Origin of the sequence: Bacillus sp. FSL W8-1141, assembly GCF_038593205.1 — a bacterium.
GTDB classification, from domain to species: Bacteria; Bacillota; Bacilli; order Bacillales; family Bacillaceae; genus Bacillus; species Bacillus altitudinis.
Genome location: NZ_CP151973.1, coordinates 2457444 through 2515114 on the forward strand (window position 1 = coordinate 2457444; position 57671 = coordinate 2515114).

61 protein-coding genes, 1 riboswitch and 2 other annotated features (2 of these 64 cut by a window edge) are annotated in these 57671 nt (G+C 42.2%); of the genes, 9 read left to right on the plus strand and 52 right to left on the minus strand.

The window, feature by feature from the left end; all coding sequences use genetic code 11:
* From NSQ52_RS12555 to NSQ52_RS12585, 7 genes are all read right to left on the minus strand, one after another.
* On the minus strand, positions 1 to 868 hold the start of the coding sequence (locus NSQ52_RS12555) for a bifunctional (p)ppGpp synthetase/guanosine-3',5'-bis(diphosphate) 3'-pyrophosphohydrolase (protein WP_017358115.1). It extends 1343 nt beyond the left edge of the window; the window shows 868 of its 2211 coding nt (coding positions 1-868); its start codon is at positions 866 to 868; its stop codon lies off the left edge, out of view.
* 142 nt (positions 869 to 1010) lie between these two features.
* Positions 1011 to 1523, minus strand: a complete 513-nt coding sequence (locus NSQ52_RS12560; protein WP_008342729.1) for an adenine phosphoribosyltransferase — start codon at positions 1521 to 1523, stop codon at positions 1011 to 1013.
* A gap of 23 nt (positions 1524 to 1546) precedes the next feature.
* Positions 1547 to 3880, minus strand: a complete 2334-nt coding sequence (gene recJ / locus NSQ52_RS12565) for a single-stranded-DNA-specific exonuclease RecJ (protein ID WP_035390967.1) — start codon at positions 3878 to 3880, stop codon at positions 1547 to 1549.
* Between the two features lie 81 nt (positions 3881 to 3961).
* Positions 3962 to 4318: a lipopolysaccharide assembly protein LapA domain-containing protein gene (locus NSQ52_RS12570; protein ID WP_173408155.1), complete on the minus strand. Its 357-nt coding sequence runs from the start codon at positions 4316 to 4318 to the stop codon at positions 3962 to 3964.
* A 99-nt stretch (positions 4319 to 4417) separates the two neighbouring features.
* Complete coding sequence (locus tag NSQ52_RS12575) at positions 4418 to 4906, minus strand: cation:proton antiporter regulatory subunit (protein WP_008342734.1); 489 nt, start codon at positions 4904 to 4906, stop codon at positions 4418 to 4420.
* 200 nt (positions 4907 to 5106) lie between these two features.
* Complete coding sequence (secDF, locus tag NSQ52_RS12580; protein ID WP_048001809.1) at positions 5107 to 7335, minus strand: protein translocase subunit SecDF; 2229 nt, start codon at positions 7333 to 7335, stop codon at positions 5107 to 5109.
* Between the two features lie 41 nt (positions 7336 to 7376).
* Positions 7377 to 7673 carry a post-transcriptional regulator gene (locus tag NSQ52_RS12585; RefSeq protein WP_003216788.1) on the minus strand — a complete coding sequence of 99 codons (297 nt, stop codon included), beginning with the start codon at positions 7671 to 7673 and terminating at the stop codon, positions 7377 to 7379.
* A gap of 116 nt (positions 7674 to 7789) precedes the next feature.
* On the opposite strand from NSQ52_RS12585, the gene spoVB reads away from it, so the two are divergent.
* Positions 7790 to 9340 carry a stage V sporulation protein B gene (gene spoVB, locus NSQ52_RS12590; protein ID WP_342473388.1) on the plus strand — a complete coding sequence of 517 codons (1551 nt, stop codon included), beginning with the start codon at positions 7790 to 7792 and terminating at the stop codon, positions 9338 to 9340.
* A 1-nt stretch (position 9341) separates the two neighbouring features.
* Here the strand turns inward: spoVB and NSQ52_RS12595 are convergent, their stop codons facing one another.
* Complete coding sequence (locus NSQ52_RS12595) at positions 9342 to 10004, minus strand: DUF421 domain-containing protein (RefSeq protein ID WP_024718383.1); 663 nt, start codon at positions 10002 to 10004, stop codon at positions 9342 to 9344.
* 165 nt (positions 10005 to 10169) lie between these two features.
* Here NSQ52_RS12595 and NSQ52_RS12600 point away from each other — a divergent pair, with 165 nt between their 5' ends.
* The gene (locus tag NSQ52_RS12600) at positions 10170 to 10547 is read left to right on the plus strand and encodes a TIGR04086 family membrane protein (protein WP_007501492.1); all 378 of its coding nucleotides are present in this window, start codon (positions 10170 to 10172) and stop codon (positions 10545 to 10547) included.
* 49 nt (positions 10548 to 10596) lie between these two features.
* Here NSQ52_RS12600 and yajC read toward each other — a convergent pair whose 3' ends face one another.
* The 7 genes from yajC to NSQ52_RS12635 form a co-directional block, all read right to left on the minus strand.
* Entirely contained in the window at positions 10597 to 10863 is a 267-nt protein-coding gene (yajC, locus tag NSQ52_RS12605) for a preprotein translocase subunit YajC (protein ID WP_003216659.1), read from the minus strand.
* A 47-nt stretch (positions 10864 to 10910) separates the two neighbouring features.
* Positions 10911 to 12056: a tRNA guanosine(34) transglycosylase Tgt gene (tgt, locus tag NSQ52_RS12610; protein WP_008342748.1), complete on the minus strand. Its 1146-nt coding sequence runs from the start codon at positions 12054 to 12056 to the stop codon at positions 10911 to 10913.
* A gap of 31 nt (positions 12057 to 12087) precedes the next feature.
* Positions 12088 to 13116, minus strand: a complete 1029-nt coding sequence (queA, locus tag NSQ52_RS12615) for a tRNA preQ1(34) S-adenosylmethionine ribosyltransferase-isomerase QueA (RefSeq protein ID WP_039167059.1) — start codon at positions 13114 to 13116, stop codon at positions 12088 to 12090.
* 34 nt (positions 13117 to 13150) lie between these two features.
* Positions 13151 to 13351, minus strand: coding sequence for a DUF2905 domain-containing protein (locus NSQ52_RS12620; protein ID WP_008342752.1), 201 nt, complete (start codon positions 13349 to 13351; stop codon positions 13151 to 13153).
* Entirely contained in the window at positions 13344 to 14348 is a 1005-nt protein-coding gene (gene ruvB, locus NSQ52_RS12625; protein WP_007501501.1) for a Holliday junction branch migration DNA helicase RuvB, read from the minus strand. The genes NSQ52_RS12620 and ruvB overlap by 8 nt, the downstream gene beginning before the upstream one ends.
* 11 nt (positions 14349 to 14359) lie before the next feature.
* Positions 14360 to 14965, minus strand: coding sequence for a Holliday junction branch migration protein RuvA (gene ruvA, locus NSQ52_RS12630; protein ID WP_047947106.1), 606 nt, complete (start codon positions 14963 to 14965; stop codon positions 14360 to 14362).
* 147 nt (positions 14966 to 15112) lie between these two features.
* Positions 15113 to 15625 (minus strand): intercompartmental signaling factor BofC, encoded by a 513-nt coding sequence (locus NSQ52_RS12635; protein ID WP_008342756.1) that lies wholly within the window; start codon positions 15623 to 15625, stop codon positions 15113 to 15115.
* A 226-nt stretch (positions 15626 to 15851) separates the two neighbouring features.
* Here NSQ52_RS12635 and NSQ52_RS12640 point away from each other — a divergent pair, with 226 nt between their 5' ends.
* On the plus strand, positions 15852 to 16496 hold the full coding sequence (locus NSQ52_RS12640; RefSeq protein ID WP_342473390.1) for a protein kinase family protein: 645 nt from the start codon (positions 15852 to 15854) through the stop codon (positions 16494 to 16496).
* Positions 16497 to 16728: 232 nt separating this feature from the next.
* Here NSQ52_RS12640 and NSQ52_RS12645 read toward each other — a convergent pair whose 3' ends face one another.
* Positions 16729 to 16911, minus strand: a complete 183-nt coding sequence (locus tag NSQ52_RS12645) for a hypothetical protein (RefSeq protein WP_008342761.1) — start codon at positions 16909 to 16911, stop codon at positions 16729 to 16731.
* A 192-nt stretch (positions 16912 to 17103) separates the two neighbouring features.
* On the opposite strand from NSQ52_RS12645, the gene NSQ52_RS12650 reads away from it, so the two are divergent.
* The gene (locus NSQ52_RS12650; protein WP_008342763.1) at positions 17104 to 17253 is read left to right on the plus strand and encodes a hypothetical protein; all 150 of its coding nucleotides are present in this window, start codon (positions 17104 to 17106) and stop codon (positions 17251 to 17253) included.
* Between the two features lie 31 nt (positions 17254 to 17284).
* On the opposite strand, the gene thiC is transcribed toward NSQ52_RS12650, so the two are convergent.
* A complete protein-coding gene (gene thiC, locus NSQ52_RS12655) occupies positions 17285 to 19045 on the minus strand; it encodes a phosphomethylpyrimidine synthase ThiC (RefSeq protein ID WP_342473392.1) in 1761 nt (586 codons plus the stop codon).
* A 126-nt stretch (positions 19046 to 19171) separates the two neighbouring features.
* A riboswitch (TPP riboswitch) is annotated at positions 19172 to 19281 on the minus strand.
* 238 nt (positions 19282 to 19519) lie between these two features.
* On the opposite strand from thiC, the gene NSQ52_RS12660 reads away from it, so the two are divergent.
* Positions 19520 to 20152 (plus strand): LysE family transporter, encoded by a 633-nt coding sequence (locus NSQ52_RS12660; protein ID WP_024718389.1) that lies wholly within the window; start codon positions 19520 to 19522, stop codon positions 20150 to 20152.
* Positions 20153 to 20198: 46 nt separating this feature from the next.
* Here the strand turns inward: NSQ52_RS12660 and NSQ52_RS12665 are convergent, their stop codons facing one another.
* From NSQ52_RS12665 to nadB, 5 genes are all read right to left on the minus strand, one after another.
* The gene (locus NSQ52_RS12665; protein WP_017367717.1) at positions 20199 to 20819 is read right to left on the minus strand and encodes a YhcN/YlaJ family sporulation lipoprotein; all 621 of its coding nucleotides are present in this window, start codon (positions 20817 to 20819) and stop codon (positions 20199 to 20201) included.
* A 133-nt stretch (positions 20820 to 20952) separates the two neighbouring features.
* Positions 20953 to 22155 (minus strand): SafA/ExsA family spore coat assembly protein, encoded by a 1203-nt coding sequence (gene safA, locus NSQ52_RS12670; RefSeq protein ID WP_342473394.1) that lies wholly within the window; start codon positions 22153 to 22155, stop codon positions 20953 to 20955.
* A gap of 131 nt (positions 22156 to 22286) precedes the next feature.
* Positions 22287 to 23396 carry a quinolinate synthase NadA gene (gene nadA, locus NSQ52_RS12675; RefSeq protein ID WP_047947110.1) on the minus strand — a complete coding sequence of 370 codons (1110 nt, stop codon included), beginning with the start codon at positions 23394 to 23396 and terminating at the stop codon, positions 22287 to 22289.
* Positions 23383 to 24246 (minus strand): carboxylating nicotinate-nucleotide diphosphorylase, encoded by an 864-nt coding sequence (nadC, locus tag NSQ52_RS12680; protein WP_017367720.1) that lies wholly within the window; start codon positions 24244 to 24246, stop codon positions 23383 to 23385. The genes nadA and nadC overlap by 14 nt, the downstream gene beginning before the upstream one ends.
* The gene (nadB, locus tag NSQ52_RS12685) at positions 24228 to 25799 is read right to left on the minus strand and encodes an L-aspartate oxidase (RefSeq protein WP_135009353.1); all 1572 of its coding nucleotides are present in this window, start codon (positions 25797 to 25799) and stop codon (positions 24228 to 24230) included. The genes nadC and nadB overlap by 19 nt, the downstream gene beginning before the upstream one ends.
* Positions 25800 to 25891: 92 nt before the next feature.
* Between nadB and NSQ52_RS12690 the strand changes: the two genes are divergently transcribed.
* Together NSQ52_RS12690 and NSQ52_RS12695 are read left to right on the plus strand one after the other, a co-directional pair.
* A complete protein-coding gene (locus tag NSQ52_RS12690; RefSeq protein ID WP_342473395.1) occupies positions 25892 to 27040 on the plus strand; it encodes an IscS subfamily cysteine desulfurase in 1149 nt (382 codons plus the stop codon).
* Between the two features lie 3 nt (positions 27041 to 27043).
* A complete protein-coding gene (locus tag NSQ52_RS12695; RefSeq protein WP_024718395.1) occupies positions 27044 to 27583 on the plus strand; it encodes a transcription repressor NadR in 540 nt (179 codons plus the stop codon).
* Between the two features lie 24 nt (positions 27584 to 27607).
* Here the strand turns inward: NSQ52_RS12695 and pheA are convergent, their stop codons facing one another.
* The 20 genes from pheA to NSQ52_RS12795 form a co-directional block, all read right to left on the minus strand.
* Positions 27608 to 28486, minus strand: coding sequence for a prephenate dehydratase (gene pheA, locus NSQ52_RS12700; RefSeq protein WP_039167032.1), 879 nt, complete (start codon positions 28484 to 28486; stop codon positions 27608 to 27610).
* A gap of 18 nt (positions 28487 to 28504) precedes the next feature.
* Positions 28505 to 28948 (minus strand): ACT domain-containing protein, encoded by a 444-nt coding sequence (locus NSQ52_RS12705; protein ID WP_008342790.1) that lies wholly within the window; start codon positions 28946 to 28948, stop codon positions 28505 to 28507.
* Positions 28949 to 29003: 55 nt separating this feature from the next.
* The gene (gene obgE / locus NSQ52_RS12710; protein ID WP_007501521.1) at positions 29004 to 30290 is read right to left on the minus strand and encodes a GTPase ObgE; all 1287 of its coding nucleotides are present in this window, start codon (positions 30288 to 30290) and stop codon (positions 29004 to 29006) included.
* A gap of 21 nt (positions 30291 to 30311) precedes the next feature.
* Complete coding sequence (locus NSQ52_RS12715; protein ID WP_007501522.1) at positions 30312 to 30905, minus strand: sporulation initiation phosphotransferase B; 594 nt, start codon at positions 30903 to 30905, stop codon at positions 30312 to 30314.
* Between the two features lie 277 nt (positions 30906 to 31182).
* Positions 31183 to 31467, minus strand: a complete 285-nt coding sequence (rpmA, locus tag NSQ52_RS12720) for a 50S ribosomal protein L27 (RefSeq protein ID WP_003216586.1) — start codon at positions 31465 to 31467, stop codon at positions 31183 to 31185.
* 12 nt (positions 31468 to 31479) lie between these two features.
* The gene (locus tag NSQ52_RS12725; protein ID WP_007501524.1) at positions 31480 to 31818 is read right to left on the minus strand and encodes a ribosomal-processing cysteine protease Prp; all 339 of its coding nucleotides are present in this window, start codon (positions 31816 to 31818) and stop codon (positions 31480 to 31482) included.
* Between the two features lie 14 nt (positions 31819 to 31832).
* Positions 31833 to 32141: a 50S ribosomal protein L21 gene (gene rplU / locus NSQ52_RS12730; protein ID WP_003216781.1), complete on the minus strand. Its 309-nt coding sequence runs from the start codon at positions 32139 to 32141 to the stop codon at positions 31833 to 31835.
* A 12-nt stretch (positions 32142 to 32153) separates the two neighbouring features.
* Positions 32154 to 32227, minus strand: a sequence feature (ribosomal protein L21 leader region).
* Between the two features lie 66 nt (positions 32228 to 32293).
* Positions 32294 to 33163: a M50 family metallopeptidase gene (locus tag NSQ52_RS12735; RefSeq protein ID WP_024718398.1), complete on the minus strand. Its 870-nt coding sequence runs from the start codon at positions 33161 to 33163 to the stop codon at positions 32294 to 32296.
* A complete protein-coding gene (locus NSQ52_RS12740; RefSeq protein ID WP_024718399.1) occupies positions 33156 to 33947 on the minus strand; it encodes a M23 family metallopeptidase in 792 nt (263 codons plus the stop codon). The genes NSQ52_RS12735 and NSQ52_RS12740 overlap by 8 nt, the downstream gene beginning before the upstream one ends.
* A gap of 109 nt (positions 33948 to 34056) precedes the next feature.
* Complete coding sequence (minD, locus tag NSQ52_RS12745) at positions 34057 to 34860, minus strand: septum site-determining protein MinD (protein WP_017358134.1); 804 nt, start codon at positions 34858 to 34860, stop codon at positions 34057 to 34059.
* Positions 34861 to 34862: 2 nt separating this feature from the next.
* Positions 34863 to 35546 carry a septum site-determining protein MinC gene (gene minC, locus NSQ52_RS12750; protein ID WP_007501533.1) on the minus strand — a complete coding sequence of 228 codons (684 nt, stop codon included), beginning with the start codon at positions 35544 to 35546 and terminating at the stop codon, positions 34863 to 34865.
* Positions 35547 to 35600: 54 nt separating this feature from the next.
* Entirely contained in the window at positions 35601 to 36119 is a 519-nt protein-coding gene (gene mreD, locus NSQ52_RS12755; RefSeq protein ID WP_008342803.1) for a rod shape-determining protein MreD, read from the minus strand.
* The gene (gene mreC / locus NSQ52_RS12760) at positions 36116 to 37015 is read right to left on the minus strand and encodes a rod shape-determining protein MreC (RefSeq protein ID WP_007501536.1); all 900 of its coding nucleotides are present in this window, start codon (positions 37013 to 37015) and stop codon (positions 36116 to 36118) included. The genes mreD and mreC overlap by 4 nt, the downstream gene beginning before the upstream one ends.
* Positions 37016 to 37042: 27 nt before the next feature.
* Positions 37043 to 38062, minus strand: a complete 1020-nt coding sequence (locus NSQ52_RS12765) for a rod shape-determining protein (protein WP_007501538.1) — start codon at positions 38060 to 38062, stop codon at positions 37043 to 37045.
* A gap of 90 nt (positions 38063 to 38152) precedes the next feature.
* Positions 38153 to 38827 carry a DNA repair protein RadC gene (radC, locus tag NSQ52_RS12770; protein ID WP_026050121.1) on the minus strand — a complete coding sequence of 225 codons (675 nt, stop codon included), beginning with the start codon at positions 38825 to 38827 and terminating at the stop codon, positions 38153 to 38155.
* A gap of 48 nt (positions 38828 to 38875) precedes the next feature.
* On the minus strand, positions 38876 to 39445 hold the full coding sequence (locus NSQ52_RS12775) for a Maf family protein (RefSeq protein WP_007501543.1): 570 nt from the start codon (positions 39443 to 39445) through the stop codon (positions 38876 to 38878).
* Between the two features lie 177 nt (positions 39446 to 39622).
* Entirely contained in the window at positions 39623 to 40816 is a 1194-nt protein-coding gene (locus tag NSQ52_RS12780; RefSeq protein WP_342473396.1) for an SPOR domain-containing protein, read from the minus strand.
* Positions 40797 to 41528 (minus strand): prepilin peptidase, encoded by a 732-nt coding sequence (locus NSQ52_RS12785; RefSeq protein WP_342473397.1) that lies wholly within the window; start codon positions 41526 to 41528, stop codon positions 40797 to 40799. The genes NSQ52_RS12780 and NSQ52_RS12785 overlap by 20 nt, the downstream gene beginning before the upstream one ends.
* A gap of 149 nt (positions 41529 to 41677) precedes the next feature.
* Positions 41678 to 42982, minus strand: coding sequence for a folylpolyglutamate synthase/dihydrofolate synthase family protein (locus NSQ52_RS12790; RefSeq protein ID WP_281201214.1), 1305 nt, complete (start codon positions 42980 to 42982; stop codon positions 41678 to 41680).
* Positions 42983 to 43047: 65 nt separating this feature from the next.
* Positions 43048 to 45690, minus strand: coding sequence for a valine--tRNA ligase (locus NSQ52_RS12795; protein WP_047946288.1), 2643 nt, complete (start codon positions 45688 to 45690; stop codon positions 43048 to 43050).
* A 59-nt stretch (positions 45691 to 45749) separates the two neighbouring features.
* Positions 45750 to 45979 (minus strand) — a binding site (T-box leader).
* A gap of 166 nt (positions 45980 to 46145) precedes the next feature.
* Between NSQ52_RS12795 and NSQ52_RS12800 the strand changes: the two genes are divergently transcribed.
* Positions 46146 to 46337, plus strand: a complete 192-nt coding sequence (locus tag NSQ52_RS12800) for a hypothetical protein (protein ID WP_024718406.1) — start codon at positions 46146 to 46148, stop codon at positions 46335 to 46337.
* A 79-nt stretch (positions 46338 to 46416) separates the two neighbouring features.
* Here NSQ52_RS12800 and ysxE read toward each other — a convergent pair whose 3' ends face one another.
* The 8 genes from ysxE to hemA all read right to left on the minus strand — a co-directional run bounded on the left by ysxE (position 46417) and on the right by hemA (position 55315).
* Complete coding sequence (ysxE, locus tag NSQ52_RS12805; RefSeq protein WP_039167006.1) at positions 46417 to 47448, minus strand: spore coat protein YsxE; 1032 nt, start codon at positions 47446 to 47448, stop codon at positions 46417 to 46419.
* Positions 47449 to 47485: 37 nt separating this feature from the next.
* Positions 47486 to 48730 carry a LysM peptidoglycan-binding domain-containing protein gene (locus NSQ52_RS12810; protein WP_342473399.1) on the minus strand — a complete coding sequence of 415 codons (1245 nt, stop codon included), beginning with the start codon at positions 48728 to 48730 and terminating at the stop codon, positions 47486 to 47488.
* Positions 48731 to 49060: 330 nt separating this feature from the next.
* Positions 49061 to 50353: a glutamate-1-semialdehyde 2,1-aminomutase gene (hemL, locus tag NSQ52_RS12815; RefSeq protein ID WP_039167003.1), complete on the minus strand. Its 1293-nt coding sequence runs from the start codon at positions 50351 to 50353 to the stop codon at positions 49061 to 49063.
* Positions 50354 to 50380: 27 nt separating this feature from the next.
* Positions 50381 to 51352 (minus strand): porphobilinogen synthase, encoded by a 972-nt coding sequence (gene hemB, locus NSQ52_RS12820; RefSeq protein WP_007501555.1) that lies wholly within the window; start codon positions 51350 to 51352, stop codon positions 50381 to 50383.
* Entirely contained in the window at positions 51349 to 52140 is a 792-nt protein-coding gene (locus NSQ52_RS12825) for a uroporphyrinogen-III synthase (protein WP_008342826.1), read from the minus strand. Before NSQ52_RS12825 ends, hemB begins: the two co-directional genes overlap by 4 nt.
* The gene (gene hemC, locus NSQ52_RS12830; RefSeq protein ID WP_024718409.1) at positions 52137 to 53072 is read right to left on the minus strand and encodes a hydroxymethylbilane synthase; all 936 of its coding nucleotides are present in this window, start codon (positions 53070 to 53072) and stop codon (positions 52137 to 52139) included. Before hemC ends, NSQ52_RS12825 begins: the two co-directional genes overlap by 4 nt.
* Positions 53073 to 53109: 37 nt before the next feature.
* Positions 53110 to 53940, minus strand: coding sequence for a cytochrome c biogenesis protein (locus NSQ52_RS12835; protein ID WP_342473400.1), 831 nt, complete (start codon positions 53938 to 53940; stop codon positions 53110 to 53112).
* A 7-nt stretch (positions 53941 to 53947) separates the two neighbouring features.
* Complete coding sequence (gene hemA / locus NSQ52_RS12840) at positions 53948 to 55315, minus strand: glutamyl-tRNA reductase (RefSeq protein WP_024718410.1); 1368 nt, start codon at positions 55313 to 55315, stop codon at positions 53948 to 53950.
* 240 nt (positions 55316 to 55555) lie between these two features.
* On the opposite strand from hemA, the gene NSQ52_RS12845 reads away from it, so the two are divergent.
* Positions 55556 to 56041: a hypothetical protein gene (locus tag NSQ52_RS12845; protein WP_135009361.1), complete on the plus strand. Its 486-nt coding sequence runs from the start codon at positions 55556 to 55558 to the stop codon at positions 56039 to 56041.
* Positions 56042 to 56285: 244 nt separating this feature from the next.
* On the opposite strand, the gene yihA is transcribed toward NSQ52_RS12845, so the two are convergent.
* A complete protein-coding gene (gene yihA, locus NSQ52_RS12850; protein WP_007501562.1) occupies positions 56286 to 56873 on the minus strand; it encodes a ribosome biogenesis GTP-binding protein YihA/YsxC in 588 nt (195 codons plus the stop codon).
* Positions 56870 to 57671: the 3' portion of an endopeptidase La gene (gene lon / locus NSQ52_RS12855; protein WP_342473401.1), read on the minus strand. 1523 nt of this gene lie beyond the right edge of the window; only the last 802 of its 2325 coding nucleotides appear in the window; its start codon lies off the right edge, out of view; it ends in the stop codon at positions 56870 to 56872. Before lon ends, yihA begins: the two co-directional genes overlap by 4 nt.

Below are 57671 nucleotides of genomic sequence, written 5' to 3' on the forward strand. Positions count from 1 at the left end.
TCCAGCATGTATGGATAATACCAAGTACCGCATAGCAGTCTTTAATGCTGTCAACCAAAATACGTACAGCCAGCAAATCATATATTTCATTAAATTGCTTATTTTGCATGACCATTTTTCGATAAATACTATAAATATGTTTCGGTCTGCCGGAGAATTCAGCCTTAATGTTCACCTCAGACACGCGGTCTTTTACTTCATTGACAACCTCGTCCAAGTATTCCTCACGTTCCGCTCGTTTGCGCTTCATGAGATTCACAATCCGGTAGTATTGTTGCGGATTTAAATAGCGGAGGGCTGTATCTTCAAGCTCCCACTTAATCTTTGAAATCCCTAATCTGTGCGCAAGCGGTGCAAAGATTTCAAGGGTTTCATTTGAAATTCTTCGCTGCTTTTCCTGCGGAAGGTGTTTGAGTGTTCTCATATTGTGAAGACGGTCTGCCAGCTTAATTAAGATGACGCGAATATCCTGCGCCATTGCAACAAACATTTTACGATGGTTTTCAGCCTGTTGTTCTTCTTGTGATTTATATTTAATCTTTCCGAGCTTTGTCACACCATCAACAAGCATGGCTACTTCTTCGTTAAAATGCTCTTTTAAATCTTCTAATGTCACATCCGTGTCTTCGACAACATCATGCAAGAAGCCGCCAGCAATGGTCGAAGGATCCATTTCAAGATCAACAAGAATTCCCGCCACTTGAATAGGATGGATAATATAGGGCTCACCGGATTTCCGGTATTGCTCCTTGTGAGCATTTTCAGCATATTCGTATGCACGCTCTATAAATTGAATATGTTCAGCGGACAGGTATTCTCTTGCCTTATCAATGACCTGCTGCGCCGTTAAAACTTGTTCGTTCGCCATGGAATCACCTTTTTAAATGAAAACTGTATTGTAGTTTATTATCAAGAAAAATTCGATAGATGTAAAGAGAAGAAGTCCGCTAAAAGATTTTTGATAGGAAAAAAGCACCCTTCTTACTGAGTGCTTTTTTCGTAAAACTCCATTAGTATTGCATTAACGTCAAGATGTCGTAACCGTCAAGCTTCTTTCTGCCATCAAGATACGTCAGCTCAATTAAAAATGCAATCCCTGCCACAACGCCGCCTAATTCCTCAACCAGCTTGATGGATGCTTCAATCGTTCCACCTGTCGCAAGCAAATCATCTGTGATCAGTACACGCTGACCAGGACGAATTGCATCTTTATGAATCGTTAATACATCTTTACCGTATTCCAAACCGTAATCGACTTTGATGACTTCACGAGGAAGCTTTCCTTCTTTACGAACTGGGGCAAAACCTACACCAAGTGCGTATGCTACAGGGCAGCCAATAATGAATCCACGCGCTTCAGGTCCAACAATGAGATCAATATCTCTTTCCTTCGCGTATTCAACGATTTGATCCGTTGCATAACGGTACACTTCGCCTTTATCCATTAACGTTGTAATATCTTTAAATTGTACACCTTCCTTTGGGTAGTCAGGTACAACTGTCACATATTGTTTTAAATCCATCTTTTCCTTTTCCTCCTCGTACGTCAAAGCACAGGTGAGACTTCGCTCATCATGCTATTCAGCCATTCCTTCAGCTCTTTGGCTGAGGAATATGTTAGTGTTTGATCGAGTTCCATCAATCGTTGTTTTGCTGTATAAGACGATGATGCGGTTAAATCTTTTTTAGGGGCATCACGCACTATTGACAGCACACCATTCTCTATTTTAACAAAACCGAGTTCAAAAAACACCTTTGTCATAAAAATGATTGTATCTTTTGTCCAACCTCTATGTTTGGCAAGCTCCATGCCTTGTTCTTTAATAGGAAAACTTCCCCGTTTGAACAAGAACCCATAAAACCATTTGAATTGATCACGGCTCGGGAATGAGGACATAAAGTGATCTTCTTTCCGCTGAAACACCGTATAAATTCTTGCTGGTTGTTGATTTTCTAAAAGCAGCTTGAGCAAGTGTTCATCGGCAGGAACATCGGCAAAGATCACATACTTTTCCTGCACATCAAACGTGGATACATTTTCTGCATCAATAAGGTGAATCGGAATATCCACCAGCTCCGATTGCTTTTTTGTTTCTTCGTCAAAACAGAAGACCATTGTTTTTGCTGGATCAAGTGTTGATACTTTCTTTTCCCAATCTTTTTTCCCGCGTAAATCAAACAGCTGCCATTCATCGACTCTAGCGTCTTTTAGCATGAGCTGAGGTTTCTTTCGGTTATTCCATTCATTAATCGAGACCTCGCCAACGACAGAAATTTGACTCCCTGGGACAAGTTCTTCTTTTAGTTTGCCTTGGTGAAAACCGACACAGTCGAGCAGCTTGTCTTCGTCTTTTAGTGACATTTTAATGTGATTTTGATTTGCCCCGATCGTTCGGATGTCTTCAAGCTGGGCGTCTTCAATCATAATGAACGGCTTAGGATTCTGCATGCCAAACGGGGACAGCAGTCCCACTTCTTCAATGGCTTGCACCGTCATTTCGTCCACTTTACATACTGCATCGACCCGTTGAATTGGAATAAAATCTTCTTCAGTCAACGTTTCATTTGCATATTGATTCAATCTTTCCCTAAGTAAAGGAACATCATCCGCTTGAAGTGTCATTCCTGCTGCCATCGGGTGTCCACCGAAATGCGGCAGGATGTCACGGCACTTGCTCAAATGGAAAAATAAATCAAAGCCAGGAATACTTCGGGCTGACCCTTTCGCCATCTGCGTTTCTTCATCTATTCCAAGCACAATCGCCGGACGAGAAAATGTATCCGTCAATTTTGAGGCAACAATGCCGACAACGCCTGGATTCCAGCCAGCTTTTGCTACGACGATAGCAGACTGGTCAGCACCTGTCTCTTCGACCATTTGAATGGCTTCTTCCGTGATCGTACTCACAATTTTCTGCCGTTCTTTGTTCAATTCTTGTACAAAACGAGCGAGTTCTTCTGCTTCATCCATATCCTCAGTCATGAGAAGATGAACAGCCGGATCTGCCTGCTCAATTCGTCCAACAGCATTCAGCCTTGGCGCAATTTGAAAGCCGACCGTTTCCTCATTTGCTTCTTCAAGAGTGGCGCCTGCTTCTTTTAATAAAGCTTTTAATCCAGGCCGTCTAGATTGACGAAGCTGCATCAGACCTTTTTTGGCAATCCATCTATTTTCATCATGCAGCGGGACAAGATCCGCAATTGTACCGATTGCAGCAAGATCTAATAATTCTACTGGGAGTTTACCGAGGAGTGCATGTGCCACTTTAAACGCCACACCGACACCCGCCAGCTCTTTAAACGGATACTCACACCCTGGCTGCTTAGGATGTACAATCGCAAGTGCCTCAGGCAGTTCCTCGCTTGGTTCATGGTGATCTGTGATGATCAGGTCTAATCCTATTTCTTTTGCAATACGTGCTTCATTTACAGCAGCGATCCCTGTATCCACGGTGATGACAAGCGATGCTCCTTGCTCTTTGATATATCGGAAAGCCTGTTCGTTTGGCCCATATCCTTCTTTAAATCGATCTGGAATATAAAAGTCTACCTTCGCAGATCGTTCTTTAAGTGTATGTAAAAGTACAGAAGTACTTGTCACACCATCTGCATCATAATCTCCGAAGATCACAATCGATTCCTGCTCTTCGATCGCTTTGTTGATGCGCTCTACTGCTTCTTTCATTCCTTTTAATAAGAATGGATCATGAAATTCGGCTTTTTGATCAAATAAAAAAGACCTCGCTTCTTCTACTTCTTCGAGTCCTCTTTGTACAAGAAGTGATGCAGTCAGCGCTGAAATATTCAGATTTTCAGAGAGTGATTTCACTTTTTCTTCGCTAGGATGTTCATATTCCCAACGCATTTTGGATAATAACATAAATTCACCCCTCAACCACACTATTATACTAGAGTGGACTGAGGGGTTTCAATTTTTATTTTATGAAATTGTACTGGAAGATTATTTTTCCTTCCGGTCAAAAGACGCTGGCTGTTCTTTTAAAGGTGTGACATTCGTTTTCTTTTGAACGTCTTTGTCTACCTTTTTTGGAGAAGCAGTAGGGTCAGTCACAGTGGCTGCACGTTCAGCTTTTAATGCTTTTAATTCACGTTTTAGTTTCACAATTTGGAAAATCCCCGCAAAAGCCACAATGAGTCCGCCCATCAGAACAGAACCGATAATGACAAGGATCAGCGGCCATTCAGCCGTTCCAAATAAGTAGTCTACCTGTACAGGCCGCACGTTAATAACAGCAAATACTGAGACAATTAATACGAAAATAAATGCGAGTATGATGGTCCATTGTTGTTTATTCATCTACAAATCCCCCAAGCTTTTTCTTTTATTCTTCCCTCTTTCTTGTCCTTTTTAAACACAGAAAGAACATGGCGGAAGGTTTTCTATCAGCATGGGCGCTTAGCTGCTGAGTTTTTCTTTAATGAGGCTCTTTAATTCTTTTCTTTCTCCAGAGATGACAAGGGTGTCTCCTTCTTCAATCACCGTATCTGGTCCTGGATTTAAAATTTTCTCATGTGATTTTCTCACAATGGCGATGACTGTCACTTGATAGTTTTGGCGCACACTCAGGTCTCCGATCGTCTGGTTAACAGCTGGTGCGTTCTTTTCAATCTTAAACCATTCAATGATGAGTTCATCAATGGCCACCTCCACTGTCTCAAGCGCTTTTGGTTTATAGACCATGCCGCCTAAAATAGCCGAGATTTGTCTTGCTTCTTCATCGCTAAGCAAGATACCAGAAATACATTCTTCGTGATCATCTTCTTGAAAATGATACATCTCTCTTCTGCCGTCATCATGTGTGATAATGGCAAGCTTCTCATTATTTCTTGTGATCATTTCGGCTTTGTGACCGATACCTGGCAGTTCAGTTTCCCGAACCTTCATAACAGCCCCTCCAATGAATAAAAGCGAAATGCCCCAAACGGACACTTGCTTTCTATACTGATCTAAACGTATGTCATTATAGCAAAAGACCATTTCAAGATCAATGAAACCCGAAATGTTTTTACATATCATCTTATTGTTGTGACGATGACAAGTATGATGCATGAAAAAAAGACTGCCATGCTGGCAGTCTTTCTTGTTTAAATATCTTGTTCTGTGTCGATTTTAGCCGGCTTTTTCAGCTCACGACCTTTCCATATCAGCCAAATTTGTGCCGCAATGTAAAGGGATGAATACACCCCTGTTAATAGGCCGACAAGTAAGGCGATGGAGAAGTTTGTAATAGATGCTGAACCGAAAATGAGAAGTGCAATCACCACTACAAGTACGGTAAGCACAGTGTTCACAGAACGCGTAAAGGTTTGCTGTAAACTTAAATTCACAATGTACGATAAATCTTCGATCGTTTTCGGTTTGCGTTTCTTCATTTGCTCACGCACCCTGTCGAAGGTGACAATCGTGTCATTGATTGAGTACCCAATGACCGTGAGTATCGCTGCAATGAAGGTGACATCCACCTCTAAGCGCGTAATACTAAAGAAGGCAACGATAAAGAATGCATCGTAAAGCAGAGAGATTATCGCTGCAATCGCCATTTTATACTCAAATCGGACGGATACATATAAGATAATCCCGATCGAAGCAATGATGACAGCGTATAATGCGTTACGAGCAAGCTCTTTTCCGACCGTCGGAGACACTGTACTTACGTTAGGCTCCGTTCCGTATTTATCTTTGAAATAATCTTTCACTTCAGCAATTTTTTCTTTATTCGGAACACCGACAAATCGAGCTGCTGCTTGATTTTCTTTTTGCCCCGATAACACAACACTGTCTGTCTCAAGGTCTAGCTTTTTAAAATCTTGCTCCACCTGTTCTGTTGACAGTTTATGGTCACTTTGAATATCAACTCTAGTACCGCTTGCAAAGTCAATACCTGCATTGAGCTTGAAGATTGACAGCACAATGATTCCAGCAATGGTAATGGCTGCTGAGAAAATCATAAAGCCTTTACGTTTGCTGACGAAATCCCATTTATCAAATGGTGTTTTCGGTTCAGTATTTTCAGTTGTTTCATGAATATCAATGATGTCTTTCTGACGAACACCAAACCAGCCTTTTCTGCGATCGAGATAACGGCTTTCTACAAGTAAGCCAAGAAGGAATCTTGATAGGAAGACAGCCGTGATAAAGCTTGTCAAAATCGATAGGATAAGCATGGTTGCAAACCCTTTGACAGAGCTTGTTCCAAAGAAGAATAGAACCCCGCCGGCAATAATACTTGTTAAGTTTGCATCAAAGATCGTGGCAAACGATCTGCGGTTACCCGATCTGAAAGCAGAACGGACAGATTTACCGAGCTTGAGCTCTTCTTTAATCCGCTCATACGTAATAATGTTGGCATCGACAGCCATCCCTACCCCAAGAATCAATGCAGCGATTCCAGGCAGTGTCATGACCGCCCCCATCCAGTCAAAGACTTGCAGTGTGATATAGATATAAGCTGACAGTGTAATGACAGCAACAAGACCTGGTAATCGGTAATAAAACAGCATGAATAAGAAGATAAATGCTATTCCTACAATTCCTGCGAAGACTGTTTCGTTTAGTGCTTGCTCACCAAACTGTGCACTCACAGATGTTGAATATTTTTCGGTTAATTTTACTGGCAATGCGCCGGCATTTAAAATGCTCGCAAGGTCTTTTGCCTCTTGAACCGTAAAGTTTCCTTCGATTTGTACGTCACTGCTGTTAATTTCTTGGTTTACATTCGGCGCAGATACATACTTATGATTTGATTTAGAGACTTCTTTTTTGAAGGAATCTCCCTTATGATAATCAAGCCAAATGACAAGCTGATTGTTTGGTGCCATCGCTGCTACTTTTTTTGTCACGTCACCAAACTTTTTCGCATCCTTTAGTTTGACCGTCACGATCGGCTCATTCGTTTGATTGAATGTTTGTTTTGCACCATTTTCAACAAGATCAGATCCGTTTAGGAGTTCTTTGTCATTCGTATCTCTGAAGGAAAGCTGTGCTTCAGTCGATAGAATCTCCCGTGCTCTGTTTTGATCTTTTACACCCGCAAGCTGTACGCGGATACGGTTGTTTCCTTCAATCGAAATGTTCGGCTCACTGACCCCAAGCACGTTGGCTCTTCGGTTTAAAGCCTCTACTGTACTGACGAGAACACCATTTGTGATCTTGTCTTCTTTTTTCACTGGGTGTACATCATACAGAACCTCAAATCCACCCTGTAAGTCCAGCCCTAGCGTCATATCTTTCGCAACGGGCTTCGTTAATAAGCCCACACCAGTTCCGATTAACAGAACCACTAAGAAAAACGCAAGTATGCGCCCTTTTTTCATTATGTATTTCCTCCTTAAACACCTGAATCCATTTAGATGGCTTATTTCAACAGTTCGTCCAGCATATTCTTGCCATCTTCACTGTCCAAAAAAGCAGACGTTTTAAACGACTGAACGGTTGCATAGTTCATAAATTCGCCAATTTTCACAGATAAAATATCTGCAACCATTTCATGAATCGGATACTCTTGTTTTTTCTTCCACTTCTTATTCTCTAAGTATGACCATAATTCCTCTAAATCTACATCTTTATAGCCCAAAACGATGAATTCTTCAAGCTTACTGAACAGAAAAGGCTTTAGATGGTCTTTGTATATAGCAGCCGGATGTTGTGTCATTGTGAGGCTCCCCCTTTTCAGTTTTTTATCGAGAGACTTGTCATGCTTGGACGATATACACGCATATCTTATTGTATATGATTCTATGTCGTTTGAGAAGGCAGGTGATCTGTGATTTGACGAAGCAAACGTTTTTAAAAGGGACGATTATTTTAATTTTAGCAGGTTTTATTACAAGAATATTGGGTTTTGTCAATCGAATTGTGATTGCAAGGTTCATTGGCGAAGAAGGCGTAGGGCTTTATATGATGGCAGCGCCTACCTTTTTTCTCGCCGTGACGCTGACACAATTCGGACTTCCTGTTGCTATTAGTAAGCTAGTCGCAGAAGCAGAAGCCCGTGGTGACAAACAGAAAACAAAACGCATTCTAGTGATGTCCCTTGCAATAACAGGAACACTCAGCCTGATTTTCACGCCGCTCTTTTTATGGTTTGCCCCTATTATGGCGGAAAATATGCTGACAGATCCTAGAACGGTCTATCCTCTGCTTGCCATTACACCCGTCGTACCCATTATTGCGATCTCTAGTGTGTTAAGGGGCTATTTCCAAGGAAGACAACAAATGAGCCCGCTTGCGATGTCGCAAGTACTAGAACAGGTCGCAAGAATTTCACTCGTGGCAGTATGTACAACAGCGTTCCTGCCTTATGGAATTGAATACGCAGCAGCAGGCGCTATGATTTCATCTGTCATCGGGGAAATGATTTCACTTGCTTACTTACTGATTGCCTTTCGTTATAAAAAGACCATCCGTATCCGAAAACGTTTTTTCAAGGCAATTCATGATGGGAAGGATACGTTTAAGCAGCTCATGAGTATTGCCCTGCCAACGACAGGCAGCCGTTTCATCGGCAATATCTCTTGGTTTTTAGAACCGATTGTAGTCGCGCAAAGCCTTGCGATTGCCGGTTATGCAGCTGTGGAAGCAACAAGGCAGTATGGAGAATTGACGGGACTTGCGCTCACCCTTTTGACACTTCCTAGTTTTATCACGTATTCTCTCTCCACCGCACTAGTTCCAGCGATTAGTGAAGGGATGGAACAGAACAAACGCAAAACGGTCGAATACCGGCTCAAGCAGGCGATGCGCCTTTGTTTATTAAGCGGGGGCATTTCATGTATTATCCTTTTCGTGTATGCAGAAAATTTAACCCTCTTCATGTATGGTTCATCTCATGCCGCTGTCTATGTAAAATTCATGGCGCCCTTCTTTTTGCTCTATTACTTTCAAGGGCCGCTGCAGGCCGTCCTGCAAGCATTAAATTTAGCGGGGGCAGCGATGACCAACAGTTTGATAGGAGCTGTTGTGAAAACAGGCATGATCTTTGTTCTTGCTTCACAGCCAAGCTTTGGCATTATGGGCGCAGCGCTTGCGATCCTCATTGGCATCGTTCTTGTCACGTTGCTCCATGCGGCAACTGTCGGTAAAGTGCTGCCTATTCATTTACCATTAAAAGAATATGGACTTTGCGTCCTTGTGATCATCGGCACTGGGGCAGTCAGCTTATGGATGAAACATCAAGCGAGCGGACTCTTTTCCGCACCTTTAGAGCTTGTCATGATGATCTTTTTGACGTGCGTGCTGTATGTCATTCTATTAATCTGTCTTGGGCTAGTGAAACGAGAAGAGCTGCGCCGCATCCCGTTTATTGGGAAGCTGCTGTAGCTCATCTTTTCTTTATAATTTCATCTTTCAAATCAATATAAAAATTCTTCTGATTAAAGCTACAGTAAGAGATTTGCTCGATATCATGATAGCCTCTTTTGGCAAGCTCCTTTATCAGCCACTGTTCATCATGGTTGATCTGCTTGAGATGATCATGCTGAACCACACCGTCTGCAATAAGCGGGAGCTCAAGCGCTGCATGTTTGCGCTTGTTTTCTTTTTCAACAACGGCGAGCTTTCCTGAAGGCTCTAAGATGGCATATGAGACATCCTGGATACTATCGATGTTATTTTCTCTTAATTGAATCAGCAAATCATCAAAATTGTATCGCTGTTTTCTCATCGCACCCTCGTCTATTTTTCCGTTGATGATGAGCAGGGCCGGCTTACCGTCGAGAAAACGCCGGACACCTTGAAATTTTAATGACAAATAGGCAAGGGTGATTTGAATGAAGGTTAACAGCAGGATCGGCCATACTGTATGTAACATGTGATCCTCTACTTCTTCTATGGCGAGCACCGCAATTTCAGCGATCATCATAAAAATAACAAGATCTAAAATACTCAGTTCCCCAATCTCCCTTTTGCCCATTAAACGAAAGATAAACCAAATGAGAAAATATAAAATGATCGTTCTCATGGAGATAATTAAGATGTCCTGCATATGATGTAAACCCTCCTTCTCCACCATAGCTTGTGTCAAAACACTTTATTTATGTAGAAAAGAAAGCCTGGGTTTTTATCACGAGAAACATGTCTATTTTTTCTTCTCCGTGAATACATTTTAGTAAAAGACAAGCTTCGGTCAATTGGAGAGGAGACGAATCACATGCAGGAAACGAAACAAATAGGAAAAGGCATTTTATCTGGCTTAATTGCTATTTTTGTCGTGATGATTGTCACAAGCTTACTTGTATCACTGATGCTTACCTTCACAAGTATGCAGGAATCATCGTTTAAATGGATGATCATGATCTTGTCCTTTGCGGCACTTTTTCTAGGAGGAATGATTTCTGGAGGGAAAGCAAAGGAACGGGGCTGGCTCATTGGCGCCATGACCTCTTTTATCTTTTCACTCACTGTTTTTTTATTTCAATATTTAGGGTTTGGAGAAACCTTTTCACCAGAACAATTCATCTATCATGCAGCCTTTTTGGGAATTTGTATGCTAGGGGGAATGATTGGCGTTAATCTTCGGGGCAAATAAAAAAAGAGCGAATGATATCGCTCTTTTTTTATCGCTATGTATTGGAGGATTAACCTTTGTCAGCTAATTCTCTAATAGCACGTCGGTCGAAAGTTAAACGGTTGTTTTCGCTTGTTTTGATGACCACTTTTGATTCATCAATGTAGTCGATTTCACCGTGTAAACCACCGATTGTGACGATTTTATCGCCTTTTGATAAAGATTGCTGCATCTGACGCACAGCTTTTTGTTGCTTTTGCTGTGGACGGATTAACAAGAAGTAAAGCACAGCAAACATGACAACAATCATAATGATTGAACCCATACCACCATCCATTCTATCTCACCCCTTTCTAAAGCATTGTAAAGCTTTTCGTTTATGCGTTAAAAGTTTTTCGCATTCGGTTTGTTAAAGCCATAACGCTCAAAAAACTCTTCTCTAAAATCACCTAAACGATCCTCACGGATAGCTTCTCTCACTTGCTCCATTAATTTTAACAGAAAATGAAGATTATGATAAGTTGTTAATCGAATTCCGAACGTCTCATTTGTACGGATCAAATGTCTAATATAAGCGCGTGTGTAATTTTTACATGTGTAGCAGTCACAGTTTTCATCGATTGGTCTGAAATCACGCTCATATTTAGCATTTTTCACAACAAGGCGTCCTTCACTTGTCATGAGCGTACCATTTCTTGCAATTCGCGTTGGCAGTACACAGTCAAACATATCGACACCGCGAATCGCGCCGTCAATTAATGAATCTGGTGAGCCGACACCCATTAAGTACCTTGGCTTGTCATCCGGTAAAAATGGCGTTGTGAACTCCAGCACTCGGTTCATCACGTCTTTAGGTTCACCAACAGATAAACCTCCAATGGCGTATCCTGGGAAATCAAGTGAAACAAGATCTTTTGCACTTTGTTTACGAAGCTCTTCGTATTCTCCGCCCTGCACAATGCCAAACAGCCCTTGATCCTCTGGACGCTGGTGCGCTGTTAAGCAGCGCTCTGCCCATCTGCTTGTCCGCTCTACAGAACGTTTCATATAATCGTACTCTGCTGGGTACGGAGGACATTCGTCAAATGCCATCATAATATCTGAGCCGAGCGCATTTTGAATCTCCATCGCTTTTTCAGGAGAAAGGAACAACTTATCTCCATTTAAGTGATTACGGAAGTGAACGCCTTCTTCTTCAATTTTTCTAAATTCACTTAAAGAAAACACTTGGAAACCGCCTGAATCAGTGAGAATCGCTCGATCCCAGTTCATAAATTTGTGCAGGCCGCCTGCTTCTTTGACAATGTCATGCCCCGGGCGCAGCCATAGATGATACGTATTGCTTAAAATGATGCCTGCTTCCATCGCTTTTAACTCTTCAGGCGCCATTGTTTTCACTGTAGCCAGTGTACCAACTGGCATAAATACAGGTGTTTCAAAGGAGCCGTGCGGTGTATGAACGCGCCCAAGACGTGCACCTGTTTGTTTGCATGATTTAATGAACTCATAACGTATCGGTAATTGCGACAAAAATGAGCCCTCCTGTCTTTGTTGTATGATGTTATTGAATCAGCATGGCATCGCCAAAACTGAAGAATCGGTATTCCTCTTTTACAGCCTCATTGTACGCTTTTAGGACGTGTTCTCGTCCAGCTAATGCACTGACAAGCATAATTAAAGACGATTTTGGCAAGTGGAAATTCGTGATCATGCCATCAATTGCCTTAAATGTATAGCCTGGATAAATAAAAATCGACGTCCAGCCGCTTGACGCTTTGAATTCACCATCATAAGCACTTGCAATGGTTTCAAGCGTTCTTGTCGAAGTTGTTCCGACTGAAATAATCCGCCCGCCTTCTTTGCGCACGCGATTAAGCTCTTCTGCCGTTTCTTCATTCATTTCGTAAAACTCTGCGTGCATTTCATGTTCTTCAATGCGTTCAGCACTGACCGGTCGAAATGTGCCAAGCCCTACATGGAGCGTAATAAACGCAATATGCACTCCTTTTGCTTTCAGTGCATCCAGCAGTTCATTCGTAAAGTGAAGACCAGCAGTAGGCGCAGCAGCCGAACCAACCTCTTTGGAATAAACGGTTTGATAACGCTCACGATCGTCAAGTTGCTCTTTAATGTACGGAGGCAGCGGCATTTCACCTAAAGATTCAAGTACTTCATAAAAAATGCCTGTATACTGAAACTCAACTTTTCTTCCGCCATGTTCCAGTTCTTCTGTACATACCGCTTTTAATCGTCCATCACCAAATGTAATGACTGTTCCGTTTTTCACACGTTTTGCTGGTTTCACGAGTGTTTCCCATTTGTCTCCTTCTTCTTGTTTCAAAAGAAGCAGCTCCACTTTAGCACCCGTATCCTCTTTCGTTCCAAACAGACGTGCAGGCAATACACGTGTATTGTTTAAAACGAGACAATCACCCTTTTGAAAGTAATCTGTGATTTGCGAGAATGTATCATGTGTGATGTCACCTGTTTGTTTATGTAAGACCATCAGTCTTGATGCATCTCGTTTTTCAAGCGGCACTTGTGCAATCAATCTTTCTGGTAAATCAAAATCAAATAGTTCTAACTTCATTTCCTTCACCTATTCTGTAGTTAACTAGTTAACGTTATTTCATCCGTCCGAAGACATTGAGTAAAATGGTTAGGACGATGCTAATGACAATGCATGTAATCACAGGAAAAAAGAACGTTACGTTCCCTTTTTTCACGAAAATATCGCCTGGAAGTTTCCCAACCAATTGAAACACTAAACCTGCGGCAAAAAGGACACCACCTAAAATCATCAACATTTTAGGGAATTCAGTCACGAATCGGAACCTCCATATGAAAATGTTCATACGCTTCTCTTGTGACGACCCGCCCTCTTGGTGTTCTTTGCAGAAAACCAATTTGCAGTAAATACGGTTCGTACACATCTTCAATCGTATGTGATTCTTCTCCAATTGTCGCTGAGATCGTATCAAGTCCAACAGGACCGCCTCTAAATTTTTCAATCATACTTAAAAGCAGCTTATGATCGATATGATCAAGTCCGAGTCTGTCAACTTGCAGACGCTCAAGAGCATCTTCTGCAATGTCTTGTGTGATCGCATGATTTCCGAGCACCTGCGCAAAATCTCTTACTCTTCTGAGCAAACGATTGGCGACCCTCGGTGTGCCTCTAGATCTTCTTGCAATCTCTTCAGCTGAACGAATGTCGATCCCAATCTCAAACAGCTCGGCTGTTCTTGCTACAATGTGAGCCAAATCTCTTTGCTCATAGTATTCCAATCTTGCATGAACCCCAAACCTATCACGAAGCGGCGCTGTTAAAAGCCCAACACGGGTTGTAGCACCTACAAGCGTAAATGGCGGTAAATCAAGCCGCACAGAGCGTGCTGTATCTCCTTTTCCAATCACGATATCTAGACAAAAGTCCTCCATCGCTGGATATAGCACTTCCTCTATTGAACGCTGCAAGCGATGAATTTCATCAATAAACAGAACATCGCCAGGTTCAAGAGATGTTAAGATCGCCGCCAAATCGCCAGGGCGTTCAATCGCCGGTCCAGACGTTGTACGCAGCTGAACATTCATTTCATTGGCAATGATCGACGCAAGCGTTGTTTTCCCAAGTCCCGGCGGTCCATATAAAAGGACGTGATCCAGTGTTTCCTGCCTCATTCGGGCAGCTTCAATAAATACGCTGAGATTATCCTTTACTTTCTGCTGGCCAATATATTGACTAAGCGTCTGTGGACGCAGACTTTGCTCAATGGCTGATTCATGGTTGTCTGCTTCAGTTGAGACGAGCCGTTCATCCATGAGACATCACCCTATTTCAACATTTTTTGTAAAGCTTTTTTCACATATTGATCGGTTGTAAGATTCTTCTCTTCTTTTAATAAAGGAAGAACCTTTTTGATTTCACGATCACCATACCCAAGGACACTTAAGGCTTCAACCGCTTCATCTAAAGCGCTTTGCTGTGTTTCAACCTGAATATGATCCTCGTGGTTAAATAAGTTTCCTATCATTTCAGGCACCACATCTGCGAGCTTCCCTTTCAGATCTAGAATGATCTGACGTGCTGTTTTTTTGCCAACACCCGGGAATTTAATGAGGAAAGCTTCATCCTCTCGTTCGATCGCTGAAATGACAGCGCCAGGGTCACCGGAAGCAAGAATCGCAAGCGCACCCTTCGGTCCAATCCCTGTGACATTTAACAGTTTTGTGAACAACGCTTTTTCTTCTCGTGTTTGGAATCCATATAACGAAAAAGCGTCTTCCTTTATGTAATGATACGTATAAATCGTTTCTTGTTTTGTTACTCGATAGATAAACGGATTTGGGGTATAGACTTGATATCCCACTCCGCCGTTTTCAATGACAACATATTGCGGGCACACATAATCAATGGTCCCTTTTACAAACTCTATCACCGTTTTCACCTCTTTGACTGTTCTCCATTGTAACATAAATCGAAGAGAAAACCGTAATAAAAGTTAACATACGTTCGCTCAGCCTTTTTTCATAGTCAACCCATGAAAAAGAGCTTGCGGTCTTCACACCAGCAAGCTGTCATACGATTAAAACGATTGTTCATTTCGGTAAGGTTTCATGACTTCAAGCACATGCTCAAATTCATCTTTTGTTCGAAACGGAATGCCTTGTGCAAGCTGCTGCTCTACATGACTTTCCAAGCGGGACGTATCAATTTGAAAAAAGAGATGAATAGGCTCCGCCCACCCGTCAGGCCTTCCATGAAACGTAGAAATCACGCCGTCTTCTGATAATCCGATATATCCATTTGCTTTACTCAAAGGTGATATATCGTCAATTTGTTTTCTAAAAAGGGCAAAATCCTCTCGCTGTTCTACCAATGTCCAGCCCTTATACTGGGCCCAAAATGTGTCTTTGTCTTCTAATGATGCCCGCTGTCTTTCAATACTTACATCGCCGTCTAGATAGACCTTTTCAAGCTGAACGTTGATGGTTTTTGACTCTTTTTGCAAGTGTTCTGCTGCTTCCATATCAACAGCGAAAAAGAGTACACTTGTCATGATAAGTCCTGTAACGAAATACTTTATTTTCACTTTCACTATTTACACCTCTTTAGAACATAAGATCGATGCATGACATATGTAGTTTGACCCATTTTGCTACACATTAACCAAATCGATGTCTTGACACATATTGAGAGTCTTTCGTTGTATCCTTCGTGCGTAAATGTTATGTTTTATACAATCCATTGCTCTACCGAATTACATGGTTTTTTCATCATTCGTTTTTCAGCCGCATAAACTGAAACCAAAGAAGGTGAAGTCAATGTCAGATGTCAAAAGATTAGCCGAATCGATTCAGTATCAAGAAGAAAAGCGTTTTAATAAGCTCGTCTTTAAACCGGCTGAGCTTGAGCTGTGCGGCAAAGGAAGAAGTGCCTATGTATTTTCATACAAAAAAGACGGCAAGAAAATGGCGTTAAAAGTCTTTTTTCCTTCTTATCGAAACATCGCCCGCAAAGAGGCTGCAATTTATGAAAAACTTTCCGGCACCTCCTATTATCCTGAGATTTATGAGTCTGGGGATCAGTATATTTTAATGGAATATATTAAAGGTTATACTTTCTATGAATGCCTGACAAAAGGAATTCCGATCAAAAAACAAATGATTGAACAAGTAGATGATGCATTGGAAGAAGCACGCGCGAAAGGTTTAAATCCTTCTGATATTCATCTGCGAAATTTAATTTTAACAAAGGATGGCCGCGTCAGGGTGATTGACGTCGCCCGCTTCACGCAAACGAAAACATGTCATCAATGGGATGATTTAAAAGCTGCATACGCCTATTATCAAAAACCTTTTTTCCCTAAAAAAGCGCCGCGTCTGTGGCTTGAAGTGATTGCCTATTTGTATAAGAAAAACTGGCTGTCTCGAGGTCAGCTGAACAACCGAAATGATTTTACTGCATAATGAAAGCCGCTCTCTTTGAGCGGCTTTCAGATTGTTGACAAAGGGCTAAAATGAACTTTATTTTAGCCCTTTGTCTTCTTTTCAGCGTGATCGAAAACCTTTGAATTCTAGGAAGGACGAGTACCGGCGCGGAGCGAATTTGACATTCGTGAGCACCGGCACGCAGGACTGACAAAGAATGCGAGGGTTTGTCTACACGCTGAAAGCCGCTCTCTTTGAGCGGCTTTCTGTTTTATTCTGTTTCTACATGGATACTATTCACATTTAATAGGTTAATGATTTCATTATTCAGCTTAAACCAATGATTGGCTTCCTCAATTTTTTTATACACATCATAGGTAGCTGGACGTTTCAGCTCGAAATCGAGCACTTCCCCATTGTTCATATGAAATGTTACCTTAAATACTTTCATCATAAGATCACCTTCCACTCTGTCTTGTTCACTAACCGAATCGGTCAGCTCTTTTCATTCATTCTCTATTCAATCCGTTTCCCCTGCTTCTTTCCTTCTAAACACAAGAAGTTTAAATTTTGTTTAAATTCGCACAACATATCTATCTATATACTGTTCAAAAGATGTATATTGAATGAAAAGGAGGCTGCCTTTATGAAACAAAAGAAAAAACGAACATCTCCAGAGAGACAAACAGTCCTGTTTCATTTAACAGATGCCCTCATCCCAAGTATTGAAACGATGGCGATTGCAGTAAGAGCATTTTTGCACCTCGTAAGAAAAGCCATTTCAGCCGTTTTATAAAACCCCGCACTAGAGGAGTGCGAGGTTTTTTTTAGGATTGATAGATTTGGCTACCTTGATTGATAAACTCTTTTGCCTTCTTCTCCATCTCTCTTTTCACTTCTTCTGATTGGTTGCGGATATCATGGGAAATTTTCATACTGCAAAACTTTGGTCCACACATGGAACAAAAATGAGCGGTTTTAGCACCTTCAGCAGGCAATGTTTCATCATGGAATGCCAGCGCTCGTTCTGGGTCAAGAGACAGATGAAATTGATCCCGCCATCTGAATTCAAATCTCGCTTTTGATAAGGCATCATCACGCTTTTGAGCAGCAGGATGTCCTTTTGCTACATCAGCTGCATGTGCGGCAATTTTATAGGCGATGACGCCTTCTCTTACATCTTCTTTGTTCGGCAGACCTAAATGCTCTTTTGGTGTCACATAGCACAGCATGGCGGTTCCGTACCAGCCAATCATCGCCGCACCGATCGCGGATGTAATATGATCATATCCCGGTGCAATATCTGTTGTTAGAGGACCTAACGTATAAAAAGGTGCCTCTTTGCATATCTCCATCTGCTTATCGACATTCTCTTTGATTTTATCCATTGGAACATGACCAGGTCCTTCAATCATGACCTGTACATCATGTTTCCAAGCGATCTCTGTCAATTCCCCTAACGTTTCCAGCTCTGCAAACTGCGCTTCGTCATTTGCGTCCGCAATGGATCCCGGTCTGAGCCCGTCCCCAAGCGAAAAGGCAATGTCATACGTTTTCATGATTTCACAAATTTCTTCAAAATGGGTATACAGAAAGTTCTCTTGATGATGAGCGAGACACCATCTTGCCATAATGGCTCCGCCTCTTGAAACAATTCCTGTGACCCGGTCGACTGTGAGCGGAATATACCTTAACAGGACGCCCGCATGAATGGTGAAGTAGTCAACCCCTTGCTCTGCCTGTTCAATTAATGTGTCTCGGTATACTTCCCACGTCAAATTTTCTGCGATTCCATTCACTTTTTCAAGTGCCTGATAAATCGGGACAGTTCCTACTGGGACTGGGCAATTGCGGATAATCCATTCTCTCGTTGTATGAATATCCTTTCCTGTAGACAGGTCCATCATCGTATCTGCCCCCCATCTAATTGCCCATGTCATCTTCTCCACCTCTTCTTCAATGGACGACGTCACAGCTGAATTGCCAATATTCGCATTAATTTTCACGTGAAAATTCTTCCCGATGATCATCGGCTCACTTTCAGGATGGTTAATATTCGCTGGAATGACCGCTCTTCCACTAGCCACTTCCTCTCTAACAAACTCAGGACTTAGCTGTTCTCTCAAAGCGATAAACTCCATTTCAGGCGTAATGATCCCCTTTTTTGCATAATGCATTTGCGTCACACAAGCACCTTGTTTCCCGCGGAGCGGCACATGATGAAAATCTGTATGGGCAGCTTGAAAGGATTCTTTCCCATTCAAGCGATATCCATTATCTTCTGGCTTTACTTGACGCCCTTCATAGCTTTCAGTATCTTCTCTTTCTTTAATCCATTTTGCTCTCAGACGCTTTAATCCCTTTGTGACATCAATATGAGCCTCCTCATCTGTATACGGTCCACTTGTATCGTACACACGAATCGGTTCATTTTGGATATCACCTGCTTGTGTCACTGTATTTGTGAGCACGATTTCTCTTTTTGGCACCAAAATGTCAGGTCTTGAACCTTGTTCATATACCTTTCGACTGCCTTCAAAATTTGATAATAAAGATTGCGCTGATGGAACATTTGTCTTTTCATTCATTTGCTGTTCTCTCCTTCTTTTCGTGTGACCGGTCAGGATGGAATCAGCACCAGCAAAAAACCAGATTCTATGTAAAGAACCTGGTTTCGTCGTCAGAAAAAAACATGTATGCCATTCATATGGCACATGTATCATCTTCAACTTCCCCACGCTGGTACGAGCCAGATCAGGTCCAAAGGGTTAAGAAGCTTGTCTTCTCTCTCAGCCCGCATTTCCGGGCACCCCTAGTCACTTATATTGATTTCCACAACAGTGTAGCATAGCTGAGAAATGAAAAAAAGAAGTTTCAGGAAAATAGTTCCTTTCCCCTACAATGAATACACGATCTTCACGATATACATCTTTCTATACACGATCTATCTCTCTCATTTCGATTAAATTAGAAATAATCATTGATCCTTTTCTCCTAATATGTATAATTAATCTAAACGGAGAATTTTTATACAAACATGATTCAAAGGAAGTTCTAGTCGATTGCAAACATTTCTTACATTTATCGTCGTTGGATTCTCAATTGCTCTACCTGTTGGAGCGATCACGGTTGAAATGACAAAGCAGGGATTAAAAAACGGATTCTTTCATGGATTAACTGTAGGCGCTGGTGGTATGACCATCGATATATTGCTCATCTTGGCTTTATATGCTGGATTTGCTCAATTTTTATCTTTGCCCTTTATCCAAATTCCGCTATGGCTGATCGGTGCCATCTTTTTAATGATTCTTGCCTACGATTCGATTAAAAATGCGGATCAAGACATCCATTTAGCAGGAGAAAAAGTGAATAAATCATTCGCTAAAACATACCGAAATGGGCTGCTCGTCGCGGTATCCCCTGGAAACCTTGTGTTCTGGGTATCTGTGTTTGGTGCTGTACTGGCAGATGCTTATAAAAATACAAATTCATCTGAATTTATATTGGCTGCTGCGGGTATTTTGGCAGGGATTCTTCTTCATGACATCGGTCTTCTCACGATTGTTTCCCTAACAAGAAAAGTGATGAACCGAACCATGATTAAGTGGACATCCATTATTGCCGGTATTTTATTACTTGGATTTGGCTGTTATTTCTTTTATGAATTTTATATCGGGATCAAAGTTTATTTTTAAAGAAAGGCTAAAGTTCGTCATGAACTTTAGCCTTTTTTATTCCAGCTTATCGGGTCATGCCTGTTTGACCTGTTTCAAATTGCGTTTTTCTCATATCTCTGAAGCGTGTAAATGCGCCTTCGTCTTTAATGACTTGGACAGCTCTACCATCTGCATAACGAGTCGCTGCTTCTTCTACTTGTGATACACCCTCTGATGTCAAGCGCCCATCTGTTTTAAGAGCAATATACACATTTTCATCCGTCACCATGACTTGTGAGTCTGTCACATGGTTCATTTTGTTCACACGGTTGGCGATTTTTCTTGAACGCTGGATGTTCTCTTGTTTATCGTAGCCAGAGAACGACATTTGGTTATGATAGTTCATATCTCCATGACTGTAGCGTCCATCTCCACCAGTAAGCGGCATCCTCACTTGATCCTGTGTAGGGCGTGAACGATAATCAACATTCGTTGTATTTCTTCCGTTCATTCCCTCCATAAGCTCAGAAACCGGTCCTTGATGATCTTGGTTGTTGTCTGTTGCCTGTTGATTGGAGTGGTATCCAACTGGCTGACCTGATTGATTATGACGTGTATCTACACCCGCATTGTTATTTGTACCACATGCCGTTAATCCAATAGGTAGAAGCACTAAGGCGATTGTTTTTTGCCATTTTTGTCTCAAACGAAAAACCCCCTGTACAAATTGAATCTCATGAGCGCAAAACAGGCTCTGTTTTAGCATGTACAGTTGAGGACAAAAACAAGCTGTCAGTTATAAACAAAAAAAGGAACGATTGAGATCGTCCCTTGTGTCATTAATCTTCTTCGTCTTCTTCTGGTCTTGCAAAGACAGATGGGTTTTGATAAGGCTGCTGCATATAAGGCTGTGCTGGATAAGCACCCATTTGACCATATGGAACAGGGGTTGGATAATGTCCAGGCCATGGTTGATGATGCTTCATGCCATCATCGCATCCGCAGTCTTCCTTGCCATATGCTTCATTTGGAGCGTTTGGATAAAAGCCTTGATTGGCATTTGCATTTGCATTTGCATTTGCGCCTGCATTTGGATGCATATGGTGGTGCCAGTGATGCCCATCGTTTGCATGATGCTCATGATGTTCACCGTAATAAGCCGGTGCTTGATACGCAGGATAATAAGGCTGAGCCGCCGGGTAAGGATACGGCATCATGTGATGGTGATAATACGGCTGTACCGGATAACAAAGGCCTGATCCCGGTAAAATAGGAGAAGCGAGTACCATTTGCTGCGGATATGGATACATTGCTGGCATGTAATGACCATAACCATAATAAGGATCATATGACTCTTGATGATGGTGGTGATGCTCTTTATTTTCAGCCATGCCCCCTACTGCTGCCCCTCCAACATTCGGCATTTGCGGGAAATTAGGAAGGTTTGGGTAATTACTATGTTCCATATCTTTTCCCTCCTCTTTTTGATGTGGGATATGAATGAATGGATCATATCCCTTTGCCACTTCATCTTTGAAATGATCCTTATTTTCATGATGAAAATGGTCCTTGTGATCTTTATGATCCTTTTTCTCATGAACATGATCTTTCTTTTCATGAACGTGATCTTTTTTCTCATGATGTTCTTTTTTGGGAGGAGGCGTGAATGGCTGGTAGAGATTCGTCTGATAATAGTTTACATCAACTTGTGGAAAAACTGGCTGTTCAATCTTTGGTACTGGTGGCACATAAGGTACCGGTTCATTCGGCTTTTCCTTCGGCTTCGTATCTTGAACTTGCACGACATCCTTTGGCTTTTCTTTTACATACGGGTGTTCTTTTGCTTTTGGCATTTCTTTTGCTTTGTGATGATCGGTTTTCACAGGAACACCACTAGATGGAATTTTGATTTTCATTCCTGGCATGATCAAATCTGGATTACTGAGCTGCGAATTTAATTTTTTCAATTCTTGAAAGTCGACTCCGTACTTCTTTGAAATTTTCCAAAGGGAGTCTCCTTTTTGCACAATATGAATTTTCAACGTTTTCCCCTCCTATGCAAAACGTGAACGTAGCGGTTATGTCAGAAGTACAATATGTTTCAACATAAATTTATGCCTATTTACAAGCCGATATGATAAAAACTTGTTTTCTGATAGGAGGGGACACTTCATTATTTAATGGTGAGCATCTTATTTAAAGCGAGCAATGCCTCTTTTGTCGTCTCTTCATTCACTTGAATCAAACCGACCGGCTCCCCTTTTTCAATGCTTTCAAGTGACCATAGTAGATGAGGCAGATCAATACGGTTCATTGTCAAACATGGACACATATCTGGATTGAGGGATTCGATTTGTTTGTCAGGGTGCTGGTCAATGATGCGTTTCACTAAATTCATTTCTGTTCCAATGGCCCACTTGCTTCCTGCTGGTGCCTGCTTGATCGTATCAATAATAAATTTCGTTGAACCAGCTAGATCAGAAGCCTTTACAACTTCATGTGTACACTCTGGATGAACAAGAATTTGTATGTCACGGTCTCGTTTTCTCGTTTGTTCAATATTCTCAATGGTAAATTTCTCATGAACAGAGCAATGACCTTTCCATAAAATCATTTTGATTCGATGAAGCGGTTGGTCGGTGATGAGCTTTTCTTCTATTTGATCCCAGACAGCCATTTCCTCTAGCGGAATCCCTAAATCATAGGCCGTGTTACGCCCTAAATGCTGATCAGGAAGAAAAAGAATCCGCTCTTTTTGGGTCAGCGCCCACTCCAATACTTTTTTAGCGTTTGAAGATGTGACAGTCGATCCGCCATGTTTGCCGACAAATGCTTTAATATCAGCCGTTGAGTTTACATAAGTCAGCGGAAGGATCGTATCTCCAAACAGCTCAGTGAGCTTATCCCACGCCCTGTCTGTTTGTTTCATATTCGCCATATCTGCCATTGAACAACCTGCTCTCATATCTGGCAAAAAGACGTGCTGATTCTTTTTTGATAGCATATCGGCCGTTTCTGCCATAAAATGAACCCCGCAAAATACAATGTATTCTGCTTCGTGATTGTCAGCAGCAATTTGTGCAAGCTGCAATGAATCACCTGTCACATCAGCAAATTGGATGACTTCATCTTTTTGATAATGATGACCCGGTATAAAAAGCTTTGATCCAAAGGCGCGTTTAATCTCTAATACTCTCTCTTTCATTTCATCATAAGAGCGCTGTTTATATTCATCTGGCATCATGGCTGTATGCTGCGCTGCTAACACATCAAGCATGGACATGAGTCGTTCCCCCTTTATGGCTGAATTCCATATTCATACTAAAATCGAATGATGGAGCAGAATGTGTGAGAAATCCAAGTGAAATAAGGTCTACACCTGTCCCCCGGTAGTTAGCCACATTCTCCAACGTGATACCGCCAGATGCCTCTGTCAATATGGTTTCAGGGGTCATTTGTTTAAAGCGCTTCACTTCGTCTGGAGAGCAGTTGTCAAACATGATGACATCTGCTTTGGCATCAATGGCTTCCATCAGCTGTGCTTCTGATTCAATTTCCACTTCAATTTTCACCATATGACCGGCATATGCTCTAGCTTTCTCCACAGCTTCCCTGATAGAACCACAAGCCGCAATATGATTATCTTTAATCATCACCCCATCGGATAAGCCGAAACGATGATTCTTTCCGCCTCCGACTTTTACTGCGTACTTCTCCAGCATGCGCAAACCGGGTGTCGTCTTTCTCGTATCACAAATCGTAATAGATGGATCAGCTAATCGCTCTACTGCTTCATGCGTTAGTGTAGCAATCCCTGTCATTCTTTGCAGGATATTCAACACCACCCGCTCCCCTTTCAGCAAGTCGTTGACGGGGCCTGTTATTTGTGCCAGTACAGCCCCTTCATGAATCCAATCACCTTCCTGGAAAAACAGCTCAGTTTGAACTTGTTCATTCAGCAGTTTGTATCCCATATCAATGACTTGCGTCCCGGCCAATACGCCTGATTGTTTCGCCATGATGTAAGCTGTTCCTTTCTTGTCTCCAAAGATGGCATCAGCGGATACATCTCCAAACCCAATATCTTCTTTTAAAAAATGAGTGAGCATTTGCTTTAACTGTAAACGTTCCATTTGGCACCAATCCTTTCATTTTTTACGATATAAATATGGCCCTGTTCATGTACAATCTGTTTTGCTCGCCACGAAGCATCATGCCGATTAGGATAATCTGTGCGATAATGACCGCCCCTGCTTTCTGTTCGGAGTAATGCAGATTTGACAAGGCATATGGCTAAAGCCCATTGATTAGTTATTTCGATCTGTTCATTTGTGATATTCTTCACATTGATTTGCTGAAAAGAGACTTGTTCTAAATGATTGAGCAAAGTCTGTAAGCCTTTCTCATCTCTCACAATTGCGGCATATGCCGTCATCCATTTTCTGAGCTGAGCCAGTGACACCGTTGGGACAGACCATACTTCTTGAATGGAAGGAGCAAGGTTTTTATCTTGCCAGGCTTGCAACCGCTCAATATACCGTGCTGCGTTGTTTCCTAAAACGAGACCTTCTAAGAGCGAATTACTTGCCAGTCGATTGGCGCCGTGTAAACCTGTACAAGCTGCTTCACCAATGGCAAAAAGTGATGGAACTGTTGTTTCTCCATGTTCATTCACCTTAATTCCACCCATTAAAAAGTGCATACCAGGTGAAACTGGCAGCCTTCCGCTTGCCATATCAACTCCCGCACGCTGACACATCGAAGCAATCGCAGGAAAACGTGCAGAAAAATGCGGAATATCACGGATGTTCAGATAAATGGAATGACCGAGTTGCTGCTCATGGAAAATGGTCCTTGCCACCACATCTCTAGGCGCTAAATCGCTCTGCGGGTGGATTCCTTTCATGATCCGCCTGCCTGATTCATCTTCTAAATAGGCGCCCTCTCCCCTGACTGCCTCTGATACGAGACCGATCGCTTTACCTGAAGTGGTCAAAAGGGTCGGATGGAATTGCACAAATTCGAGATCTACTAGCTGTGCCCCTGCGCGATAGGCCATCATCAGACCGTCTCCTGTCACAGACGGATCATTTGTGTTTGTCTCATATAAGGATCCACAGCCGCCAGTGGATAATACAACTGCATCTGCGGTCATTGTATGTACATGACCTTTTTCGTCTTTCCACACAACACCGGTACATATCCCTTCATGAACCAATAGATCCATGACATGATGGTTTTCGTATACATGAATGTGTGAGCCGAGCTTCCCTTTCAAAAACTGCACGAGGGTTTTTCCCGTTTGATCTCCCCCTGCATGCAGAATACGATGGGTCGTATGGGCTCCCTCTTTACCTAACTGCGGGATTCCCGTTTCATCTCGATCAAATGGGCAGCCCTCTTCTACGAGCTTCTTTACAAGATCTTTTCCATGACGGACGATCTCCTGTACAGTTTTGTCATCATTGTGACCACACCCCGCAGCTAAAGTGTCTTGCACATGCTGATCGACAGAATCATGTGCGGAAAAGGCTGCAGCGATTCCCCCTTGTGCGAGCATGGAATTACTAGAGGAAAATTGTTTTTTTGTCATCATGATGACTTGGCAGTTCTCTGAGATCGTATTCACAAAGGAAAGAGCCGCAATGCCCGACCCCACCACAATGACTTTTTTGATAGATGACACAATCGCCCCTCCTGTCATTTACACCTGTCTTGACACATATCATTACACAACACTACAATAAATACAAGAAAAAATTTTCACACAGGAGATGGATGGATTTGATTTATTTAGATTATGCAGCTTCTACACCTGTTTCTGAGGAATCACTGCATGTATTTCAGCAGTTGAGCAAAGAATGTTACGGAAATGCGAGCAGCCTGCATGATGCAGGAGGAAGAGCAAATGAAATCTTGGCTTACAGCAGACAATCACTTGCAGCGATTCTAGAGGGCGAACCTGATGGCATTTACTTTACAAGTGGCGGAACTGAAACCAATATCCTTGCGATTCAATCGATCATAAATGGGCTGCCTCCACATAAACAGCATGTCATTACCACATCAGTAGAGCACCCTTCCGTTCATCATGCGGTCAATGCCTTGGAGCGTCTCGGTGTGAAGGTGACGGTCATAGAACCGAATCAAGAAGGAATTATCACAAAAGAGATTCTCAAACAGGCTCTATTGCCTGAAACCGGACTAGTATCCATCCAGCATGCCAACTCAGAAACTGGGATTATTCAGCCATTAGCTGAATTAGCGACGCTCTTAAAAGAAAGAGATATTCTTTTTCATACAGATGCAGTGCAGACATTCGGAAAAATGCATGTGTCGATTAAAGAACTTGGGGTTGATGCCCTCTCCATTTCGAGTCATAAAGTGTATGCACCTAAGGGCGCCGGTGCTGTCTATATGGGAACTCATGTCCCTTGGAAGCCTATATATCAACATACTGTACAGGAAAATGGTCTACGCCCAGGGACAGTGAACGTACCTTGCATTGGTGCTTTTGTGGCCGCGAGCGAGCAAATCATGCTGAAAATAGATCAACAGCAACAGCTAGATATTCAGCTTCGTGATTATTTTCTTCAGCAGCTAAAAAAAAGGCAGCTGCCTGTCCGCATGCTGCAAGAAAATGACCAGCGCCGCACGCTGCCTCATATTATTGGTTGTTTTTTTGAAGGGTTTGAAGGACAATATGTAATGTTAGCTTGTAACCGGCAGGGAATTTGTATATCTACTGGAAGTGCATGCGCTTCTGGTTATCATCACCCTTCCCCTGCTGTAAAGGCATTACATGTATCAGATCGTGATGCCCTTCAATTCATTCGACTATCATTTGGACGAGGATCATCAAAGGATGACATCGATCAGCTTTTGCATACATTTGAGCGCTTGCAAAAGGAGAAGAAAGGAGCATAAAACGTGGAACAAGAGAGAAAACTCATTGGCGAAGAAAGAAGAAACGCCATTTTAAAGTGGCTGAAAGAGACAGATACACCACTCACTGGAAGTTTTTTAGCCAAAAAAGCCGCTGTCTCACGACAAGTCATTGTACAAGATATTTCATTACTCAAAGCAAAAAACGAACCCATTATTGCCACAAGCCAAGGCTATGTGTATATGGCGCAGCATACACCGGAAACTGAAATTGAACAGATTATCGCTTGCAAGCACGATCCTCATCGTACAGAAGAGGAGCTCACACTGATTGTAGACTACGGTGTAACGGTGAAAGACGTGATGATTGAGCACCCTGTCTACGGGGAGCTAACGGCCTCTATTCGAGTGAGTACGCGCAAACAAGTGGCTGACTTCGTTCATCATATTTCTAATACAGGCGCCTCCTACTTATCAGAGCTGACAGACGGCGTACACTTACATACCCTTACTTCCTACAGCCAAAAGCAGCTTGACCAAGCCATTCAAGCGCTTGATGACGCTGGATTTCTCATTAAAGACTAAAAAAATAGTGTCCCCTGCAGGACACTATTTTTCATTCGTTAATTCATATGTTTGATAGCTGCCGAGTAGTTTCACTTCACAGCCAATCGCTTCTAATTCTTGAATGGCGCCAGGGACAAGTACATCATCCATCTCTTTTTCGATATCAATGATAAATAAATAGTGTCCAAGGCCTGTTTTTGTCGGACGCGATTCAATTTTGGACAAATTGAGATTCCGCCATGAAAAAGCTGATAACACGCGGTGCAATGCACCAGACTGATCATCCTTTGGCAGGCTGACAACAATGGTTGTTTTTGGCTTTGAAGAAAAACCAGAATTCATTGGGAACGATGCCTTCGCCTCTTTATGTAAAATAACAAAGCGTGTATGATTGTGCGGATAATCATGAATGTCTTTTTTCGCAATCGTCAATCCGTACGTTTTTGCGGCGATTTCATTCGCAATCGCACCAACAGCTTCATCTGGATGCTCACTGATGTATTTTGCTGCATAGCCTGTTGATTCCACTGGCCGATGCGGAATATCAGGGAACTGCCTCTTCAAAAATTGATGACACTGCGCAATGGCGTGCGGATGTGACTGAATCACATCTAATGTCTCCCAGCTCTCCGCTCTCGATGGATGGACAAGCAGGTGCTGACGAATCGGTGCTGTCATTTCGCCCACAATGGACAAAGCGTCCTCATGAATTAAATAATCAATCGTTAAGTTCACAGATCCTTCGAGTGCATTTTCAAGTGGAACGACCGCCAAATCTACTTCTCCCTTTGACACGGCATCCATACATTGCGGAATGGTTGCATAAGCCCGTTGCTCTGCTTCTTTTGGAAAACAAGAACAGACAGCCAAATGAGTAAATGTGGCCTCTGGTCCAAAGTAACCTACCGTTAATTGCTTCATCTGCTATGATCTCTCCTTTTACGCCCCAGAACCTAGAATTTCAACTTTTTCGACAAATTCAAGTTTTCTTAATTGATTCATGACTGTATTGATATCATCTGCCATGCCGGCCGTACTGATCGACAGGGTAACATTCGCTCTTCCTTGCAGCGGAATCGTTTGGTGAATGGATAACACATTACAGCCAGAGTCAGCCACAATTTGCAGCAGCCTAGACAGAGCCCCAGACCGATCCTCCAGGTGGAAAAACAATGTGATGATCTGCTCTTTGACCATAGTATAAAATGGAAAAACAGCATCTCGATATTTATAAAAAGCACTGCGGCTTAAATCCGCTTTTTGAACAGCATCAGCAACTGAATCCGCTTTTTTGCGATCGAGAAGCTTTTTGACTTCAAGCGTTTTTCGCATCGCATCCGGAAGTACATCCTCTCTTACTAAATAGAACGTTTCTTCTTTCACCTGTTTTCTCCCCTTTTAAAAACGGGAGAGCCCATGAACTGGACCCTCCTTTTGATCAATCGATAAATTCAAATTCAAATTCAAGCAGACGAATGATGTCTCCATCTTTTGCACCACGTTCACGCAGGGCATCATCAACGCCCATTCCGCGCAGCTGTCTAGAGAATCGTTTCACTGACTCGTCTCTTGAGAAATCTGTCATCTTAAACAGTCGCTCAAGTGCTTTACCAGTTAAGACAAACGTACCATCAGGATCTCTTGAGATCTCAAATGCTGCTTCTCCTTCATCAAACTTGTACATCACACGGTTATCAGAGAGCTCTTCTTCATTGTAGAGCGGGAATTCCGGTGTTGTTTCAAGCTGATTGGCGATTTCAAATAAGAGCTCACGAAGCCCTTCTCTTGTGATCGCACTAATTGGGAACACTTTATAGTCATCTGTTAATTTTTCTTTAAATGCCGCTAGATTGTCAGCTGCATCCGGCATGTCCATTTTGTTCGCTACAATGATTTGCGGACGCTCTGTCAATCTCATATTGTATTGCTCAAGCTCTTCATTGATCGTCACGTAATCTTCGTATGGGTCACGCCCTTCAAGTCCAGACATATCAATGACATGGACAATGACACGTGTACGTTCAATGTGGCGTAAAAATTGATGACCTAAGCCAACACCTTCGTGCGCTCCTTCGATCAGTCCTGGCAGATCCGCCATGACAAAGCTTCGGTTATCGTCTGTTTCAACAACTCCGAGGTTTGGCACAAGCGTTGTAAAATGATAATCCGCAATTTTTGGTTTCGCAGAAGAGACAATCGAAAGCAGCGTTGACTTCCCGACACTTGGGAAACCAACAAGTCCAACATCTGCAAGTACTTTTAATTCTAAGATGACGTCACGTTCTTTACCTGGCTCACCGTTTTCAGACAGCTGTGGTGCAGGGTTTGCTGGTGTTGCGAAGCGTGAATTTCCACGTCCACCACGTCCACCTTTGGCAATCACAGCCCGCTGTCCATGCTCTGTCAAGTCAGCTAGTACTTGTTCCGTCTCGGCATCTGTCACCACTGTACCCGGCGGAACTTTAACAATCATTTCTTCCGCATTTCGGCCATGCTGGTTTTTACTCATTCCATGCTCACCGCGGTCCGCCTTGAAATGACGCTTATAACGAAAGTCCATTAACGTTCTGAGTCCTTCGTCTACTTCAAATACTACATCTGCACCATTTCCGCCATCGCCGCCTGCTGGCCCGCCTTTTGGCACATATTTTTCACGACGGAACGCCACCATACCGTTTCCGCCGTCACCGCCTTTAACATACACTTTAACCTGATCTACAAACATAACTTCCTCCGTTTCTCTGCATCACATATCTCGTTCTTGCCTCAAACAAAGCTCAATCATGGACTCGTGATTCGTCACATGAAATTGCGTTATACTCATACATGGATAGTTTGCGTCATGAAACGCATTTAACGCATCCAAACTTGTTAATTTTCCTTTGAAATCAAAATATAAGATCACATCATTCTCTTCATGATCCGTTTGGAAAGTGACCGTTAAATGATTTTCAGTTTTTTGGCAAACTGATTGATCGAATATCGAAAACAACTCCCGTGATACCGTTAGCAGCTGCGATTCATATGCTGATAAGTCTCGGGTTTCACCAAGCACTTCATATTCTAGGGTGATAAAATGCGACTCCCAATTAAAGGTTAGAAAGTAATAGGCCAATTGGGGAATTTTTAAATTTGAGAGTTTGGATTCATGCTGTGCTTCAATGACCATTTCTTCTATTATTTCGAACACTCGGTCATATTTTTCTAATGTCAAGTTGCCTTTGATTAACTGCAATTTATTCATCCAGTCGTGTCTTGAACGACTAAGCAGATGGATCAATTCATTCGTTAATGCAACGTGAGTTAATTTTTCGTTTTGTTTACTTGGTATCTCTTCCATTATCGCACTCCCAATCGTTTGGTCTCTCTTTTAGGAGTCTTATCATCAATATGTCTCCCTGAATTATAACAGAGAAGACAGCTTAGAAAAACACTAGTTATGTGAGGAAAGGTTGTTTTTTCTGATCGTATAGGAGAAAATGAGGCAAAGTCAGCAAACATTCTTTGATATTTATGGAGTGCATCTTCTTTTATCATCTTCGGTACTACTTGTAAAAAGCGCAAAAGCTCCCTGAATAGTGAAAAAAACTCCAGTCAATGACCGGAGTTTTTAGCAATTATTGTGCCGCAGGATATACGCTCACTTTTTTACGGTCACGACCGAAACGTTCGAATTTAACTGTTCCGTCGATTTTAGCGAAAAGAGTGTCGTCGCCTCCGCGTCCAACGTTTTCACCTGGATAGATTTTCGTTCCACGTTGACGATAAAGGATAGAACCACCAGTTACGAATTGACCATCAGCACGTTTAGCGCCTAAACGTTTAGACTCAGAGTCACGTCCGTTCTTTGTAGAACCTACCCCTTTTTTAGATGCGAAAAATTGAAGATCTAATCTAAGCATGAAGTTCACCTCCTATTTTTTTGTAGATATTCTCACATAATCGTGATAATCTCGTTCAATTGTTTCTAAGGAAACGACCATGCCTTCTAAAAGCAACTGGGCTTTTTCAAAGGTGACTGGATCTGTATCAGCTGGCAGTTCAAAAGAGAAATACCCGCCTTCATCTCCAATATCAAGCAGTGGATCCATTCCTGTCAGTGCAATAATTGAATTGACTGATCCGAAAACAACAGCAGATACACCTGCACAAACGAGATCCTGACCTTTTTCAGCAAACTCGGCATGTCCAGTCATCTGAAAAGACGTAATGCTTTCATCTGCCGGCGACCGAGTAATGGTTGCTTTGATCATATCACTCACACGCCTTAAGCGTTGATTTTTTCGATAACAACTTTAGTGTAAGGTTGACGATGACCTTGTTTCTTGTGGTTGTTTTTCTTCGGTTTGTACTTGAACACAGTAATTTTCTTACCGCGACCTTGTTTTTCAACTTTAGCCGTTACTGTTGCTCCAGCAACTGAAGGGTTACCCACTTTGACAGTGTCTCCGCCGACAAACAATACGTTTTCGAAAGTAACTGTTTCACCTGCTTCAGCAGCTAGTTTTTCAACATAAACAGTTTGACCTTCTTCAACTTTTACTTGTTTACCACCAGTTTCGATAATTGCGTACATCTCTGCACCTCCTAATAAACTCAGACTCGCCGAATACAGGGGGCCAATAGGCACTTTACACCTGCTCCGCGCGGTTGTAGCACGGGTGCTACATATCCATAACATTAAAAAATATATCAAATTAGACGCTGAATGTCAATGTATTTTCACCATTAGTACGGCAAAAGAAGATCTTCCATGGAAGAGGTGGTTCTTCGATCTGAAAAATAAGCATGGAGCAATTCATTTTCATCGAGCTGGCTCATTTTCACACCATTCCGTTCGATAATAATGGGATGCTTACAGCCCCTTTGGAATCGCGCCATCACTTCATATATTTTCTCCTCAGCACTGGCTCTCAGCGGAATGAGTTTCTCTACCTTTTGCTCTTTTTTACCGTAATAACGTTCTAGTAAAAAACGCACCCTGATATAATGCCGCTGCCGGTGCTCCATCACAAGCGAGTAGGCTAAAAAAGTGAGCAGGATCCAGCCGTTGAATTGCAGCGGAGCAAAACAGAGTAACCCTGCTGTCAAAAGACCGAAAAAAATGAGAGAGCCTTTTATTGCAAGGGCATGTGCCTGTTGGAAAGGGTAAAAAACAGATAAGAGCAAAAAGAATAATTTCCCGCCATCAAGTGGCCAAATGGGCAAAAGGTTCACTAGAAAAATCGCTACATTATAAAAAGTAAACATCGTAAAGACGTCATATGAGATAAGTGAGGCTTCCATGAGAAGCCAGGCGACGAGCTGGAGCGGGACATGCTGAAGCGGTCCGCATAAAATGACCGCCAGCTCTTCTTTTAGCGGACGGTTCCCATGCTCTTCTACTTCTACCGCCCCGCCAAATGGCAGTAAAAAAATCCGCCGAATCCGCCAGTGATAATAACAAGCAGCCGCTGCATGTCCAAGCTCATGGACACAGACGATGATGAGCAGACAAAGCAACGGCTTAATTTGACCTGATAGCATGGCAAATGCCATGACTATCCAAAGGAGCGGGTGAACATGGACCTTTGTCAGCATGAGCAGCCATCTATTCAAAGGTCATCACCTGAATGGGATCAATAAACTGTTCATTTTGCTTAATGGCGAAGTAATATGTCCCCTTGCCTTGTTTATCAAGCGCAATTTGACCAATTTTTTCCCCTTTATCGACAAAATCGTATAAAGCCACATCAGCTTCTTTTAGTTGGCCGTACCAGCTGTAGCTGTTATCTGCATGCTGCACCACGACTGTGAGCCCCGTATCACTTTTCTTTTTCACTTCTACGACATAGCCTTCTTTCATACTATCGATGGCTTCAGCAGATGTTTCAACTTTCACTCCGGCACCATTTTGCGTAAAGGATTCCTGCACTTTTCCAGAGGCAGGGACAGCCAGCTCTTGATTGGCTTGTACATCCTTTTGTCCTTCTTTTTTATCGGTTAAAAAGGCAAGTGGGTTTCCGACAGTTTTCTCAAACCACCGGTTGGCGGCGGCAAATTGAAAATCTTGTTCAAAGGTTTGACTGATCATCGGCTTCAGCTGCTGAAAAGGCCCCGCCTGCCCTTTAAATGAAATAGCGGCAATCAGTACAAGAGAGGCAGAAAGTAAACATTTAAGCACAAATGTATTTGAATGAAATAACGGATGGCGAAATTTTTTCGGCTGATGAGACGTTGACTCGTAGGAAGCCGAGCCAGAATGCTTTTCTTCTTCTGTTAACATGACCCATGGCGGAATATCATCTTTCTTCTTGAAAGCTGCCTTCTTAGGGGCAGCAGCTGGCTGCTTCATTTTGCGGCGCTGCGCTATTTTCTTTCGATACTCGTCCACTCTTTTCATAAGATCACCCTTTACATACAAACAGTTTGTACATTTTATGTGGCGACCTCATATGATATGCAACAAAAAGACCGATTCTCATCGAATCGGTCTCATCTCACGTGAATCATTATGCTCTTACACCGAAAAATGCTTTCAGCTTTGCAAACATCCCTTTGTTTTCTTCTTCAAAGGATTGAAGAGGAACAGATTCACCTAGTACGCGGCGAGCAATATTGCGATACGCAATGGAAACTTTATTTTTAGCATCCATGACAATCGGTTCACCATTGTTTGAAGCCTTAATGACATCATCATCATCGGCTACAATGCCGAGAAGATCAATTGATAAATGATGGACAACTTCATCCACATCCATCGAATCGCCATTTTTCGCCATGTGAGTACGAATGCGGTTCACAATCAAACGAGGCGGTTCAATATCCTCTTGTTCCAGCAAGCCGATAATTCGGTCTGCATCTCTCACAGCTGAGATTTCAGGTGTCGTGACCACAATCGCTTTGTCAGCACCTGATACAGCATTTTTAAAGCCTTGCTCAATTCCAGCAGGGCAATCAATGACAACATAATCAAAGTCTTGTTTCAATGATTGAATTAATTCTTTGATCTGCTCCGGCTCTACCGCCGTTTTATCGCTTGTTTGAGCAGCAGGTAAAAGATACAAAAGATCCTCGAACCGCTTATCCTTCACAAGCGCTTGGTGAATCTTGCATCTTCCTTCTACTACATCGACTAGATCATAAATAATGCGGTTCTCAAGCCCCATCACGACATCTAAATTCCGAAGGCCGATGTCGGTATCAACTAGACACACTTTTTTTCCTTGAATTGCTAGTGCTGTGCCTAAGTTTGCAGATGTTGTTGTTTTGCCAACGCCGCCTTTTCCTGAGGTAATCACAATAGCCTCGCCCAATTTCACATTCCTCCCTCAAGCCTTGTCAGATTAGGTCTTATATGAGCCAATTGCTGCAGGCGTTCAATGATCATATTGCCATCTATATCTAAATAAGCACATTCCATTTCATTTCCATCTTCTTTTTGATCCGGTGCACGGTTAAACACCTGTGCGATGCGAAGCTGGGTTGGAATCATATGAGATGCTGCAATCACAGCTTGCTTGTTTCCATTACATCCAGCATGCGCTACACCTTTCAACGCACCAAGCACAAAAATATTCCCCCCTGCACGAATGGTTCCGCCAGGGTTGACATCTCCTATTAATAAAAGATCCCCTTCGACATAAAGCACCTGTCCAGAGCGTACAATTTTTGCTACAGAAGTAATCTCAGCCTCTGCTTTTAAACGTCTCGCCTCTTCAGTTGACATGACGTCACTTTCAATAGAGTGAATGACGAGATGTTCATTTTCAGACACCGCTTCAGTTAAACGCGCCTCTTGATCCTCTGTTAAATATCGAAAACCAAGTTTAATATGCACATTGACTTTATGTCCTTCTCTTCCATCTGTATATTGCTCAAGTAAAAGAACCTCTCGCAAGCCAGAAAGAAGGTCTTCAAACGAACAGTCATCATTTAACTGTAATGTTAATCCGTTTTTTGTACCTTTTATTGTCACATACTGCTGTTTTTGAGTTTTCAAGATGCTCACCTCAACAACATACTCATTTCGCCGTAATTGGACAAACTCCTGCTTTTATTCGTCGATCAGTCCTTGTTTCACATTGATGAAAAAGAGCCTAAGCGGCACAACAAGTATGAGAGACGCAGCAGTATTTAAAAGAATCGTTGGAATAAAGCGTTCGATGACATACGTATTAAAAGGCATAATACCTGGTTGAATCGTCGCTTGAACGCCGTACACATAAAACTCCATCACTGCAACAGCAATCATCGATAGAAAGACAACGACTAACATATTCGTTTGGAGGACTTTGAAGGCTTTTGCTAACAAATAGCAGAGCGCACCAAAGCCAAACATATGAACACCAAGAATACCTGTATACGAAATATCATATAAAAGTCCAAAGATAAATCCATAAATCACACCATATTTTTGATTCACAAAAGCTGTCATAAATACAAGTGCGAGTAAGATGAAATGAGGTGCTAAAATTTGATTATCTGAAACAAATGGGAGCTTCACTAAATCGACAAAAATACTGTCAAATACGAAAATAAACAACATGACGAAAGCAAGAAGGACACGTTTCACGAGCCTTCCTCCTTCGTTAATTGAGATGCATCTGCCGTACTTGTGCTGCGATTCACAACAATCACGCGGTCTAAATTATTGAGTTCAGCAGCTGGTTCTACATAAATAATTTTTGTCAGTCCGTAATGGTCCGGCTCAATTTCGCTTACCTTTCCAATGGTCAAGCCCTGCGGGAATACGCCCCCTGCTCCAGATGTTTCAACAAGATCTCCTTTTTTGACATCCCCATCAGCATCGGATTTTAAAATGTTCATTGTCAGCATTTTTTTCTTGCTGTCATAACCGTTAATAATTCCATTGAGTTCTTCTTTGCCCTTTTTCGCAAAAATTTTCGTTGAAATTCTATTATTTTGATCTGTAGAGCTTAGCAACCTTACAGTCGACGTAAAATTGTTGAGCTTATCACTTTCAATTTTCCCAATTAACGCACCACTCTCATTGGTGACCGCCATATCTTTTTCAACGCCTTGTTTTTTCCCTTTATCAATCATGACAAAACTATCCCAAAGGGACGGGTTTCTCGCAATGACTGTTGAAAGAATGGGCGTGTAGTCACGAATAGAGTTCACATATCCGAGCTGCTTGCGAAGCTTTTTGTTCTCATCTTCTAGTTCTTGAAGTTTCGCCTCATATTGGGTTTGTCCATCAAGTTTTTTTCGAAGACGCTCGTTTTCATCATATGTGTTCTTTAAATCTTGTACGTTCCCATAAATACCGGCAATAAATTGTGATGGTTTATGAAAGACACCTTGAAAAAAGCCTGTCGTATCCCCCACTAATTTTTCCGGCCATGAAGCACCTCTGCCGCTTTTCACTGAAAAACCAATCATGGCCACCAGTACGATGACACAGACAAGGAGCAACATTAATCTTTTATTCATAAAAAACTGCGGCATGTCTTACACCTCTTTATTTACGCCCAATTATCGATTATCTTTAGATTTTCCTTTGAACAAGTGAATATGTTCTAGTGCTTTCCCTGTTCCGATCGCCACACAGTCAAGCGGATCTTCAGCAATAATGACCGGCATTTTTGTTTCATCACTAATGACTTTGTCAAGATTACGCAGCAATGCACCACCGCCTGTTAAAACGATTCCACGGTCCATAATATCTGCTGCCAGCTCAGGTGGCGTTTTTTCAAGTGTCATTTTGACCGCATCGACAATTGTTTCCACCGTATCGCGAAGCGCTTTTGCAATTTCTTCTGCCGTAATAGAGATCGTTTTTGGCAGACCTGTTAAAAGGTCACGGCCGCGAATGTCCATCTCATCATGTACGTCAGGCTGCGCAGAACCGATTTCCATTTTAATCGCTTCTGACGTGCGATCACCAATCATAAGATTATACGTTTTACGAATGTAGCTGCTGATCGCATCATCCATCTCGTCTCCTGCAACACGGATCGATTGAGATGTCACAATACCGCCAAGTGAAATAATGGCTACTTCTGTTGTACCACCGCCAATATCTACAACCATGCTTCCAGTTGGCTCCCATACAGGAAGGTTAGCACCGATTGCCGCAGCAAATGGCTCTTCAATAGGGTATGCGTCACGAGCACCAGCTTGTCTTGTTGCATCAATGACTGCACGCTCTTCTACTGCTGTAATACCAGATGGTACACACACCATCACGTACGGTTTACGAGCAAAAAGCCCTTTACCTTTTAATGCTTGATTAATGTAATATTTCATCATTGTTGCTGTCGTCTCGTAGTCTGCAATGACTCCGTCTTTCATTGGGCGCAGTGCCACAACATTACCAGGTGTACGACCGATCATGTTTCTAGCGTCATTTCCAACCGCCACTATAGACTTCGTATCAGTTTCCAAAGCTACGACCGAAGGTTCTCTCACAACAATGCCTTTTCCTTTAATAAAAACAAGCGTATTCGCTGTTCCAAGATCTATTCCAAGGTCTTTTGTACCAATTCCAAACATATGTATGTATCTTCCTTTCTTAAACCAAAATTCCCTTTAGGGAAAAACTCATAAACTCTATTATATCGTAAAACATTGAAAAAAAAAGTGTTACAAATACCCTTTTTCCTTCAAACTCACAAATTTTTGATCACCGATCACTAGATGATCAAGCAGCTGTATTCCAATCAGCTTTCCACATTCAAAAAGTCGCTGTGTGACTTCAATATCTTCCCTGCTGGGCGTCGGATCTCCAGATGGATGGTTGTGCACACATATAAATGAAGCGGCCGAACGTTTAAAGGCCTCTTTAAAAATTTCACGCGGGTGAACAATCGACGAATTTAGACTTCCGATAAACACAGTATGTTTATGAAGAACTTGATTTTTGGTATTGAGATAAAGACAAACGAAATTCTCCTGCGTCAAAAATCTCATATCTTCCATCACAAAATTCGCACCATCTTCCGGCGTGCGGATCACATAACGATTGTCCGTCGTTTGATGGTGTAATCTAGTGCCGAGTTCTAAAGCAGCTAAAAGAGAGATCGCCTTCGCTTTTCCAACTCCTCGAATCTTTGACAGTTCTTCAATCGAAGCTTCCTTCACAGAACGAAGACCACCAAATGTTTGCAAAAGTCTTGCGGACACTTGAAGAACTGATTCCTTTTTTGTGCCTGTTCTCAAAAGAATCGCGACAAGTTCATGGTTTGATAAGCTGCTTGGGCCATATTTGACAAATCGTTCGCGCGGCTTTTCATCATGAGGAAAATGCTTCAGCAGCATAGGGAAATGATTCAAGATCTACACTCCTTTTTTGATTCCTTCCCGTCATCAAAAAGGGGTGATACCAAATGTTTCAAGCACTCTGACTGTTTTAGCAATAGGGAGTCCTACAACGGAAAAATAATCACCGTCTATTTTTTGTACAAACAGGGCACCTTTTCCTTGAATGCCGTAGCTTCCAGCTTTATCAAGAGGCTCACCGGTTTCAATATAGCGGTCTATTTCATCTTGTGTAAGCGGCCAAAATGTCACGTCTGTCTGTTCATAAAATGTTTCTTTTCTATTCTCTGATTGAATCGTGACACCAGTCAAGACTTGATGTGTCTTACCTGACAATAATTGAAGCATTGAGGCTGCATCTTCCTTGTCTTTTGGCTTTCCAAGACATTTGCCATCAATTGCAACAATTGTATCTGCACCAATGATCACAGCTTTGGGATGTATTTTTTGAATATCATTTGCTTTTTGTTCTGCCAACCATTGGACGTTCTCAGCAGGAGAAAGGTTTCGATTTATTTCTTCTTTTAAATCACTTGCTTGAATGTCATAAGAAAACCCTGCTAAATCAAGCAATTCTTTTCTTCTAGGTGATTGAGATGCGAGTATTAACTGGTTCATGTTTGTTCATCCTTTCAGGGTTTAGCCTAAGAAGTAAGATACCCATTCATCCTATCAAATGAACATCTTACCGACAATTAACGAAAATGTCATTTTCATGTTCCTACATCATTATGTTGGAAGCAAAAGAAAAAAACTAGTCATTTTTTGACTAGTTTGGCTGTTAAAAACATGATTTTACGTATTTAGTTGATCCAATAGAGCTTGCTGAGATTTCCAGCCATTTTCAGCAGATGGGTCATTTAAAAGCTGTACAGCTTTCAGCAAACTGCTTTTAGCTGGTGCGTCGGTTGTTTTGGCATTTTCAAGCTCAGAAATCAACTGAGTGACTTCTTTTTGATCCACATTTTCTCCTGCAATCACCTTAGAGGATAAGACAGATGCCTTCTCTATTAAACCTGTCAGCTCATCCGGCACTTGAAATGAGAGCTCTTTTCCTCCCCATGCTTCAAAATGCTGATCGATCAATTTTTTCCCAACGGCACTTGTCATGCCTTGTTCTGTGGCAAGTCCGGCAATAACATAATATCCATCATCCATTGATACCTTTTTACCTGCATATCCTGCCTCTTTTAAACTGTCAACTAAGTCATCTGCTCCTTTTTCAGAAGAAAACTTTCCAGCCTGCACCACAAAGGTTGAAAAATGACCTGCTGCACTTTTTTCACCTTCATTGTCCTTTGACGTATCTGCAAGATCAGCCGGTGGTGCATCTCCCCCAGCTTTCGCCGACGGCCCGCTTCCAGATGCTGAGACGCTGATATGATCGCCTCCTGATGGATTGGCAGATCCATCTTTACTTAAACTTAGTGCAAATACACCGAGGCCTGTCCCTAGAACGACTGCAAACACAATCGTTGTCATCACTCGTTTGAAGGGACCGCGGTTTTTACTGAACTTCTGTTCAAAAGAACCTTTTTTCTTTTGATAAGGTGTGACGACCTTTGGATCCGAATGATAAATGTGATCCGCTGCATCGTCCCATTGAAAATCTTCTTCTTTCGGTTTAGACGGTTCTTCCTCGGAAGCGGCTGTCTCCTGTTCCGACTGCCTCTTTTCCTCCCAGTTCGAAAACGTCACTTGATCCTCTTGCTGTTTTTGAGGCTGATGCTCTTCTTCATGGAGCATTTCTTCCTTGCCATTAATATTGACCTTTAACCCTTGTTTTTTTGCCTGCCTTTTTTTCACTGTCATTCCCCGCTTTCTGACATTGTTTGTAAGAAAGACCTTTCTGTCCAATGAAATAGCGCGAATGTAACCCGTCCTTCTTTCTGTTTCACACTTTAACATAGCCAATAAAAAAAAGAACAAGACTTTTGTCGGCAGGTTCAAAAAGTGTTCGCCAATTTTCTCATCCAAAAAAATCACCAATTGGGTTTAACAGATCACCACAAAAAAGATAAAACCAGAAAGAACAAGCGATGGCAGGAACAAAAGGAAAGGGTTCATTTGCCTTGTAAGAAAACACCTTTGCGTAAACCATTCCCGTGACAGACGAAAGAAAAAGAATGATCAGAAACGGCTTAAATCCGAAGCAAAATGCAAGCACACCTAATAGTTTGACATCTGCTCCCCCCATACTATTTGGCTTGAAATGTTCTAAACTATAAAACAAAAGAAGACAAATAAGAAGAGATGCCGCTCCTTCCCACCAAATAAAAAGTGGTTCTAGCGTGCGGTATATGACGAAAAGAGGAAAAAAGAAGAGAAAGAGCTCGTTGGGTACTCTCATATAAAAAAGATCGCTCACGACAGCAATCACGAATAAACTACATAGACTCACAAGAAAAAGGCCCTCAAAAGAGAAACCAGCATGTCTATAAACGAGTAAAAAAAGGCCGCCTGTCAACAGCTCAACCATTGGATAAAGCAAAGAGAGCCGGGTTCCACAATGCTTACATGACCCTTTCAATACAATATAAGAAAAAAGCGGGAGCATGTCGTGAAAAGAAAGCGGCTCTTTACAAGCTCCGCAGTGTGAACGAGGAAAAAGAATAGATCGCTTCATTGGAAGCCTCTCACCAACTAGATGAAAAAATGACCCCATGACCATGCCTGTGAAAAACATAAAAAAATCAATCAAATTAGGTGACTCCTTCCGGAAATAGAATAGACCGGATTGTACCATAGCGATTCACCTTTGATCACCTTGCGAAAAAGTGATTTTCCCCCTCTCCTACATATCAAAAGAAAAAAGACGCACATTGCATAGAAGCAATTTGCGTCTTTTCCTTACTGTAAAATACGACTTCGTACATCTGAGATAAAATAAAGGGAACCTGTCACCAGAATCATTGCTGAAGGGTCATCTCTTTTTTTCTGAATGAAGTCAAGCACTGCACGAGGGTCTTCATCAAACGATTTTGCTTCTAAATGACTGCAAGCATAAAGCTTTTCCGCTGACTCAGCTCTTGGAAAGTCAAAGGAAACAAAATGAATGGATGAACTAATCCTTTCAAGCTTTTCGATCATTTGTTTGTAAGGTTTATCTTTTAACGCACTAAAACATACATGAACCTGTTTACTAGAAAAATGAGCTTGTACAGTTTCGATTAAACGGTCCATTCCTTCTTCGTTATGAGCACCATCTAAATAAACAAGAGGCTGATCTTGGATCTTTTCAAATCTTCCAGCCCACACCGCCTGCCGAATTCCTTCATACACTTGCTCATTTAGCACATGGATATATCCTTCTTGCTCCAGCCATTCGATCAGTAGAATGGCAAGGGAGGCGTTCTGCATTTGATGCGTTCCGATTAACCCTGTCTCTAGCTGCGAGTACTCCCTTTTTGGGGTAGTGAATGTGAAGCGTTCACCTGTTTCCGTCGGCTGCTGGTCCTTAAAGGTACAAGTATACTGTAACGAGATAAACGGCGCATTCTTTTCTTCGGCTTTGTGTTGAATCACAGTAAGAGCTTCCGCTTGATGAACGGCCGTGATTATCGGAATCCCAGCTTTAATAATGCCAGCTTTTTCTGCTGCAATCTGATCAAGTGTGTCGCCTAAAATGGCCATATGATCGTGACCAATCGACGTAATTGCTGTTAAGATGGGCGCTGCCACATTTGTAGAATCAAGTCTTCCGCCAAGTCCTGTTTCCAAGAGGACAAAGTCTACTTGGTGCACATGGGCAAAATAAGCAAACGCACATGCTGTAATGATCTCAAACTCTGTTGCTGCACCAAGCTCTGTATCATCTAATTCATCAACTAAAGGCTTGATTTCGTTCACCAAACTCAGCCACTCTTCGTCAAAAATCGGCTCCCCATTAACACTAATTCGTTCATTGAACGTTAAAATAAATGGCGAGGTGAAGGTTCCAACTGAATAGCCCGCTGACTGTAAAATGGATCGAGTAAATGCAATCGTTGATCCTTTTCCATTTGTTCCAGCTACATGCACCGCTTTTATTTTTTGTTCAGGATGGTCTAGTCTGTCCATCAGCCATTTCATTCGTTCAAGTCCCGGTTTGACACCGAAAGCGAGTCTGCTATGAATCCATTCAATGGCTTCATGATAGGTTGTAAACAATGTCATCTCTCATTTCATACGAAATTTTCAAAAAAGACGACTCCAATTCATTAGGAGCCGTCTTTTCACTCTTATGCTTTCAGCTCTTCAATACGCTTTTGAACAGCTTCGCGTTTTGCGACATAATCACGTTCTTTCGCACGCTCTTCTTCTACGACACTTTCAGGCGCTTTTTTCATAAAGCCTTCATTGCCAAGCTTTTTCTGAACTCGTTCCACTTCTTTTGTCAGTTTATCAAGCTCTTTTTGCAGACGAGCAATTTCTTCATCTAAGTTGATTAAGCCTTCAAGCGGCAGAATGAGTTCTGCTCCAGAAATAACAGCCGTCATCGCTTTATCACTAGCTGGGACATCTGTGCCAATTTCAAGAACACTTGGGTTCGTGAAGCGCTCAATATATGAACGATTTTTCTCTAAACGTTCCTGAACATCAGACGTAGATGCTTTAATGTAAAGCTCAACTTGTTTGCTCATTGGCGTGTTCACTTCACTGCGAATGTTACGAACAGAACGAATCAGCTCAACAAGCAGCTTCATATCAGCAGAAGCTTGTTCGTTGGAAAGCTCCGGCTTCACTTCAGGCCATGCCGCTACAGTAATGGACTCACCTTCATGAGGTAGATGCTGCCAGATTTCTTCTGTTAAGAACGGCATAAACGGATGTAGAAGTCTCATCGTTTGATCTAATACATACGCAAGGATCGAACGAGTCGTTTTCTTCGCTGCTTCATCTTCTCCATAAAGCGGAAGTTTCGCCATTTCAATATACCAATCACAGAAATCATCCCAAATGAAGTTGTATAAATGTCTGCCCACTTCACCGAATTCATACTTGTCAGCAAGCTGTGTGACACTTTCAATTGTTTCATTTAAGCGTGTTAAAATCCATTGATCAGCAACTGATTTTTCTCCTGTCAAATCAAGCTCATCGTACGTTAAACCATCCATATTCATGAGAGCAAAACGGGATGCGTTCCAAATTTTGTTTGCAAAGTTCCAAGTGGATTCAACCTTTTCAAAGCTAAAACGTAAATCTTGACCTGGAGAGCTTCCAGTCGCTAAGAAATATCTCAATGAATCCGCACCGTACTTGTCGATGACCTCCATTGGATCAATTCCGTTGCCAAGTGACTTACTCATTTTACGCCCTTGTTCATCGCGGATAAGACCGTGAATGAGGACATCTTTGAACGGTTTTTCTCCTGTGAATTCAAGACCTTGGAAGATCATACGAGATACCCAGAAGAAGATGATGTCATAGCCTGTTACAAGCAGATTGGTTGGGTAGTAGCGCTTGAAGTCTTCACTTTCTGCATCTGGCCAGCCCATTGTAGAGAAAGGCCAAAGCGCTGAACTAAACCATGTATCAAGTACATCGTTATCTTGCTCCCAGTTTTCAATATCTTCTGGCGCATCAAGTCCCACGTATACTTCCTTCGTTTCTTTATGATACCAAGCCGGGATGCGGTGTCCCCACCATAGTTGACGAGAAATACACCAGTCACGAATGTTTTCCATCCAGTGTAAATACGTCTTTTCAAATCGGTCTGGAACAAATTGAACTTGCTCATCACCTTTTTGCAGATTGATGGCTTCATCTGCGAGCGGCTGCATTTTCACAAACCATTGTGTTGATAAATATGGCTCCACTACAGCGCCACTGCGCTCACTGTGACCAACTGAATGCATGTGGTCCTCAATTTTGAACAAAATGCCTTCTTCTTGAAGATCTTTCACAAGCTGTTTACGACATTCGAAGCGGTCCATTCCTTTGTATTGAAGTGCGTTTCCATTCATTGTGCCATCTTCATTCATCACAAGAATGCGCTCTAGGTTATGACGGTTTCCAAGCTCGAAGTCATTCGGGTCATGAGCCGGCGTTATTTTTACAGCTCCTGATCCAAATTCCATATCGACATAGTCATCCCCAACGATTGGAATCTCTCGGCCTGTAATTGGTAAAACAACTGTTTTCCCAATCAAATGCTGATAGCGTTCATCTTCAGGATGTACAGCGACTGCCGTATCTCCCAGCATCGTTTCAGGTCTTGTTGTCGCAATTTCAATCGAACCTGATCCATCTGCAAGCGGATATCTCAAGTGATAAAACGCACCTTGCACATCCTTGTAGATGACTTCAATATCAGAAAGGGCCGTTTTTGTTGCTGGGTCCCAGTTAATGATGTATTCTCCGCGATAGATCAATCCTTTTTCATACAATTGAACAAACACTTGGCGGACTGCTTTATTCAAGCCTTCATCTAATGTGAAACGCTCACGCGAATAGTCTAGACCTAGACCCATTTTCGCCCACTGGCTACGAATAAAATCGGCATACTCTTCTTTCCACTTCCACGTTTCTTCTACAAATTTTTCACGTCCGAGATCATAGCGGCTCACACCTTCTTCGCGAAGCTTCGCCTCTACCTTTGCTTGTGTTGCAATACCCGCATGGTCCATTCCTGGTAGCCATAAAACATCATAGCCCTGCATCCGTTTCATACGAGTCACGATGTCTTGAAGAGTTGAATCCCAAGCATGCCCTAAGTGTAATTTTCCTGTCACGTTTGGTGGAGGAATGACGACTGTATATGGATCTTTCGTTTTGTCATTTTGTGCTTCGAAGAATTTCCCTTCAAGCCAGTACGTATAGCGGTCTTTTTCAATCGCATTTGGATCGTACTTTGTTGGCATTTCTTGATTATTTGTTCCCATTTGTGTTACCTCCACATTTTTTCGGCTGATGAAACATAAAAAAAGCCTTTTCATCCTTATAAAAGGACGAAAAAGCTTTTTCGCGGTACCACCTTTTTTCACGAAACACTTAGACGTGTCCCGTACTCTCTAAAGGATAACGGGGATCTCCCGAATTTCTCTACTACATGTTTCAAGAAATTAAGCTCACAGGCGACCTTCCAAACAAGTGCATCCTAGAAAACCTTTCAGCTATTGGTTTCCCTCTCTTTAGGGGCTTGCTCGTACTCTTCCTGATCCACGCTTACGATATATCACGTTCATCAGCTTATACTCATCTTTTATTAATATTACTAAATGCCTTTTGTTTTCGTCAATCATCTTTTCCGCTTTTCTTCTTCTTTATACAAATTGGGCAGGCACCCTTTGCCTCTTTGCCCATATGATAATAACAAAATAAAGAAGGAGGGCGTTTTATTTTGAAAAAGATCAATCCTTACACACTCCCCCCATGGCTTAGACAAATTCGGGCAGTTGCCTCCCAAGTCGTTCTCCCGATTGCCATATTTCAAGGCTTTCGCACGATCATTTTTCCCACAACATTTGACGTCCTCATCTTAGGAATTCTTATATTTCTCGCCTGTGCCTTTCACCTTGATTGGTTTTAAGAGAGCTGAAAGCTGCAGGCTCACTCTTATGTATAGGTCCCTCGTTAGACATTTCATAGCGCAACAGCAAACAACCTCGTCACTCTTCTGATGACGAGGCATTTTGTTCTTCTTCAAGGCGTCTAGCCTGCTCAATTTCGTGTATTTTCATGACGGTCGGCTCAGAATTTTTCATTTGCCAATACGCCCTTAACAGCTCTTGACAACTTTCCATCTCATCCTGTCCGCCTGCTTCATAGGCTTTCACCGTATCAAACAAACCTTGCGGATAAGCGAGGTAGCTCAAGAACAAATGAATCTCTTCCTCACGAAGTTTATTTCCCTTTTGATACGTATAAAACAAAGATGTGCATTCAGGACAAGGAGTAGGGTAGGTTTTGAATGTGCGATAGTAAAAAGTCAAAAGGTCATAAATGGGGGCAGCCTTTTTGGACCGCTCAAAATTGGTGAAATGTCCTGTACCTACATCATTGTACAAAAAGTGATGGATTGACAATTGCCCATGGTTTAACACAATACGTGTCGTCTCTTGGTCTTTCATTTCCTCATGCCAATCCTCTAAACGTTCAAGTGCAAATTCACTTGCAGACATCGCTTCTGAAAAATACATAGCAGCAGCCAGCTCAAATGGCGACATATACCATGTTTGTTCTGCCCGCTCGATAAATCGTTCATACATGTCTTTCTCTGTTTCCCATTTGCTTTTCATTTGGGTGTAGTGAGCCTCTATTTCCTGCTCATTAATGTCCATCATAACTTCTGTTCGTTTATGAAGTCTTGCAATCTCTTGAAATAAATATTCATGTTTATCGTCCTGCTCTTCTCTCTTTTCATTGGTCAGCCATGGCATGAGATAATACGTGTACTGGCTTTCTCGATGATTAGAGAAAAAGGAACCGCTCTTCGTGCGATAAATCGGCACAAACGAGCGATAGCCTTTTGATTCTAGTTCAAGCATTTGCTCTGTAAACTGCATGTGTCGATGGGGCTTTACCCGCTTTAGTGCAAATACGCCCTGCTTTGTATACACTCTAACGACAGCTGGACTGACAGGTTCGATATATTCAGCCTCAAGCCCGTATTCGTATAGGACAGATTGGATTTCATCCACGTTCTCTCACCACATTTTCTCGGTCCATCATCTCATACTATGCGTTGCTTTTTTGATATTCAGGAATATAAAGAATCTGCCCTTCTTCAAGCTCTGCATCCACCGACAATGAATTCGTTCGAAGGAGCTGCTGCACATTCAACTGATATCGCTCACAAATACGATCGACCGTATCTTCTTGCTGAACTATACATATTTTCATGCGAGAAAAATCTTCCTCCTCCTGCTTAGCGAACAGCTTCGTTAAATAAAGAGAATTCTCACTGCCAGACGCTTCTCTCTGGTCATGTTCAAACTCCTCAGCTTCTTGAGCTGATTCATACACCTTTGGTGCTTCACGTTCATATAATCGTTCGAACTGATAGCTGTCATCCCGCTCTTCCTGCGTCTGTTCCATCTGATAAGTAGGTGATTCAAAGGCTGGATAAGCTGGCGGCTCTTCTTCTTCCTTGCTCTCTGCTTCAGGGTCTTTCCTCACTTCCACCTCAAAGAACGTCTCATCCCGCTCTTCTTCTTCTAAAAGCTTAGGCGGGTCAAAGAATGGCGGCTCTTGTACTTGAGCTTCTGGGAAGGAACGATACCCAAGCGCCACGGCTTCTTCTTCCTCATTTTCCTCTTCTTCTTCTGCTTCTTCCACCATCACCGTCTCGATGTCTATTTCATCCTCTTCTTGTTCAGTTCGCGCTTCATGTTGCAAAGCGGCCTGTTGTTCTGCATTTTCTTCATGCTCTTCACGTGGCAACATTTCTTGCTCTTCATATTCAGGCTGCGCCTGATATTCATAGGTGACATCGCCATATTCCTCTTCAGCACGATGGACAAATTCATATGGCCCTTCTACAAGCGGTTCAGGCGTTCCTTCATCTAACAGACCTTCAATGGCCAAATCAGCCTGAATCGTGAGCAAACGACTTTCTGTCAGCTGGTAATCAAATGCATCAATAAACACAAATACATCATTTAAATGACTAATTTTGTTCTTGGGGATCGTGATATCCACCGGAAATTGATGCAGCAGCTCCGCCGTTCCGTCCTCTCTTACCTTCACCTCATCAGCCTGCCTGTATGATGCATAGGAACTGGATTCACCCATTAGCTCCTCTTGATTTATGTTGTATTCTCCTGTTAGCTCGAGTGAACCTCTAATGGAAACATAATCATTCACTTCTTGAACGAGAATGTCAGGATCGAGAGAAATTGACAGTAGCTCACTGACTTCCTGTCCGTTTTTGAAATAAATGGACTCTTCTACCGAAAACTGTAAACGATTATTTTGAGACAAGTCGGTGTCCTCCTTTCATCTAATCCTTCAAAATAAAATTAGATGTCAATACAGGTGTATGAAGAAGGCGGTGAAAATATGATTGGTTTTATGCAAAGCAAAAAGCCGATATGTCTCCATATCGGCTCAGCGTGTAGACAAACCCTCGCATTCGGTGTCAGTCCTGCGCGCTGGTGCTCACGAATGTCAAATTCGCTCCGCTCCAGTACTCGTCCTTCCTAGACTGAAAGGTTTTCTTTCACGCTGAAAAGAAGACAAAGGGCTAAAATAAAGTTCATTTTAACCCTTTGTCAACGATCTAAGCCGATATGTCTCCATATCGGCTTTTGGTTACTGAGCTAATTTTTGAAATACCTTTTCAACTGTCTCAATTGTATACTCGATGTCTTCATCCGTATGAGCAGTTGAGAGGAACAGCCCTTCGAATTGTGAAGGTGGAAGGAAGATGCCGTGATCAGCCATTTCCTTGTAGAATTCAGCGAATAAAGCGAGGTCAGCTGTTTTCGCTGTATCGTAATTGACGACTTGTTCGTTTGTAAAGAAGAATCCGATCATGGAACCGGCACGGTTAAATGTTAATGGAATCCCATGTGCTTTCGCCGCTTTTGAAATGCCTTCTTCCAAACGATCTCCTTTGCGTCTAAACTCTTCATAAGACTCAGGTGTCAGCTGTTTTAATGTTTCAAGACCTGCTGTCATCGCAAGCGGGTTACCGGATAACGTTCCTGCTTGATAAATCGGGCCGCTTGGCGCAATTTGTCTCATAATGTCCGCTCTACCGCCGTAAGCACCAACTGGCAGGCCACCTCCGATGACTTTACCAAGACATGTCAGATCAGGCGTAATGCCAAAATAGCCTTGTGCACAATGATAATCCACACGGAAGCCTGTCATGACCTCATCAAAAATGAGTAAAGAGCCATATTGCTCAGTGATGTCTCTCAATCCTTGCAAGAAACCTTCTTGCGGAGGGACAACCCCCATATTTCCTGCAACTGGTTCTACAATGACACCTGCAATGTCGTCTCCAAATTCTTGAAAAGCGACTTTGATGCTTTCTAAATCATTGTATGGAACGGTGATCGTATTGCTTGCTGTACCTTCAGGGACACCAGGGCTATCCGGAAGTCCAAGCGTTGCCACACCCGAACCAGCTTTAATGAGCAAAGAATCACCGTGGCCATGATAACAGCCTTCAAATTTCACAATTTTGTTTCTGCCTGTAAAACCACGTGCTAGACGAAGCGCACTCATCGTCGCCTCTGTTCCAGAGCTGACCATACGAATGACCTCAATAGAAGGAACTCGTTCTGATACAAGCTTAGCTAATTCATTTTCAACTAAAGTAGAAGCACCGAAGCTTGTACCATGTTCAGCTACTCGCTGAATACTTTCAACCACACGGTCATTCGTATGACCTAAAATAAGCGGTCCCCACGATAAGACGTAATCAATATATTCATTTCCGTCAATATCGTATATTTTTGCGCCTTTGCCTCGTTCCATAAAAATCGGGTCTGTATTGACTGATTTAAATGCGCGCACAGGGCTGTTCACACCACCCGGCATTAACTGCTGCGCTTCTTTAAATGCTTGCTTTGACTTTTCATAGCTACGTCCCATTTCAATGTCCTCCTGTCTATCCGTTCTTTATTCTGAGAGCCATTTCGCTGCATCTTTTGCATGATACGTAATGATTAATTCTGCGCCTGCACGTTTCATGCTAGTCAGCATTTCAAGAACAAGCTCTTTTTCAGAAATCCAGCCATTTTGAGCTGCTGCTTTCACCATTGCATACTCTCCGCTCACATTGTACGCAACAACAGGAAGTGTAAATTCATTTTTCACATCACGCATGATATCTAAGTATGAAAGTGACGGCTTCACGATCAGGAAGTCAGCGCCTTCTTCTACATCAGACTGCGCTTCTCTCAGTGCTTCTAAGCGGTTTGCAGGGTCCATTTGATACGTTTTACGATCTCCAAACTGCGGTGTGCTATGCGCCGCATCACGAAACGGACCGTAAAAAGCACTTGCATATTTCACAGCATATGACATCACAGGCACATGAACAAAGCCGGCCTCATCAAGCGCCTCACGAATTGCGATAACAAAGCCATCCATCATGTTTGATGGAGCAATGATATCTGCACCTGCACGAGCCTGACTGACAGCGGTTTTCGCTAAGAGCTGAAGAGATTCATCATTTAAAATTTCTCCATCTTCAACGATTCCGCAATGTCCGTGATCTGTATATTGGCATAAGCAAGTATCAGCAATGACCACAAGCTCAGGGAAATGCTTTTTGATTTCAAGCGTTGCTCTTTGAACAATCCCATGATCGTGATAAGCTTCACTGCCTACATGGTCTTTATGGTCTGGTACCCCAAAAACAATGATAGATTTAATCCCAAGGTCAACAAGCTCTTGGACTTCTTCTTTCACAAGATCAACTGAAATGTGATAGACACCCGGCATTGAAGGGACTTCTTTCCGGACATTCTCTCCCTCTACAAAAAAGATGGGATAAATGAAATCAGAGGGTCTTAAAAATGTTTCTCTCACCAATTCTCTCATTCCTGCGCTTGTACGCAATCTGCGGTGTCTGTTAAATTTCATCATTGGTTCAACTTCCTTTCAGATAAACGGCACATCAAATCAAGCATCCCGTCTATCGTATAAGTATCTGGGGTTTCAGAAGAAATCCCGTATTGAAGCAGTGCCTCTTGTGTAAGAGGACCGATGCTCACAAAACATGTGTCTGATGCAGCTAATCTATCGATATCAGCCTCCATGGCGTGCATAAAAGAATGAACAGTGGAGGAGCTTGTAAATGTAATAAAATCAAATGATTGCTCCATCATTGCCGACTTGAGTGCGATAATTCCGTCCTCATCCTTCACTGTTTCATATATAATCCACTCTTTTACGTCAATGCCAAGCGGAACGAGGGTATTCTTCACCACATCTCGTGACAGGTGACCTTTTGCTACAAAGACACATTCTTCTGGGTGTACATGTTCAATTAAAGCATCTGCCAGTTCTTCTGCTATAAAACGTTCTGGAACCACATCCACTTTTAAGCCGTGCTGCATCAGATAGGCAGATGTTTTTTCACCTACGGCCGCCACTTTCAAGTGGGATAAGCTTTGATGTAATTGATGCTTCTCTATATAACTGAGAAAAAAAGACGCACCATTTACACTCGTAAACACAAGCCAATGGCTTGCTTCTAAATCTTCTAAAAATGCCTTCGCTTTTTCTTTTGTCAGCGTTGGCTCAAACCTGATAAGAGAGGTTAAAACAGCATGGCCGTTCAGCGCTTCAATTTTCTGCTGAAACGCACCCGCTTGACGTTCATTTCGAGTGACAAGCACCGTCTGTCCGTAAAGCGATTTGGCTATCGTCATTGGGAAGACAGATCCTTTTTCACCTTGTCGATCAAATCCTTTGCTCCCTTATCAGCCATCTGCTTCGCACATGCTGTTCCGATTGCCTCAGGATCAGTACCTGTTACGGTTTCTCGAATAATCGTATGCCCATCCGCAGATGCCACAAGACCTGTCAATTCAATTTCATCACGCTCATTCATCGTTGCGTAACCAGCGATCGGCACTTGACAGCTTCCATCCATTTGTTGAAGGAAGGCTCTTTCAGCAAGGACCGTTTTCTTTGTATACTCATTTGTGAATTGAGCTAACAGCTGCAATAGCTCTTCGTCATCTCCCCGGCATTCTATCGACAATGCGCCCTGCCCTACAGCAGGAAGGCAAGTATCAGGAGATAAAAATTCTGACACGACTTCTTGACTCCAGCCCATTCTAGACAATCCGGCAGCCGCTAGAATAATCGCATCATATTCTTCATTTTTCAGTTTTTCGAGTCTCGTATCAATGTTTCCACGGATCCATTTAATCTCAAGATCTGGTCTCTCCTGAAGAAGCTGGGCACTGCGCCGTAAGCTGCTCGTTCCCACAACCGCTCCCTTTGGCAGTTCATGAAGACGGAGATGATCCTTTGAAATCAATGCATCCCGCACATCTTCACGCTCAGGAATACAGCCGATGACTAAACCTTCCGGAAGAGAGGCCGGCATATCTTTCATGCTGTGTACCGCCATATCAATGTCATGGTTCAGCATTGCCTGTTCAATCTCTTTAACAAACAGACCTTTTCCGCCAACCTTTGATAAGGTCACATCTAAAATTTGATCACCCTTTGTCACAATCTCTTTAATTTCAAAAGAATAAGAAGGGTTTAGTTCAGACAACTTTTGAATGACCCATTTTGTTTGTGTAATCGCAAGTTTGCTTCGTCTAGAACCTACTTTAATTGTACGCATTACGTCTTCCTCCCGACAATGCCCTTAAGACTCATCATTATTGAAACCAATGAAAGGTTGATAAGCTACCAAGCAGAAAATAATTGATCATCAGCACAAGAAATGAAGCGACATTCCATCGCGCCACGATTTTGCCCTGCATATTTCTCACCAGTCTAATGTATAAGTAAAAGCCGTATAAAAACAGCATAATAAACGAACCGAGCACCTTTGCATCTGTCCAGTACAACGTATCATACGAAATATATGCCCATATAATGCCAAGAATTAAACTAAGCAAGAGCATCGGCACGCCAATAATATTTAAGACATACGCCATATGATCAAGCTTTGATAAGTCTTCAATTCTCAAAAGCCATTTTCCCCATTTTTTCTTTTTCAGCAAACGATATTGAAATAGGTAGAGTAGTGAAAAAGCAAATGAAAGTGAAAAAGCGCCGTATGATAAAATGGCCATCGTAATATGAATGACGAGCAGCTCACTCGTCAGTTTTCCAGTCAGTTCGGCAGAATGAAGATCAGATGGTGTAAAGGTGTGAATCGCCATCATGGAAAAACCAATCACATTTGTAAAAAAGACAATAAATTCAACACGTAATACTTTTGTCAAAACAAGTGACAATGTCACAAGCACCCACGTATAAAAATATAACCCCTCTGCTACATTCAACACAGGGAATCGGTCTGTTTCCATCATAATATAAAACATGGAGACTGTTTGCAGCAGCCAGACAATAGAAAGCAACCAGAAAGCCATTTTTCCAGCCTTCCGGTTGTGTTGAAGAAAATCTATGAAATAGAACAAGACACTGAGTGCATAGATCAAGGTCGTCGCTTCACCTAGTCTCGCTACAATGGATTCCATCATCGCCTAATCACTCACTGGCAACTGTAGCAAGGCCTTGTGCCATATTTGTTTTAAACAGCTGAAACGCCCCTTGCTCCACCTGCATTGGCTCTGCCTTTTGCTCTTCATCTTCAACCTGTAAATCAAAGATTTCTTTAAAGAGTAAAAGTTTTTCCTCTGCATTCGGCTCCCCGGCAATTTCTTTGGCCTTTAAGATAGGATCTTTCAGCATTTGATTGATGATGCTTTTCGTATGTTTATTTAACAGCTTCATTTCACGATTTGTGAGGTTTGGAAGCTTTCGTTCGATGCTTTGCATCGTATCCGCTTGAATCGAGAGTGCTTTTTCTCTTAAAGCAGAAATCACAGGAACCACTCCGAGCGTATTAAGCCATTGCTTAAATTCCACAATTTCAGCTTCGATGAGAAGCTCCACCTCTTCAGCTACTGCACGGCGCTCTTTCAGGTTAGCTGCCACAATGCCCTCAAGGTCATCAATGTCATACAAAAAAGCACCTTCTACTTCAGAAATAGCTGGATCTAAATCACGTGGTACTGCAATATCCACCATGAATAGAGGTCTGCCTTTTCTCTGTTTGTTCGCTTTTTCGACCATTTCTTTTGTAATCACAAATTGTTTAGCCCCAGTAGAGCTAATTAAAATATCCGCTTCAGATAAAGTTTTTTCTAATTGATTCAAGCTCTTAGGCTCTCCTGAAAAGCGGCCGGCCAGTTCTTTGGCCTTTTCAAACGTTCGATTGATGACTGTTACCTGGCCAATCCCTTGACCTTGAAGGTTTTGAGCCGCCAGCTCGCCCATTTTACCCGCACCAAGAATAAGGACATGTTTATCAGAAAGACGTCCAAAGATTTTTTTGGCAAGTTCCACTGCCGCATAGCTGACAGATACAGCATTAGACGCAATATCTGTTTCCGCATGAGAGCGCTTCGCAACTGTTACCGCCTGCTTAAACAAATAATTGAAAACGGTACCAATGGTCTTCTCCTCTTGAGCGACTTTAAAGCTTGAGCGCACTTGACCGAGTATTTGTGTTTCACCAATAACCATAGAATCAAGTCCACAGGCAACCCGGAATAAATGCTCAACCGCTCCATCATTTTCATAAAACTTCAAATATGGAGAGACATCTTCTTTTTCTAAACCGAACCAATCTGCTAAAAATCTTTTTATATAAAACCGACCAGTATGAAGCTGATCTACAACTGCGTAGATCTCTGTTCGATTACATGTTGAGATGACGATATTCTCTAGAATGCTTTTTTCTTCTTTAAGCTTGGACATCGCTGTTCCGAGCTCGCTCGGTTCAAAGCTCAGCTGTTCCCGTATCTCAACAGGGGCTGTTTTATAATCTAAACCCACAACAAGAATATGCATAACTTCAGCTTGCACCCCCAACGCCCTGTCTAATTTATAATAATTACAATATAGAATTTATTATTTATAATGATTATAACATATATTCATTTTTAACTGGATAAAAATTGTGAACAGATTTCAAAAATGTTGTGATATAGTAGAAAAATGTTCGACATCGAATGCCATATCATCACTTCAAGCAATTTACCAGATTTGGCGCGTGCGGACAAATGATCTGCTTATAAGAAGGTGACATCTTTGAAGAAGAAATCTATTTTGCTGCCGCTCACTTTGCTGGCTGTAGCACTATATGCCATTCTCTCAGGAGATCAATTTGACATTTGGAAAGATCAGGAGAAATGGTATACACTTGTACTGCTTTTTGGCCTTGCTTTCTTATATCAAGGAAAGAAGGAGCAGGAAACCTCTCATGTGTTTATCGGTATGCTCATGACAGGCCTTGCGCTACACTTTATCCTTCAGCCGACATTAGAACACTGGCCAGATACATTTACGATGATTGTGTTCATCGTCGGCCTCGCACTTTTGATGAAATCATCACAGAAAAAGGAATATCGAATAGAAAGTGTTGTTCTCATTGCACTCGGTCTATTCCTTTATTTCTTTCAACAAATTACGAAGCAACTTAGCACACTTTCGATCCCTACTTCCGGTTTTGAATTGTACTGGCCATATGTATTGATTGCCGTCAGTCTCCTCTTATTATTTTTAAAAAGGAAATAACTTATACAATAAAAAGGCATCTGCTTTGTGCAGATGCCTTAGAATGTTGATAAATGGCTAAAATGAACTTGATTTTAGCCATTTGTCTTCTTTTCAGCGTGATAGAAAACCTTTGCAGTCTAGGAAGGACGAGTACTGGCGCGGAGCGAATATGTCATTCGTGAGCACCAGCACGCAGGACTGACAACGAATGCGAGGGTTTGTCTTCACGCTGAGGCATCTGCTATGTGCAGATGCCTTTCTTTTAACTGTTAATCTTCGCAAGGATCGCATTCCATGCTTCATCTTTTCCCTTTTTTGTTTCAGAAGAGAAAAGGATTAATTCATCTGATGGGTCGATGTCGAGTGTCTGTTTGACGACTTTCGCATGCTTTTCCCATTTGCCTTTTGGAATTTTATCGGCCTTTGTCGCAATAATGATCACAGGAACTCCATAATATTTAAGGAATTCATACATGTTCACATCATCTGCGGATGGTTTATGACGCAGATCCACAATTTGGACGACTGCTTTTAACTCTTCACGCATTGTAATATACGTTTCGATCATTCTCCCCCATGCTTCGCGCTCTGTTTTTGATACTTTTGCAAAGCCATAACCTGGGACGTCCACAAAATGGAGCATATCATTAATAATGTAAAAATTAAGTGTCTGGGTCTTTCCTGGTTTAGAAGACGTACGCGCTAAATTTTTCCGATTAATCAATGAGTTAATGAACGAGGACTTTCCAACATTTGACCGTCCAGCAAGTGCGATCTCAGGCAGTCCCCCGCTCGGGTACTGCTCTGGTTTCACCGCACTAATGACGATATCTGATTTTGTTACTTTCATCTTCCCTCTCCTACTAACGCTTTCTCAAGCACCTCATCTAAATGTGAAACCGGAATAAAAGTTAATCCTTCTCTCACACTTTCAGGAATATCATCAATATCCTTCTCATTGTCCTTTGGAAGAATAATCGTTTTCAGTCCTGCACGATGTGCGCCTAATGCTTTTTCTTTTAATCCGCCAATCGGAAGCACTCTTCCTCTTAACGTAATTTCTCCTGTCATGCCAACCTCTTTTGAAACAGGACGTCCTGTGAGTGCTGATACAAGAGCCGTCGCAATGGTAATACCAGCTGATGGCCCGTCCTTTGGAACCGCACCCTCTGGAACATGGATATGAATATCGTGCTTTTCATTAAATTGAGGATCAATGTTCAGTTCATCTGCTTTTGAACGAATATAACTGAATGCCGCCTGCGCAGATTCTCTCATGACATCACCGAGCTTACCTGTTAGCAAAAGCTTGCCTTTACCCGGTGAGAGTGAGACCTCGATGGACAAAGTGTCTCCGCCAACTGTGGTATATGCAAGCCCTGTGACAACGCCGACCTGATCTGTCGTTTCCGCCTGACCATAACGGTAAAGTCTTTTTCCGAGGAATTCAGATAAGTTCTTTTCCGTCACTGTGATGCGTTTGCGGTCTTCAGCCACAATTGCTCTTGCCGCTTTTCGACAAATCGCCGCAAGCTGACGCTCTAATCCGCGGACTCCTGCTTCTCTCGTGTAATAGCGAATCATATCGTAAATCGCTGCTTCACGAAGCTGCAAGTTCCCTTTCTTTAATCCGTGCTCCTTTAGCTGC

What these genes read in the sequence shown, in the direction of transcription:
- hemA (WP_024718410.1), bottom strand. Translation starts at nt 55,315, where the DNA reads ATGCATATTCTTGTTGTGGGTTTAGATTATAAAACAGCCCCTGTTGAG.
- rplU (WP_003216781.1), bottom strand. Translation starts at nt 32,141, where the DNA reads ATGTACGCAATTATCGAAACTGGTGGTAAACAAGTAAAAGTTGAAGAA.
- obgE (WP_007501521.1), bottom strand. Translation starts at nt 30,290, where the DNA reads ATGTTTGTAGATCAGGTTAAAGTGTATGTTAAAGGCGGTGACGGCGGA.
- NSQ52_RS12690 (WP_342473395.1), top strand. Translation starts at nt 25,892, where the DNA reads ATGGATTTGATTTATTTAGATTATGCAGCTTCTACACCTGTTTCTGAG.
- NSQ52_RS12725 (WP_007501524.1), bottom strand. Translation starts at nt 31,818, where the DNA reads ATGATCAAAGCAACCATTACTCGGTCGCCGGCAGATGAAAGCATTACG.
- thiC (WP_342473392.1), bottom strand. Translation starts at nt 19,045, where the DNA reads ATGAATGAAAAGACAAATGTTCCATCAGCGCAATCTTTATTATCAAAT.
- NSQ52_RS12640 (WP_342473390.1), top strand. Translation starts at nt 15,852, where the DNA reads ATGTCAGATGTCAAAAGATTAGCCGAATCGATTCAGTATCAAGAAGAA.
- NSQ52_RS12775 (WP_007501543.1), bottom strand. Translation starts at nt 39,445, where the DNA reads ATGAACCAGTTAATACTCGCATCTCAATCACCTAGAAGAAAAGAATTG.
- pheA (WP_039167032.1), bottom strand. Translation starts at nt 28,486, where the DNA reads ATGAAGCAATTAACGGTAGGTTACTTTGGACCAGAGGCCACATTTACT.
- radC (WP_026050121.1), bottom strand. Translation starts at nt 38,827, where the DNA reads ATGCTGCTGAAGCATTTTCCTCATGATGAAAAGCCGCGCGAACGATTT.
- secDF (WP_048001809.1), bottom strand. Translation starts at nt 7,335, where the DNA reads ATGAAAAAAGGGCGCATACTTGCGTTTTTCTTAGTGGTTCTGTTAATC.
- NSQ52_RS12795 (WP_047946288.1), bottom strand. Translation starts at nt 45,690, where the DNA reads ATGGGAACAAATAATCAAGAAATGCCAACAAAGTACGATCCAAATGCG.
- NSQ52_RS12650 (WP_008342763.1), top strand. Translation starts at nt 17,104, where the DNA reads ATGAAACAAAAGAAAAAACGAACATCTCCAGAGAGACAAACAGTCCTG.
- NSQ52_RS12715 (WP_007501522.1), bottom strand. Translation starts at nt 30,905, where the DNA reads ATGGAAGAGATACCAAGTAAACAAAACGAAAAATTAACTCACGTTGCA.
- NSQ52_RS12790 (WP_281201214.1), bottom strand. Translation starts at nt 42,982, where the DNA reads ATGACATTGTTTACAACCTATCATGAAGCCATTGAATGGATTCATAGC.
- mreC (WP_007501536.1), bottom strand. Translation starts at nt 37,015, where the DNA reads ATGCCGCAGTTTTTTATGAATAAAAGATTAATGTTGCTCCTTGTCTGT.
- NSQ52_RS12585 (WP_003216788.1), bottom strand. Translation starts at nt 7,673, where the DNA reads ATGACACAACATCCGGCTGCTATATACAAAGACCATCTAAAGCCTTTT.
- NSQ52_RS12570 (WP_173408155.1), bottom strand. Translation starts at nt 4,318, where the DNA reads ATGAATAAACAACAATGGACCATCATACTCGCATTTATTTTCGTATTA.
- nadC (WP_017367720.1), bottom strand. Translation starts at nt 24,246, where the DNA reads ATGGAACGTTTACAGTTAAAGCAAATGCTCACTCATTTTTTAAAAGAA.
- queA (WP_039167059.1), bottom strand. Translation starts at nt 13,116, where the DNA reads ATGAAGTTAGAACTATTTGATTTTGATTTACCAGAAAGATTGATTGCA.
- yajC (WP_003216659.1), bottom strand. Translation starts at nt 10,863, where the DNA reads ATGGATGGTGGTATGGGTTCAATCATTATGATTGTTGTCATGTTTGCT.
- yihA (WP_007501562.1), bottom strand. Translation starts at nt 56,873, where the DNA reads ATGAAAGTAACAAAATCAGATATCGTCATTAGTGCGGTGAAACCAGAG.
- ruvB (WP_007501501.1), bottom strand. Translation starts at nt 14,348, where the DNA reads ATGGATGAACGGCTCGTCTCAACTGAAGCAGACAACCATGAATCAGCC.
- NSQ52_RS12645 (WP_008342761.1), bottom strand. Translation starts at nt 16,911, where the DNA reads ATGATGAAAGTATTTAAGGTAACATTTCATATGAACAATGGGGAAGTG.
- hemL (WP_039167003.1), bottom strand. Translation starts at nt 50,353, where the DNA reads ATGGGACGTAGCTATGAAAAGTCAAAGCAAGCATTTAAAGAAGCGCAG.
- rpmA (WP_003216586.1), bottom strand. Translation starts at nt 31,467, where the DNA reads ATGCTTAGATTAGATCTTCAATTTTTCGCATCTAAAAAAGGGGTAGGT.
- NSQ52_RS12600 (WP_007501492.1), top strand. Translation starts at nt 10,170, where the DNA reads ATGCAGGAAACGAAACAAATAGGAAAAGGCATTTTATCTGGCTTAATT.
- hemC (WP_024718409.1), bottom strand. Translation starts at nt 53,072, where the DNA reads ATGCGTACAATTAAAGTAGGTTCTAGACGAAGCAAACTTGCGATTACA.
- recJ (WP_035390967.1), bottom strand. Translation starts at nt 3,880, where the DNA reads ATGTTATTATCCAAAATGCGTTGGGAATATGAACATCCTAGCGAAGAA.
- NSQ52_RS12765 (WP_007501538.1), bottom strand. Translation starts at nt 38,062, where the DNA reads ATGTTTGGAATTGGTACAAAAGACCTTGGAATAGATCTTGGAACAGCG.
- NSQ52_RS12740 (WP_024718399.1), bottom strand. Translation starts at nt 33,947, where the DNA reads ATGAAAAGAGTGGACGAGTATCGAAAGAAAATAGCGCAGCGCCGCAAA.
- nadA (WP_047947110.1), bottom strand. Translation starts at nt 23,396, where the DNA reads ATGTCCATGCTTGATGTGTTAGCAGCGCAGCATACAGCCATGATGCCA.
- NSQ52_RS12575 (WP_008342734.1), bottom strand. Translation starts at nt 4,906, where the DNA reads ATGAAGGTTCGGGAAACTGAACTGCCAGGTATCGGTCACAAAGCCGAA.
- NSQ52_RS12835 (WP_342473400.1), bottom strand. Translation starts at nt 53,940, where the DNA reads ATGATGGAATCCATTGTAGCGAGACTAGGTGAAGCGACGACCTTGATC.
- NSQ52_RS12595 (WP_024718383.1), bottom strand. Translation starts at nt 10,004, where the DNA reads ATGCAGGACATCTTAATTATCTCCATGAGAACGATCATTTTATATTTT.
- NSQ52_RS12560 (WP_008342729.1), bottom strand. Translation starts at nt 1,523, where the DNA reads ATGGATTTAAAACAATATGTGACAGTTGTACCTGACTACCCAAAGGAA.
- hemB (WP_007501555.1), bottom strand. Translation starts at nt 51,352, where the DNA reads ATGATGAAATTTAACAGACACCGCAGATTGCGTACAAGCGCAGGAATG.
- NSQ52_RS12825 (WP_008342826.1), bottom strand. Translation starts at nt 52,140, where the DNA reads ATGACGATAGCCAAATCGCTTTACGGACAGACGGTGCTTGTCACTCGA.